The organism is Burkholderia sp. AU31624, from assembly GCF_020420065.1.
GTDB lineage: Bacteria > Pseudomonadota > Gammaproteobacteria > Burkholderiales > Burkholderiaceae > Burkholderia.
This window is the reverse complement of the sequence record NZ_JAIZRT010000010.1, coordinates 55,280-112,950: the sequence shown is the minus strand read 5'-3', so window position 1 is coordinate 112,950 and position 57,671 is coordinate 55,280. Positions and strand designations below refer to the sequence as shown.

Annotated in this window: 50 protein-coding genes (2 of these 50 running past the window's edge); 17 read left to right on the top strand and 33 right to left on the bottom strand. The window is 63.2% G+C overall.

Going from position 1 to position 57,671, the window contains the following annotated elements; translation table 11 throughout:
• Positions 1-1,148, top strand: the 3' portion of a protein-coding gene (locus LGM89_RS31030; RefSeq protein ID WP_226274977.1) for a putative Ig domain-containing protein. Its footprint begins 1,096 nt before the window's first position; only the last 1,148 of its 2,244 coding nucleotides appear in the window; its start codon lies off the left edge, out of view; the stop codon is at positions 1,146-1,148.
• 196 nt (positions 1,149-1,344) lie between these two features.
• Here the strand turns inward: LGM89_RS31030 and recN are convergent, their stop codons facing one another.
• Positions 1,345-2,994: a DNA repair protein RecN gene (recN, locus tag LGM89_RS31025; RefSeq protein ID WP_089494132.1), complete on the bottom strand. Its 1,650-nt coding sequence runs from the start codon at positions 2,992-2,994 to the stop codon at positions 1,345-1,347.
• 19 nt (positions 2,995-3,013) lie between these two features.
• Complete coding sequence (locus tag LGM89_RS31020; RefSeq protein WP_039361361.1) at positions 3,014-3,916, bottom strand: NAD kinase; 903 nt, start codon at positions 3,914-3,916, stop codon at positions 3,014-3,016.
• 131 nt (positions 3,917-4,047) lie between these two features.
• Here LGM89_RS31020 and hrcA point away from each other — a divergent pair, with 131 nt between their 5' ends.
• The 3 genes from hrcA (at position 4,048) to LGM89_RS31005 (ending at position 6,695) form a co-directional block, all read left to right on the top strand.
• The gene (gene hrcA / locus LGM89_RS31015; protein WP_226274976.1) at positions 4,048-5,070 is read left to right on the top strand and encodes a heat-inducible transcriptional repressor HrcA; all 1,023 of its coding nucleotides are present in this window, start codon (positions 4,048-4,050) and stop codon (positions 5,068-5,070) included.
• 147 nt (positions 5,071-5,217) lie between these two features.
• The gene (gene hemH, locus LGM89_RS31010) at positions 5,218-6,282 is read left to right on the top strand and encodes a ferrochelatase (RefSeq protein WP_226274974.1); all 1,065 of its coding nucleotides are present in this window, start codon (positions 5,218-5,220) and stop codon (positions 6,280-6,282) included.
• Positions 6,283-6,287: 5 nt separating this feature from the next.
• The gene (locus tag LGM89_RS31005; RefSeq protein ID WP_043189537.1) at positions 6,288-6,695 is read left to right on the top strand and encodes an RNA-binding S4 domain-containing protein; all 408 of its coding nucleotides are present in this window, start codon (positions 6,288-6,290) and stop codon (positions 6,693-6,695) included.
• Here LGM89_RS31005 and LGM89_RS31000 read toward each other — a convergent pair.
• A complete protein-coding gene (locus LGM89_RS31000) occupies positions 6,667-6,828 on the bottom strand; it encodes a hypothetical protein (RefSeq protein WP_006476841.1) in 162 nt (53 codons plus the stop codon). The two genes, LGM89_RS31005 and LGM89_RS31000, sit on opposite strands and share 29 nt — an antisense overlap.
• 355 nt (positions 6,829-7,183) lie before the next feature.
• Here LGM89_RS31000 and grpE point away from each other — a divergent pair, with 355 nt between their 5' ends.
• The 5 genes from grpE to LGM89_RS30975 all read left to right on the top strand — a co-directional run bounded on the left by grpE (position 7,184) and on the right by LGM89_RS30975 (position 13,622).
• Positions 7,184-7,729, top strand: a complete 546-nt coding sequence (gene grpE, locus LGM89_RS30995) for a nucleotide exchange factor GrpE (RefSeq protein WP_226204395.1) — start codon at positions 7,184-7,186, stop codon at positions 7,727-7,729.
• Positions 7,730-7,737: 8 nt separating this feature from the next.
• The gene (locus LGM89_RS30990; protein WP_089472186.1) at positions 7,738-8,148 is read left to right on the top strand and encodes a thioredoxin family protein; all 411 of its coding nucleotides are present in this window, start codon (positions 7,738-7,740) and stop codon (positions 8,146-8,148) included.
• 162 nt (positions 8,149-8,310) lie between these two features.
• The gene (gene dnaK, locus LGM89_RS30985) at positions 8,311-10,263 is read left to right on the top strand and encodes a molecular chaperone DnaK (RefSeq protein WP_089424556.1); all 1,953 of its coding nucleotides are present in this window, start codon (positions 8,311-8,313) and stop codon (positions 10,261-10,263) included.
• 265 nt (positions 10,264-10,528) lie between these two features.
• A complete protein-coding gene (gene dnaJ, locus LGM89_RS30980; RefSeq protein WP_089430628.1) occupies positions 10,529-11,665 on the top strand; it encodes a molecular chaperone DnaJ in 1,137 nt (378 codons plus the stop codon).
• 13 nt (positions 11,666-11,678) lie between these two features.
• Positions 11,679-13,622 carry a chorismate-binding protein gene (locus tag LGM89_RS30975; RefSeq protein ID WP_089494135.1) on the top strand — a complete coding sequence of 648 codons (1,944 nt, stop codon included), beginning with the start codon at positions 11,679-11,681 and terminating at the stop codon, positions 13,620-13,622.
• 120 nt (positions 13,623-13,742) lie between these two features.
• On the opposite strand, the gene panB is transcribed toward LGM89_RS30975, so the two are convergent.
• From panB to hda, 6 genes are read right to left on the bottom strand one after another with little or no spacing between them, the layout of a single operon-like run.
• A complete protein-coding gene (gene panB, locus LGM89_RS30970) occupies positions 13,743-14,558 on the bottom strand; it encodes a 3-methyl-2-oxobutanoate hydroxymethyltransferase (RefSeq protein ID WP_089424560.1) in 816 nt (271 codons plus the stop codon).
• Positions 14,559-14,603: 45 nt separating this feature from the next.
• On the bottom strand, positions 14,604-15,290 hold the full coding sequence (locus tag LGM89_RS30965; RefSeq protein WP_089424561.1) for a deoxynucleoside kinase: 687 nt from the start codon (positions 15,288-15,290) through the stop codon (positions 14,604-14,606).
• The gene (gene folK / locus LGM89_RS30960; protein ID WP_089424562.1) at positions 15,287-15,829 is read right to left on the bottom strand and encodes a 2-amino-4-hydroxy-6-hydroxymethyldihydropteridine diphosphokinase; all 543 of its coding nucleotides are present in this window, start codon (positions 15,827-15,829) and stop codon (positions 15,287-15,289) included. The genes LGM89_RS30965 and folK overlap by 4 nt, the downstream gene beginning before the upstream one ends.
• Before the next feature lie 35 nt (positions 15,830-15,864).
• On the bottom strand, positions 15,865-17,403 hold the full coding sequence (gene pcnB, locus LGM89_RS30955; RefSeq protein WP_089494136.1) for a polynucleotide adenylyltransferase PcnB: 1,539 nt from the start codon (positions 17,401-17,403) through the stop codon (positions 15,865-15,867).
• Positions 17,404-17,408: 5 nt separating this feature from the next.
• Entirely contained in the window at positions 17,409-18,086 is a 678-nt protein-coding gene (locus LGM89_RS30950) for an HAD family hydrolase (RefSeq protein WP_089424564.1), read from the bottom strand.
• 11 nt (positions 18,087-18,097) lie between these two features.
• Positions 18,098-18,832, bottom strand: a complete 735-nt coding sequence (gene hda, locus LGM89_RS30945; protein ID WP_006484992.1) for a DnaA regulatory inactivator Hda — start codon at positions 18,830-18,832, stop codon at positions 18,098-18,100.
• A gap of 250 nt (positions 18,833-19,082) precedes the next feature.
• Between hda and purM the strand changes: the two genes are divergently transcribed.
• On the top strand, positions 19,083-20,138 hold the full coding sequence (gene purM, locus LGM89_RS30940) for a phosphoribosylformylglycinamidine cyclo-ligase (RefSeq protein WP_226120891.1): 1,056 nt from the start codon (positions 19,083-19,085) through the stop codon (positions 20,136-20,138).
• 62 nt (positions 20,139-20,200) lie between these two features.
• On the opposite strand, the gene tet is transcribed toward purM, so the two are convergent.
• Positions 20,201-21,400, bottom strand: a complete 1,200-nt coding sequence (gene tet / locus LGM89_RS30935) for a Tet(A)/Tet(B)/Tet(C) family tetracycline efflux MFS transporter (protein ID WP_226204402.1) — start codon at positions 21,398-21,400, stop codon at positions 20,201-20,203.
• A gap of 62 nt (positions 21,401-21,462) precedes the next feature.
• Between tet and tetR the strand changes: the two genes are divergently transcribed.
• Positions 21,463-22,095, top strand: coding sequence for a tetracycline resistance transcriptional repressor TetR (tetR, locus tag LGM89_RS30930; RefSeq protein ID WP_226204404.1), 633 nt, complete (start codon positions 21,463-21,465; stop codon positions 22,093-22,095).
• A gap of 5 nt (positions 22,096-22,100) precedes the next feature.
• On the opposite strand, the gene miaA is transcribed toward tetR, so the two are convergent.
• Positions 22,101-23,081 (bottom strand): tRNA (adenosine(37)-N6)-dimethylallyltransferase MiaA, encoded by a 981-nt coding sequence (miaA, locus tag LGM89_RS30925; RefSeq protein WP_226274971.1) that lies wholly within the window; start codon positions 23,079-23,081, stop codon positions 22,101-22,103.
• Positions 23,078-25,069, bottom strand: a complete 1,992-nt coding sequence (mutL, locus tag LGM89_RS30920) for a DNA mismatch repair endonuclease MutL (protein ID WP_226274962.1) — start codon at positions 25,067-25,069, stop codon at positions 23,078-23,080. The genes miaA and mutL overlap by 4 nt, the downstream gene beginning before the upstream one ends.
• Before the next feature lie 173 nt (positions 25,070-25,242).
• On the opposite strand from mutL, the gene LGM89_RS30915 reads away from it, so the two are divergent.
• On the top strand, positions 25,243-25,926 hold the full coding sequence (locus LGM89_RS30915; RefSeq protein WP_175240430.1) for a DedA family protein: 684 nt from the start codon (positions 25,243-25,245) through the stop codon (positions 25,924-25,926).
• Positions 25,927-26,063: 137 nt separating this feature from the next.
• Here LGM89_RS30915 and LGM89_RS30910 read toward each other — a convergent pair whose 3' ends face one another.
• From LGM89_RS30910 to LGM89_RS30895, 4 genes are all read right to left on the bottom strand, one after another.
• On the bottom strand, positions 26,064-27,491 hold the full coding sequence (locus LGM89_RS30910) for a mannose-1-phosphate guanylyltransferase/mannose-6-phosphate isomerase (protein WP_226274960.1): 1,428 nt from the start codon (positions 27,489-27,491) through the stop codon (positions 26,064-26,066).
• A 122-nt stretch (positions 27,492-27,613) separates the two neighbouring features.
• Positions 27,614-28,426, bottom strand: a complete 813-nt coding sequence (locus tag LGM89_RS30905; protein ID WP_226274958.1) for a mechanosensitive ion channel family protein — start codon at positions 28,424-28,426, stop codon at positions 27,614-27,616.
• Between the two features lie 268 nt (positions 28,427-28,694).
• Positions 28,695-30,725 carry a capsular polysaccharide biosynthesis protein gene (locus LGM89_RS30900; protein ID WP_226274956.1) on the bottom strand — a complete coding sequence of 677 codons (2,031 nt, stop codon included), beginning with the start codon at positions 30,723-30,725 and terminating at the stop codon, positions 28,695-28,697.
• Between the two features lie 14 nt (positions 30,726-30,739).
• Positions 30,740-31,897, bottom strand: coding sequence for a glycosyltransferase family 4 protein (locus LGM89_RS30895; protein ID WP_226274940.1), 1,158 nt, complete (start codon positions 31,895-31,897; stop codon positions 30,740-30,742).
• Positions 31,898-32,272: 375 nt separating this feature from the next.
• Here LGM89_RS30895 and rfbC point away from each other — a divergent pair, with 375 nt between their 5' ends.
• Positions 32,273-32,815 carry a dTDP-4-dehydrorhamnose 3,5-epimerase gene (rfbC, locus tag LGM89_RS30890; protein WP_226274939.1) on the top strand — a complete coding sequence of 181 codons (543 nt, stop codon included), beginning with the start codon at positions 32,273-32,275 and terminating at the stop codon, positions 32,813-32,815.
• A gap of 81 nt (positions 32,816-32,896) precedes the next feature.
• Here the strand turns inward: rfbC and LGM89_RS30885 are convergent, their stop codons facing one another.
• From LGM89_RS30885 to LGM89_RS30805, 17 genes are all read right to left on the bottom strand, one after another.
• A complete protein-coding gene (locus LGM89_RS30885; RefSeq protein ID WP_226274938.1) occupies positions 32,897-34,075 on the bottom strand; it encodes an SGNH/GDSL hydrolase family protein in 1,179 nt (392 codons plus the stop codon).
• 137 nt (positions 34,076-34,212) lie between these two features.
• Positions 34,213-35,094 carry a glucose-1-phosphate thymidylyltransferase RfbA gene (gene rfbA, locus LGM89_RS30880; RefSeq protein WP_089430641.1) on the bottom strand — a complete coding sequence of 294 codons (882 nt, stop codon included), beginning with the start codon at positions 35,092-35,094 and terminating at the stop codon, positions 34,213-34,215.
• 21 nt (positions 35,095-35,115) lie between these two features.
• Positions 35,116-36,003, bottom strand: a complete 888-nt coding sequence (rfbD, locus tag LGM89_RS30875) for a dTDP-4-dehydrorhamnose reductase (protein WP_226274937.1) — start codon at positions 36,001-36,003, stop codon at positions 35,116-35,118.
• Complete coding sequence (gene rfbB, locus LGM89_RS30870) at positions 35,988-37,064, bottom strand: dTDP-glucose 4,6-dehydratase (protein ID WP_226274936.1); 1,077 nt, start codon at positions 37,062-37,064, stop codon at positions 35,988-35,990. The genes rfbD and rfbB overlap by 16 nt, the downstream gene beginning before the upstream one ends.
• A 192-nt stretch (positions 37,065-37,256) precedes the next feature.
• Entirely contained in the window at positions 37,257-38,423 is a 1,167-nt protein-coding gene (locus LGM89_RS30865; RefSeq protein ID WP_089430644.1) for a polysaccharide biosynthesis/export family protein, read from the bottom strand.
• A gap of 371 nt (positions 38,424-38,794) precedes the next feature.
• Entirely contained in the window at positions 38,795-40,348 is a 1,554-nt protein-coding gene (locus tag LGM89_RS30860) for a glycosyltransferase family 4 protein (RefSeq protein WP_226274935.1), read from the bottom strand.
• Between the two features lie 7 nt (positions 40,349-40,355).
• On the bottom strand, positions 40,356-42,674 hold the full coding sequence (locus tag LGM89_RS30855; protein ID WP_226274934.1) for a glycosyltransferase family 2 protein: 2,319 nt from the start codon (positions 42,672-42,674) through the stop codon (positions 40,356-40,358).
• Positions 42,675-42,871: 197 nt separating this feature from the next.
• Complete coding sequence (locus LGM89_RS30850) at positions 42,872-43,978, bottom strand: DegT/DnrJ/EryC1/StrS family aminotransferase (RefSeq protein ID WP_179255250.1); 1,107 nt, start codon at positions 43,976-43,978, stop codon at positions 42,872-42,874.
• Complete coding sequence (locus tag LGM89_RS30845) at positions 43,975-44,415, bottom strand: sugar 3,4-ketoisomerase (protein ID WP_059590831.1); 441 nt, start codon at positions 44,413-44,415, stop codon at positions 43,975-43,977. The genes LGM89_RS30850 and LGM89_RS30845 overlap by 4 nt, the downstream gene beginning before the upstream one ends.
• Positions 44,399-45,067, bottom strand: coding sequence for an HAD family hydrolase (locus LGM89_RS30840; RefSeq protein WP_226274933.1), 669 nt, complete (start codon positions 45,065-45,067; stop codon positions 44,399-44,401). The genes LGM89_RS30845 and LGM89_RS30840 overlap by 17 nt, the downstream gene beginning before the upstream one ends.
• The gene (locus LGM89_RS30835; RefSeq protein WP_226274932.1) at positions 45,064-46,083 is read right to left on the bottom strand and encodes an ATP-grasp domain-containing protein; all 1,020 of its coding nucleotides are present in this window, start codon (positions 46,081-46,083) and stop codon (positions 45,064-45,066) included. The genes LGM89_RS30840 and LGM89_RS30835 overlap by 4 nt, the downstream gene beginning before the upstream one ends.
• A gap of 6 nt (positions 46,084-46,089) precedes the next feature.
• Complete coding sequence (locus LGM89_RS30830; RefSeq protein WP_089430650.1) at positions 46,090-47,457, bottom strand: glycosyltransferase family 2 protein; 1,368 nt, start codon at positions 47,455-47,457, stop codon at positions 46,090-46,092.
• A gap of 16 nt (positions 47,458-47,473) precedes the next feature.
• Positions 47,474-49,126 (bottom strand): glycosyltransferase, encoded by a 1,653-nt coding sequence (locus LGM89_RS30825; protein ID WP_226274931.1) that lies wholly within the window; start codon positions 49,124-49,126, stop codon positions 47,474-47,476.
• A 108-nt stretch (positions 49,127-49,234) separates the two neighbouring features.
• Positions 49,235-50,953, bottom strand: a complete 1,719-nt coding sequence (locus LGM89_RS30820) for a hypothetical protein (protein WP_226274930.1) — start codon at positions 50,951-50,953, stop codon at positions 49,235-49,237.
• Positions 50,954-51,101: 148 nt separating this feature from the next.
• Positions 51,102-51,755, bottom strand: a complete 654-nt coding sequence (locus LGM89_RS30815) for an ABC transporter ATP-binding protein (RefSeq protein WP_059590821.1) — start codon at positions 51,753-51,755, stop codon at positions 51,102-51,104.
• Positions 51,752-52,561, bottom strand: coding sequence for an ABC transporter permease (locus tag LGM89_RS30810; protein WP_089430653.1), 810 nt, complete (start codon positions 52,559-52,561; stop codon positions 51,752-51,754). Before LGM89_RS30810 ends, LGM89_RS30815 begins: the two co-directional genes overlap by 4 nt.
• Positions 52,554-53,648 carry a hypothetical protein gene (locus LGM89_RS30805; protein WP_226274929.1) on the bottom strand — a complete coding sequence of 365 codons (1,095 nt, stop codon included), beginning with the start codon at positions 53,646-53,648 and terminating at the stop codon, positions 52,554-52,556. The genes LGM89_RS30810 and LGM89_RS30805 overlap by 8 nt, the downstream gene beginning before the upstream one ends.
• Before the next feature lie 487 nt (positions 53,649-54,135).
• Between LGM89_RS30805 and LGM89_RS30800 the strand changes: the two genes are divergently transcribed.
• The 4 genes in view from LGM89_RS30800 to LGM89_RS30785 are tightly spaced (at most 17 nt apart) and all read left to right on the top strand, a layout consistent with a single transcriptional unit that may run on beyond the window.
• Positions 54,136-55,341, top strand: coding sequence for a capsule biosynthesis protein (locus LGM89_RS30800; RefSeq protein ID WP_226274928.1), 1,206 nt, complete (start codon positions 54,136-54,138; stop codon positions 55,339-55,341).
• Positions 55,334-56,125 (top strand): SDR family NAD(P)-dependent oxidoreductase, encoded by a 792-nt coding sequence (locus LGM89_RS30795; protein WP_226274927.1) that lies wholly within the window; start codon positions 55,334-55,336, stop codon positions 56,123-56,125. Before LGM89_RS30800 ends, LGM89_RS30795 begins: the two co-directional genes overlap by 8 nt.
• A gap of 17 nt (positions 56,126-56,142) precedes the next feature.
• Positions 56,143-57,654, top strand: a complete 1,512-nt coding sequence (locus LGM89_RS30790; protein WP_226274926.1) for an LTA synthase family protein — start codon at positions 56,143-56,145, stop codon at positions 57,652-57,654.
• Positions 57,655-57,657: 3 nt separating this feature from the next.
• Positions 57,658-57,671, top strand: partial view of a type I polyketide synthase gene (locus tag LGM89_RS30785; protein ID WP_226274925.1) — the start only. The gene runs 7,618 nt beyond the window's last position; only the first 14 of its 7,632 coding nucleotides appear in the window; its start codon is at positions 57,658-57,660; its stop codon lies beyond the right edge, outside the window.

The window sequence follows — 57,671 nt, the reverse complement described above, 5'->3', positions numbered from 1 at the left end:
CGGCGAGCTACCAGTTGTTCAGAGGCTGGCTGACCGAAGCCGACGTGCCCGAGATCAAGGGCGAGGGCACATACCAACTCGCGCCGCTGTGGGGCAAAGCGTCGGGTGCGAAGGCGTACCGTCTGGCGCGCGCCGACGGCTCGACGCTGTGGCTCGAGTTTCGCCAGCCGCAGCCCGGCTTCGACAACTGGAAGTCCGACGACCCGTTCGTCAATGGCGTGATCGTGCGAACCGTCGCACACGCCGGCAATGTGCTGACCAATACGCTGGTCGATGCGACGCCGGGCAGTGCGCAGGGCATGAAGGACGCGCCGCTGATGCCGGGTCATGCGTTGCACGACACGCTGTCGGGCAAGATCGTCACCGTCAAGTCGGTCGGGCCGAACGGCGCGGTGGTCGAGGTGAAGAACGACGGGGTGCTGCTGCCGCAGGCGGCCGTCATCGGCCCGCAACAGGCGAACGCGGGCGCGACGGTCGTGTTGTCGGGCGCGTCGTCGGTCGGCGAGCAGTTGCGCCATGCGTGGACGGCCCCGGCCGGCATCGATGCGAAACCGAGCGGCGCGGAACTGAAGTTCGTTGCCCCCGCGCTTGGACAGGACCGCGATTACGCCTTCGATCTGACCGTGACCAACGACAAGGGCTACACGGCGCAGGCGTCGCATGTCGTCAAGGTGAAGGCGCAGGAAATCGTCCCGCCACCGCGGGCCGCGATCAGCGGGCCGGCGACGGTCGACGGTGGCGCGACCGTTGCGTTGTCCGGCGCGGCGTCGACCGGCAAGGGGCTGAAGTATGCGTGGACCGCGCCGGCAGGACTCGCGATCGACCAGCAGGGTGCGAATGCATCGTTCGTTGCGCCGAAGGCGACGCAGGCGCAGCGCTACGACGTGAAGCTGACCGTGACGGATGCGCAGAACCGCAGTGCGGTGGCGACGCATGGGGTGACGGTGCGTGCCGACGTGGCCACGGGCGCGCCGGCCTGGGACCGGAAGAAGACCTACGCGACGCCTTGCCACGAGGTCAGCCACGCCGGCAAGACCTGGCTCAACGGCTGGTGGGTGCTCGGCGATGTGCCGGGGACGGGCGGCGAGTGGGCCGCATGGCGCGAGAAGGGCGTCGCGAACATGCATGCGACGTGCAAGGGCAAGTAGGCACGGCGAGGTGCCGGCGCGGGCGACCGCGCTGGCGCGTGCCGCGCGCCGTTCGATCTGGTGCCACCCGGTAAGTTCGTCGTGCCGCGAAGCGTCGGATACGTCGGAACCCATCAAAAGGCCGCTCCGGTATTACCCGGAACGGCCTTTTTACGTTTTCACGTTGGCTGAGCGTGCATTCCCGCGTATCCGTGCCTTATGCGGCGAGCATTTCCTTCGCGTGCTTGCGCGTGGTCGCCGTGATCTCGAGGCCGCCGAGCATCCGCGCGACTTCCTCGATCCGGTTGGCGCGGTCGAGCGCGACGACGGTCGACACCGTGCCGCCACGGTCGTCGGCGCCTTTTGCGACCTGGTAGTGATGATCACCGCGCGCGGCGACCTGCGGCAGGTGCGTCACGCACAGCACCTGGCGATCGCGTCCGAGCTGGTGCAGCAGGCGGCCGACCACTTCGGCGACGCCGCCGCCGATCCCCGTATCGACCTCGTCGAAGATCAGCGTCGGCGTCGGGCTTGCCGCGCTGGCGATCACCGCGAGCGCGAGGCTGATCCGCGCGAGCTCGCCGCCCGACGCCACCTTCGCGAGCGGCCGCAGCGGCACGCCGGGGTGCCCGGCGACCCGGAATTCGACCTGCTCGAGCCCGTGCGGGCCGCCGTCGGCGAGCGGCACGAGCGCGACTTCGAAGCTCCCGCCCGCCATCGACAGTTCCTGCATGCCGGCCGTGACGGCCGTGCCGAGCGCCTTGGCGGCCTGTGCGCGTGCCTTGGACAGGTGTTTGGCGTCGGCGAGATAGGCTTCCCGCGCCTTGGCCTGCGCCGCCACGAGCGCGCCGAGATCGGCCGCCGCATCGAGTGCGGCGAGCTGCGCGCGGCGTGCGGCGTGTTCTTCGTGCAGCGTGTCGGGCGGCAAGCGGAACTTGCGGGCGGTCGAGTGCAGCGCATCGAGACGCGTTTCGACCTGCGCGAGCCGTTCGGGATCGAGATCGACGCGCTGCGCATAGTGCGACAGCGAATAGACGGCTTCCTGCAACTGGATCTCGGCCGGTTCGAGCGACGCGAGCGCGTCGCCGAGCGAGGTGTCGTAGTCGGCGAGGCTGCGCAGCTTCGACACGATCGCGCCGAGCTGCGCGAGCATCGCGTCGTCGGACTCGGACAGCGCGTTGAGCGCACCGCGCACGCCTTCGATCAGGTTCGCCGAATGCGACAGGCGCTTGTGCTCGTTGCTGACTTCGTCCCATTCGCCGGGCTGCGGCGCGAGCTTGTCGAGTTCGGCGAGCTGCCAGGCGAGCTTTTCGCGTTCGAGCTGCAGCTCGCGCTCGTGCGCTTTTGCAGCGTCGATCGCCTGCGTCGCGTCGCGCCAGACGCGCCATGCGCGCGCGACGTTCGCGGCATCGGCGACGAGCCCCGCGTGCGTATCGAACAGCTCGCGCTGCGCGTCCGGCCGCATCAGCAGCTGGTGCGCATGCTGGCCGTGGATGTCGACGAGCATCTCGCCGAGCTCGCGCAGCTGCGCGAGCGTCGCGCTGGTGCCGTTGATGAACGCGCGCGACCGGCCGTTCGCATCGATCACGCGGCGCAGCATCACGGTGTCCTCGGTGTCGAACGCGTGTTCGTCGAGCCAGCGCGCGACGCGGTCGTGCGGCGTGAATTCGGCGGTGATGTCGGCGCGGCTGCAGCCGGTGCGCACGACGCTCGCGTCGGCACGTTCGCCGAGCGCGAGGGCGAGGGCGTCGATCAGGATCGATTTCCCGGCGCCGGTTTCACCGGAAAAGACGGAAAAGCCGCTGTCGAATTCGAGATCGAGCGCGGCGACGATGACGAAGTCGCGGATCGAGAGGTGGCGGAGCATGGTGTCGGGCAGAGCGGCGTCAGGACGCCTTGTCGTCTTCGTTCGAGGCGTGTTCGTTCCAGTGCAGCTTCTTGCGCAGCGTCGCGTAGTAGCTGTAGCCGATCGGGTGCAGGAACGGCACCGTGTGCTTCGAGCGGCGCACCTCGATCGTGTCGTTCAGTTCGAGCGCGGTGAACGACTGCATGTCGAAGTTCACGTTGACGTCGCGCCCGCCGACGATCTGGATCGCGATTTTCGAATCGTCGGGCAGCACGATCGGCCGGTTCGACAGCGCGTGCGGCGCGATCGGCACGAGCACGATGCCCGCCAGCTGCGGATGGAGGATCGGGCCGGCCGACGACAGCGCGTAAGCGGTCGAGCCGGTCGGCGTGGCGACGATCAGGCCGTCCGAACGCTGGTTGTACATGTACCGGCCGTCGACCGATGCGCGCAGCTCGACCATCCCGGAGAAGCCGCTGCGGTTCACGACGACGTCGTTGAAGGCGAGCGCGTGGTAGATCGGTTCGCCGTCGCGCATGATCCGGGCCTCGAGCAGCGCGCGCTCCTCGCGTTCGAACTTGCCCGACAGGATCACCGGGACGAGCGCCTGCATGTCGGCCGCCGCGATATCGGTGATGAAGCCGAGCCGGCCGTGGTTGATCCCGATCAGCGGTGTCCTGTACGGCGCGAGCTGACGGCCGATGCCGAGCATCGTCCCGTCGCCGCCCAGCACGACCGCCACATCGGCACGCGCGCCGATTTCGGCCGGGGTCAGCGCCGGGTAGCCGGTGATGCCGATCTCGCGCGCGGTCTCGGCTTCGAAGACGACCTCGAAGCCCCGCTTGGCGACGCAGGCGGCCAGCGTGGCGAGCGGCTCGGCGATGTTCGGCGTGTTGCTCCGGCCGACGAGCGCGACAGTGTTGAACTGATTACCGGTTTTCATGCCGGCATTACACCATAGCTCGTTGACGAAAAGAACCGGCTGTGCGCGGGCGGGGCCGGATCGGGCCGGCCCGCGCAACGGCAGCCGACGCCACTCGCCGCGGTCGCGCGGTTGCGCTAAAATTTTCCACCATGCTAGATCCTCGCGCACGAGCCCTCCTGAAAACCCTGATCGAACGGTATATCGCCGACGGTCAGCCAGTCGGATCGCGCACGTTGTCCCGTTACTCCGGGCTCGAGCTGAGCCCGGCGACGATCCGCAACGTGATGTCCGACCTGGAGGAGCTCGGCCTCGTGTCGAGCCCGCACACGTCGGCCGGCCGCGTGCCGACGCCGCGCGGCTACCGGCTGTTCGTCGACACCATGCTGACGGTCGAGGCGCCGATCGACGCCGAAGCCGTTGCGCGGCAGGTGCAGAACACGCTGCAGGCCGGCGAGCCGCAGCAGCGGGTCGTGGCGGCCGCCGCGAGCGTGCTGTCGAACCTGTCGCAGTTCGCGGGCGTGGTGCTGACGCCGCGCCGCAGCCACGTCTTCAAGCAGATCGAGTTCATGCGCCTGTCGGACAAGCGCATCCTGCTGATCATCGTCACGCCCGAGGGCGACGTGCAGAACCGGATGCTCGCGACGCCGCGCGATTACTCGCCGTCGCAACTGACCGAGGCGTCCAACTACATCAACGCGCATTTCGCCGGCCTGTCGTTCGACGAGGTGCGCCGCCGCCTGCGCGACGAGATCGACCAGTTGCGCGGCGACATGACCGCGCTGATGCACGCCGCCGTGACGGCCAGCACCGAGGTGCCGGACACCGAGGACACCGTGCTGATTTCCGGCGAGCGCAACCTGCTCGAAGTGGCGGATCTCTCGTCCGACATGGCGCGGCTGCGCAAGCTGTTCGACGTATTCGACCAAAAGACGGGCCTCCTGCAACTGCTCGACGTGTCGAGCCACGCCCAGGGCGTGCAGATCTTCATTGGCGGCGAATCGACGCTCGTGCCGATCGAGGAAATGAGCGTCGTCACCGCGCCTTACGAGGTGAACGGGCAGATCGTCGGCACGCTCGGCGTGATCGGCCCGACCCGCATGGCGTACAACCGCGTGATACCGATCGTCGACATCACCGCGCGCCTGCTGTCGCTCACGCTGAGCCAGCAGTAGCCTGCGGTCGCCAGCCCGATCCCGCCCCGTCATCGTGCCGCGGCGCCGCGCGTGCCGGCAGTCGGCCGAACGGCCAGCCGACCGGCGCGGAGCGGCCCGCTATAATTGAGAGCCGTCCGGTCCCGTGCCCCGAGCACGTAATTGCCCATGCGTTTCGATTTAGAGCCGCCTTCGAGCACCGCGGCTGCCCATCGCATCGGTGTGCTGCTGATCAATCTCGGCACGCCCGACGCCCCGACACCGCGCGCGGTGCGGCGCTACCTGGCCGAATTCCTGTCGGATCCGCGGGTCGTCGAGATTCCGCAGGCCGTCTGGCAGGTGCTGCTGCGCGCGGTGATCCTGCCGCTGCGCGGCCGTGCGTCCGCGAAGAAGTACGCGGCGGTCTGGATGCCCGAGGGCTCGCCGCTGCGCGTGTACACCGAGCGCCAGACCGACAGCGTGCGGCACCTGCTCGTGTCGAACGGCTATCACGTGCAGGTCGACTACGCGATGCGCTACGGCAGCCCGAACATTTCGCACGCGCTCGCGCAGTTCAAGCGGGCGGGCGTCGAGCGCGTGCTGCTGATGCCGATGTATCCGCAATACTCGGCGTCGACCACGGCCACGGCGGTCGATGCCGCCTTCGACGCGCTCGCGCGCATGCGCAACCAGCCCGAGGTGCGCACGGTGCGGCACTACGCCGACCATCCGGCCTATATCCATGCGCTGGCCGAGCAGGTGCGCCAGTATTGGGCGCAGCACGGTCGGCCCGATTTCGCGGCCGGCGACAAGCTCGTGCTGAGCTTTCACGGCGTGCCGAAGCGCACGCTCGACCTCGGCGACCCCTATCACGACCAGTGCCAGCAGACAGGCGCGCTGCTGATGGCCGCGCTCGGGCTGTCGACGACCGAATGCCGCGTCACGTTCCAGTCGCGTTTCGGCAAGGCCGAATGGCTGCAGCCTTACACCGCGCCGACGCTGCGCGAGTTCGGCGAGGCCGGCGTGCGGCGGGCCGACGTGTTCTGTCCCGGTTTCACGGCCGACTGCCTGGAGACGATCGAGGAGATCGGCATGGAAGTGCGCGACGAGTTCCTCGCCGGCGGCGGCAAGGCGTTCCACCGGATTCCGTGCCTGAATGGCGCGTCCGCGTGGATCGGCGCGCTCGGCGAGATCGTCGCCGAGAATCTGCAGGGCTGGCCGGTCAAGGCCGCGCAGCCCGAAACGGTGAGTTGAACGCGATGAATTACAAGATTTCGACCGAACCGGGCGCGAAGCTGCGCATCGACAAATGGCTGTGGGCGGCCCGGTTCTTCAAGACGCGCTCGCTCGCGACCGATGCGGTCGACAAGGGGCACGTGAAGATTGGCGGTGCGGCGGTCAAGCCGGCGAAGGACGTGCGGGTGGGCGACGAGGTCGAGATTGCGATCGACGGCATCGTCTGGCACATTGCCGTGCTCGGCGTATGCGACGTGCGCGGGCCGGCGAGCGTCGCGCAGACGCTTTACGCGGAGACGGAAGCGGGGCGGGCCGCGCGGCTCGCCGAACTGGAGCGGCGCCGCACGTATCGTGAGCCGGCAGCCGAATTGCACGGCCGGCCGACGAAGCGCGACCGGCGCATCATCGACAGATTTTCTGGTGGGAGCTGAACATCTGGTCGAATGTCGCCCGCGCGCTTCCGTATTCGGTCGTGCGGTCGGTGACGGCTCCCGACAGGCAGATGGTGGTGGTGCCGGCAATGAGTACCAGCGCGACCACCGAGATCGCAAACGTCAGTTTCATGGTACTCCCCTCGCGTTGAAGGGTGAAAACGGCGCCAGGTGGATGTCAGGCGTCAGTCAGCTAGGGGTAAACACGCTTTTCCGACGCTTGAGTGGAGTGTAGTGCAGCGGGCCTGTGCCAAGCTAGTACTTGCCAGGTAAGCGTTGTTACCGGCCGTTTCGCCCGGTCTGGCGGACTATGCGGCCGATGCCCCGGCGTGACGCGCGGTTGTTTCGCGGTATTGGAGAATGCCGGCGAATAACCCTCTTGAAATCGTCGTTTTCACCCTTATTTGCACCAGCAATGTGCGGTGCCACCGGATATACGGTCCGGCGGTTGCCGATTTGGCTTCAACCTCTAATCGACTTTCAGCGACATGGAAAACACGCAAGAGAACCCGGCATCCCAATCGGCCGAAGAGATCGGCAGCGAGAAGCAGGCGGCGCAAGGCGCTGCTCCCGCCGCCGAAGCAGCCGACGCGGCGCTCGCGGAGGCTCAAGCCAAGGTCGCCGAGCTGCAGGAGAGCTTCCTGCGGGCGAAGGCCGAAACCGAGAACGTCCGCCGCCGCGCGCAGGACGACGTCTCGAAGGCGCACAAGTTCGCGATCGAGAGTTTTGCGGAGCACCTGCTGCCCGTGCTGGACAGCCTGGAAGCGGCCGTCAACGATACGTCCGGCGACATCGCGAAGGTGCGCGAAGGCGTCGAACTGACGCTGCGCCAGCTGACGAGCGCGCTCGAGAAGGGCCGCGTCGTCGCGCTGAACCCGGTCGGCGAGAAGTTCGATCCCCACCAGCACCAGGCCATTTCGATGGTGCCGGCCGACCAGGAGCCGAATACCGTCGTCGCCGTGCTGCAAAAGGGCTACATGATCGCCGACCGCGTGCTGCGTCCGGCGCTCGTCACCGTCGCGCAGCCGAAGTAAGGCCCGCGATGCTGCCTGCCGGCGTCGATCCGGCCGCGTTCGACGCGTTCGACATGCAGGCGCTGGACGCCGGCACGTTCGACGCGGCGATCGACGGCGCGGGCGATGCGCTCGCGGTGGTGTTCTTCTGGGGCGTCGACTGCTTCAACTGCGAGATCGCGAAGAAGGCGATGCTCGCCCAGCCCGACGCGATCCGCGCGCTGGACCTGAAGTGGTTCCATTGCAACGTGTACGAACACCACCAGCTGGGGCGCCGCTTCGGGCTGCACGGCGTGCCGACGTGGTTCTTCTTCCACCGCGGCAAGCGGCTCGGCCGCGCGACGGGCTGGCATGGCCTCGCGCAGTTCCAGGCAGCGGTGTCGGCGGCACGCGCGAAAATCGCCGCGGCGGGCGGCAATCCGCCGGGGGCGATCCGCTAGCCGGCGGCGATTGAAAAAATTTAATACCCGCATCGCACGTCGGGTCTTGAAAACGAACCGGACGGACGCATTTCGGGAACAGAGTTGAATTCTGGCGCGCGAAACTGCCCCAAAACGCGGGGTTTTGCGCAGCAAACAAGCATTTCTGGAGATTAGGAAAAAATGGGAAAGATCATCGGTATTGACCTCGGCACCACGAACTCGTGCGTCGCCATCATGGAAGGCAACCAGGTCAAGGTCATCGAGAACTCGGAAGGCACGCGCACCACGCCGTCGATCATCGCCTACATGGACGACAACGAAGTGCTGGTCGGCGCGCCGGCCAAGCGCCAGTCGGTGACCAACCCGAAGAACACGCTGTTCGCCGTGAAGCGCCTGATCGGCCGCCGCTTCGAAGAGAAGGAAGTCCAGAAGGACATCGGCCTGATGCCGTACGCCATCATCAAGGCCGACAACGGCGATGCATGGGTTGAAGCGCACGGCGAGAAGCTCGCGCCGCCGCAAGTGTCGGCGGAAGTGCTGCGCAAGATGAAGAAGACGGCCGAAGACTACCTCGGCGAGCCGGTCACGGAAGCCGTGATCACGGTGCCGGCGTACTTCAACGACAGCCAGCGCCAGGCAACCAAGGACGCCGGCCGCATCGCGGGCCTCGAAGTCAAGCGGATCATCAACGAGCCGACGGCGGCTGCGCTCGCGTTCGGCCTCGACAAGGCCGAGAAGGGCGACCGCAAGATCGCCGTGTATGACCTCGGCGGCGGTACGTTCGACGTGTCGATCATCGAAATCGCGGACGTCGACGGCGAAATGCAGTTCGAAGTGCTGTCGACCAACGGCGACACGTTCCTCGGCGGCGAAGACTTCGACCAGCGCATCATCGATTACATCATCGGCGAGTTCAAGAAGGAGCAGGGCGTCGACCTGTCGAAGGACGTGCTCGCGCTGCAGCGCCTGAAGGAAGCCGCTGAAAAGGCGAAGATCGAGCTGTCGTCGAGCCAGCAGACCGAAATCAACCTGCCGTACATCACGGCTGACGCGTCGGGCCCGAAGCACTTGAACCTGAAGATCACCCGCGCGAAGCTGGAAGCGCTGGTGGAAGACCTCGTCGAGCGCACGATCGAACCGTGCCGCATCGCGATCAAGGACGCAGGCGTCAAGGTGTCGGACATCGACGACGTGATCCTGGTCGGCGGCCAGACGCGCATGCCGAAGGTGCTGGAGAAGGTGAAGGAATTCTTCGGCAAGGATCCGCGCCGTGACGTGAACCCGGACGAAGCCGTCGCAGTCGGCGCGGCGATCCAGGGCCAGGTCCTGTCGGGCGACCGCAAGGACGTGCTGCTGCTCGACGTGACCCCGCTGTCGCTCGGCATCGAGACGCTCGGCGGCGTGATGACGAAGATGATCAGCAAGAACACGACGATCCCGACGAAGCACGCCCAGGTGTACTCGACGGCGGACGACAACCAGGGCGCCGTGACGATCAAGGTGTTCCAGGGTGAACGCGAAATGGCAGCCGGCAACAAGCTGCTCGGCGAGTTCAACCTCGAAGGCATCCCGCCGGCACCGCGCGGCGTGCCGCAGATCGAAGTGACCTTCGACATCGACGCGAACGGCATCCTGCACGTCGGCGCGAAGGACAAGGCGACCGGCAAGGAAAACAAGATCACGATCAAGGCGAACTCGGGTCTGTCCGAGGCTGAAATCGACCAGATGATCAAGGACGCGGAAGCGAACGCAGCGGAAGATCACAAGCTGCGCGAGCTGGCTGATTCGCGCAACCAGGGCGACGCGCTGGTCCACAGCACGAAGAAGGCGCTGACCGAGTACGGCGACAAGCTGGACGCGGGCGAGAAGGAAGCCATCGAAGCGTCGCTGAAGTCGCTCGAGGAAGTGCTGAAGGACTCGTCGGCCGACAAGGCTGCGATCGACGCGAAGGTCGAGGAACTCGGCAAGGTGTCGCAGAAGCTCGGCGAAAAGATGTACGCCGACATGCAGGCACAGCAAGCAGGTGCGGCCGGCGCAGCGGGCGCAGCGGAAGGCGCGGCCCACGCGGGCGGTGCGCAACAGGCTGCCGACGATGTCGTCGACGCCGAGTTCAAGGAAGTGAAGAAGGACTAAGCCGGGTTGCCCCGGTGCCGCACGCCGCGCGCCACCCGCGCGCGGCGCGGCTGACGGGTTGGCTGACAAGCGGTCTGTCTTTCCTTCCGGATGGCCGGATCGACTCCACGCCTGGCGGGCTTCGCGGCCCTCCGGGCACATTTGTTTTTTGGCGGGTGCTGCACGCGCCGTCCGCGGCGGGCGCAGCGCCAGACGAGTCGAGAGACTTTACTGCAGGCGAAAGGAGCCGCCGCGTGCGCGATGCGTGGCGGCACAGTGAATCGATATGGCGAAACGGGATTACTACGAGGTTCTGGGCGTCGCGAAGAATGCGAGCGACGACGAAATCAAGAAGGCGTATCGCAAGCTTGCGATGAAGTATCACCCTGACCGCAATCCGGACAGCAAGGATGCGGAAGAGCATTTCAAGGAGGTGAAGGAAGCCTATGAAATGCTGTCGGACGGCCAGAAGCGGGCAGCGTACGACCAGTACGGCCACGCGGGCGTCGATCCGAACATGGGCGGTGCGGGCGCACAGGGCTTCGGCGGCTTCGCGGACGCGTTCGGCGACATCTTCGGCGACATCTTCGGCCAGGCGGCGGGCGGCGCCGCGCGCGGCGGCCGTGGCGGCCCGCAGGTGTATCGCGGCGCCGACCTGCGCTACAGCATGGAAATCACGCTCGAGCAGGCCGCACACGGCTACGACACGCAGATCCGCGTGCCGAGCTGGGTGTCGTGCGAGGTCTGCCACGGGTCGGGTGCGAAGCCCGGCACGAAGCCGGAAACCTGCCCGACCTGTCACGGCCAGGGCACGGTGCGCATGTCGCAGGGCTTCTTCAGCATCCAGCAGACCTGCCCGAAGTGCCACGGCACGGGCACCTACATTCCCGAGCCGTGCGTGCATTGCCACGGGTCGGGCAAGGTGAAGGAAACCAAGACGCTCGAAGTGAAGATCCCGGCCGGGATCGACGACGGGATGCGGATCCGCTCGGCCGGCAACGGCGAGCCGGGCATCAACGGCGGGCCGCCGGGCGACCTGTACGTCGAGATCCACATCAAGCCGCATTCGGTGTTCGAGCGCGACGGCGACGATCTCCACTGCCAGATGCCGATCCCGTTCACGACCGCCGCGCTCGGCGGCGAGATCGAGGTGCCGACGCTGGCCGGCCGTGCGTCGTTCCCGGTGCCGGAAGGCACGCAGTCGGGCAAGACGTTCCGCCTGCGCGGCAAGGGCATCAAGGGGCTGCGTTCGAGCATCGCGGGCGATCTGTACGTCCACGTGCAGGTCGAGACGCCGGTGAAGCTGACCGACAACCAGCGCGACCTGCTCAAGCAGTTCGAGAAATCGCTGGCCGAGGGCGGCGCGCGTCACAGCCCGCAGAGCAAGAGCTGGTTCGACCGTGTGAAGAGCTTCTTCGAGTAACTCGAGTAACAGCATGACTGAAGGCAACGAGAGCGCGTCGTTCGCGCTCTTGGACGATTGCGACTCGACCGCGCTCGCGCGGTCGAGTCGTTTGTATTCGGGGTTCGTGCGCGAACGCGTGTGCACGGATCCGGCTCGGCTCGACGAGGTCGACGCGGCGGTGGCGCAGGATCTGCGCGACGGGCTGCATGCGGTCGTCGTCGGCGATTACGAATTCGGACGCAACCTGCAACGAGCGCAGCCGGGCCATGCCCCGCTGCGCTTTTTGCTGTTTGCGCGCTGCGAGCGCCTGTCGCGCGACGAAGTCGACGCGTGGCTCGCTCAGCAGGATGGCGGCGGCGCGCCGTCGATCGCGGGCGTCGCGCATGTCGAAAAGAGCGTATCGCGCGATGCGTTCGATGCGGCGATCGCCGCGGTGCACGACGCGCTGCGCGCGGGCGATTCGTATCAGGTCAACTACACGTACCGGCTGAACTTCGACGTGTTCGGCACGCCGCTCGCGCTGTACCGGCGGCTGCGTGCGCGCCAGCCCGTGCGCTACGGCGCGCTGATCGCGTTGCCCGACGGGACGTGGGTCGTGTCGTGCTCGCCCGAGCTGTTCGTCGAGAAGCACGGAGACGTGCTGCGCGCGCGGCCGATGAAGGGCACGGCACCGCGTTCGGCCGACCCTCGCGACGATGCGGCGGCGGCCACGTTCCTCGCGAACGACCCGAAGAACCGCGCGGAAAACGTGATGATCGTCGACCTGCTGCGCAACGACGTGTCGCGGATCGCGCGCACCGGCACGGTTCGCGTGCCGGCGCTGTTCTCCGTCGAGCCGTATGCGTCGGTGTGGCAGATGACGTCGACGGTCGAGGCAGGCTGGCGCGCCGGGACGACGTTCGCGCAGACGCTGCGTGCGCTGTTTCCGTGCGGATCGATCACGGGCGCGCCGAAGCACAAGACGATGGAACTGATCGACGCGATCGAATCGACGCCACGCGGGCTCTATACGGGCGCGATCGGCTGGCTTGACGCTGCGAAGCAACGCGCCGATTCCGACGCGCCGGGCGATCGCCTGGCCGGTTGCGGTGATTTCTGCCTGTCGGTCGCGATCCGTACGCTGACGCTCGATGCTGCCAGTGATGGTGACGACAGCGAAGGTGATGGCAGCGCCGGTGTGGCCGACGCCGAAGCACGCCATCCGACAACGGTGATCGCCGCCCGGCGCCGCGGCACGATGGGCGTCGGCGCGGGCATCGTGCTCGACAGCGTTGCAGCCGACGAATATGCGGAGTGCGAATTGAAAGCGCGATTCCTGACGGACGCCGATCCCGGCTTCCAGCTGTTCGAAACGACGGCCGCCACGCGTGCGGACGGCATCCGGCATCTCGATCGTCATCTCGCGCGGCTGCAGCGTAGCGCGGATGCGTTCGGCTTCCGCTTCGACGCCGATGCGTTACGTCGCGAGATCGACGCGCGCTGCGCGGCGCTCGACGGCGACGGCGCGTACCGGATGAAGCTCGCACTCGCGAAGGACGGCACGATCGAGATCATCGCGGCACCGCTCAAGCCGCTGCCGGCGGGGCCGGTCGGCGTGCTGCTGGCGTCCGCGCACGGCTTCGAGCCGACCCGTGCGGGCGATGCGCTGCTGCTGCACAAGACCACGCGCCGCGCCGAATACGATCGCGCGTGGCAGGCGGCGGAGGCGCTCGGCGGCTTCGACATGCTGTTCGTCAACGAGCGCGGCGAGGTGACGGAAGGCGGGCGCTCGAACCTGTTCGTGAAGCTCGATGGCCAGTGGGTGACGCCGCCGCTCGAGTCCGGCGTGCTGCCGGGCGTGATGCGTGGCGTGCTGCTCGACGATCGTGCGTTCGGCGCGACGGAGCGGGTCGTGACCCGCGACGATCTCGCGCGTGCGGAGGCGCTGCTGCTGACCAATGCGCTGCGCGGCGCGCTCGACGCGGTACTGAAGTAACCGGCGGATAATCGACCGCTGCCGGCAGCGTGAGAAAGAAAAAACGCGGCGCCCCGCAAAGGGCGCCGCGTTTTTTTCATCGAGGCGCCGGCGAACGCATCGCCGGCACCGCGCCGGACGTCAGAACGAATGCTCGGGGCCGGGGAACGAACCGTCCTTCACCGCGCGCACATACGCTTCGACGGCCGCCTGGATGTTCGGCTCGCCCTGCATGAAATCCTTCACGAAGCGCGGCCGCTTGCCGGGGAACACGCCGAGCATGTCGTGCAGCACGAGCACCTGGCCCGAGCAGTCGGCGCCGGCGCCGATGCCGATCGTCGGCACGCGCAGCATCTGCGTGACTTCGGAACCGATCAGTGTCGGCACGGCTTCGAGCAGGACGACCTGCGCCCCGGCCGCTTCGACCGCACGCGCGTCGCGCAGCAGTTGCGCGGCGCCGGCTTCGGTCTTGCCCTGCACCTTGAAGCCGCCGAACGCATGCACCGACTGCGGCGTGAGGCCCACGTGCGCACACACGGGCACCGCGCGCTCGACGAGGAAGCGGACCGTCTCGGCGAGCCATTCGCCGCCTTCGAGCTTGACCATCTGCGCCCCGGCGCGCATCAGCTTGACGCTGCTTGCGAATGCCTCCGCCGGCGTGCCGTACGTGCCGAACGGCAGGTCGGCCATGATCAGTGCGCGCGGCTGCGCGCGGGCGACGCAGGCGGTGTGATACGCGATGTCGTCGAGCGACACGGGCAGCGTGGTCGTGTGGCCCTGCAGCACGTTGCCGAGCGAATCGCCGATCAGCAGCACGTCGACGCCCGAGCGGTCGAGCAGTGCGGCAAAGCTCGCGTCGTAGCAGGTGAGCATCGCGATCTTCTCGCCGGCGTCGCGCATTGCCTGCAGCTTGGGCACCGTGACGGCAGGCCGGCTCGATTCCTGGAGATAGGTCATGGGAAATCCGGTTCGAATGGGTGAGGAACGACAGGCGAGGACGCGTCAGCGCGTCGTCTCGCCCTTGACGAAGAATTCCTTGCGGCCGCGCATCGTCTCGATGCGCTCGACCAGCAGGGCGAGATCTTCGGGGGAATCCAGCGGATTCAGGTGTTCCGCGGCGACCGTCAGCACCGGCGTGCGGTCGTAGTGGTAGAAAAATTCGTTGTACGCGTCGACGAGCGAGCGCAGGTACGCATCGCTGATCTGCAGCTCCATCGGCAGCCCGCGCTTCTGGATGCGCGAGAACAGCACTTCGGGGCTCGCCTGCAGGTAGACGACGAGGTCGGGCGACGGCGCCTGCGGCACGTCCACGTGCGTCGCGACCGAGCGGTAGAGCTGCCACTCGTCTTCCGGCAGGTTCAGCCGCGCGAAGATGTCGTTCTTCTGCGGCATGAAATCGGCGATGACCGGGCGGCCCGTGTCGAGCGCACCGATCAGCTCGCGGGCCTGCTGCGCGCGCTGCAGCGCGAACGACAGCTGCACGGGCAGCGCGTAGCGCGCGGTGTCGCGATAGAAGCGTTCGAGGAACGGGTTGTCCTGCGGGCGCTCGAGCAGCGTCTGCATCGACCAGCGTTCGCCGAGCAGGCGCGCGAGCGTCGTCTTGCCGACGCCGATCGGGCCTTCGATCACGAGATAGCGGTGCGGGGCGCGCAGGTCGGGCGCGGTGACGGTAAGGGGAGTCGGGGTCATCGGCAGCGGTTCTTGTCGGCGTCTTCGCTGGCAGCGAGCGCCTTCTGCATCAGGCACTGGCAGGTCTGCACCTTCTCGACGCGCTGGTCCGCGACGGCGGCGAGGAAGGTGTCGGCTCGGCCGCGCGCGGGGATGTCGAGTGCCGGCTCGATCTCGACGAGCGGCACGAGCGCGAACGCACGGTCGGTGAGGCGCGGATGCGGGACGATCAGGTCGGGCTCGTCGATCGAATCGTCGCCGAACAGCAGGATGTCGAGATCGAGCGTGCGCGGCGCATTGCGATACGGGCGCTCGCGGCCGAAGTGATGTTCGATCTTCTGGCACAGCGCGAGCAGCTCGCGGGCCGACAGCGTCGTGTCGAGCTTGACGACGCAGTTGTAGTAGTCGTCGCCGCCCGCTTCGAAGGGCGCCGTGCGATACAGGCTCGATTTGCCGAGGATCGAGATGGTGCGCTGCTGCGCAAGGCACACCACCGCGTCCTTCAGGGTCTGGCGCGCATCGCCGAGATTCGCCCCCAGTCCGATATATGCAACCGTCATGGCATCACTTCCTACGTCGTTCGCCGGCGAGCGCGTCAGTCGTCGGAACCGCCCGAGGCGTCCGGTGCCGGCTCGGCGGCACCTTCACCCGGCTTGCGGTTTCGCACGCCGCCGCGGCGGCGCCGCTTGCGGGGCGATTTTTCCTTCGTGCCGCCCTGCGTCAGCAATGCCTCGCGAGCGGCCGCGTCGCCTTCGATGAAATCCGTCCACCACTGTCCGACTTCCGCATCGAGCTCGCCGGATTCGCAGCGTAACAGGAGGAAATCATACCCCGCTCTAAACCTTTGGTGTTCCAGCAGCCGCATCGCGCTGCGGCCCGAGCGTTTCTCGAGGCGCAACTGCAGGCCCCAGATCTCGCGCATGTCGGCCGAGTAACGCTTGTGGATCGCGAGTTTCTCGGTCTGCATGTCGAGCACGTCGTCCATCGCGCGATGGAGTGCCGGCACCGGAATTTCACCTTCGGCCGTGTATTGCTCGAAGCGCTGGCGCATGTCGTGCCACAGCAGCGTCGCGAACAGGAAGCCCGGCGAGACCGGCTTGCCGGCGCGCACGCGTGCATCGGTGTTGTTCAGCGCGAGCGTGATGAACTTCTCGCCCTGCGGCTGTTCGAGCACCACGTCGAGCAGCGGCAGCAGCCCGTGGTGCAGGCCCTCCTTGCGCAGCCGCGTCAGGCACGCGAGTGCGTGGCCCGACAGCAGCAGCTTCAGCATTTCGTCGAACAGGCGCGCGGCCGGCACGTTGTTGATCAGGTCGGCGAGCGCGTTGATCGGTTCGCGCGTATGCGGCTCGATCTCGAAACCGAGCTTGGCCGCGAAGCGCACGACGCGCAGCATCCGCACCGGATCCTCGCGGAAGCGCGTGGCCGGATCGCCGATCATCCGCAACAGGCGGGCGCGCACGTCGGCCATCCCGTCGTGGTAGTCGAGCACCGTCTGCGTCGACGGGTCGTAGTACATCGCGTTGATCGTGAAGTCGCGGCGCGCGGCGTCTTCGTGCTGCTCGCCCCACACGTTGTCGCGCAGCACGCGGCCGCTCGCGTCCACCGCGTGCGTGCGGCGATCGAGTTCGTCGCGCTTCAGGCGCTTCGGCGGCTCGGCAGCGGCCGCCTCGGGCGGCGCATCGACCAGCGCGCGGAACGTCGAGACTTCGATCAGCTCCTGGCCGAACTGCACGTGCACGATCTGGAAGCGGCGGCCGATCAGGCGTGCGCGGCGGAACAGGCGCTGCACCTCGGTCGGCGTTGCGTCGGTCGCGACGTCGAAGTCCTTCGGCGCGATGCCGAGCAGCAGGTCGCGTACCGCTCCGCCGACGATGAAGGCACGGAAGCCCGCCTGCTGCAGCGTGTCGGTCACGCGCACGGCGTTCTTCGAGATCAGCGCCGGATTGATGCCGTGCACGCTGGCCGGCACGACGGTCGGTTCATGGTTGCTGCGCGGTTTTTTCGCGCCGCCGCCGCGGGCGCCCTTCGGGGCGCGCGGGGTAGCAGGGGCCGCTTCGTCGGCCGGGGCCGTTGCGGGAGAGGTTTGCTCGGTTTCGTCCTGGCCGAGCAGCTTGCGGATGAATTTTTTGATCACGACGTTCAGAAGAGATCGAGGATGCGCCAGCCGCGGTTGCTTGCATGCGCACGCAGCGTGTCGTCAGGGTTGGTCGCGATCGGGTCGGTGACTTTCTCGAGCAACGGGATGTCGTTGTGCGAGTCGCTGTAGAAATAGGTGTGCGGGAAGTCGCTCCATTGCTTGCCGAGCGACGCGAGCCACGCTTCGGTCCGCACGATCTTGCCTTCGCGATAGCTCGGCGTGCCGGTCGGCCGGCCCGTGTACGGCGAATCGGGATGCCCGTCGGTCGTTTCGACCTCGCAGGCGATCAGCGTGTCGACACCGAACGCGGACGCGATCGGGCGCGTGATGAATTCGTTGGTCGCCGTCACCACGCAGCACAGGTCGCCCGCATCGAGGTGCTTGCGCACGAGCTCGAGCGCGGCGGGTGTCATGGCGGGCCGGATCACCTCGTGCATGTACTGATCGTGCCATTCGGCCAGCTGCGCGCGCGAATACTTCGCGAGCGGCGTGATCATCGCCGTGAGGTACGCGTGGATGTCGAGCTTGCCGGCCTTGTAGTCGGCGAAGAACTGATCGTTCTGACGCGAGAAGCTTTCCGCGTCGACGATGCCGAGCTTCACCATGAAGCGGCCCCATTCGTGGTCGCTATCGGTCGGGATCAACGTGTGATCGAGGTCAAAGAGTGCCAGATTAGTCATGGAAGCGCATTTTACTCGAAGCGGTTCGGGCCCGTGCCCGGTGGTGTGATGTCGTCGCCGGGACGCGCCAGCATGCGGCGCAGCAACGGCAGCGTGACGGCGCGTTTCTGCTCGAGCGAAAAGCGATCGAGCGCGTCGAGCAGCGCCATCAGGCTCGGCATGTCGCGGCGGAAATGGGTCAGCAGGTAGGCGGCGATGTCGTCGGTGAGCGCGATCCCGCGCTCCTTCGCCGCGAGCTTGAGCACGGCGATCTTGCCGGCGTCGGACGGCGGCGACAGGTGGAACACGAGCCCCCAGCCGAGGCGCGTGCGGAGATCCTCGCGCACGTCGAGCGCGAGCGGCGCCGCGGGGCCCGCCGCGACGAACGCGCTCGACGGGTGCGCGCGCACTTCGTTGAACAGGTTGAACAGCGCGACCTGCTGCGTGTCGCTCATCCGGTCGCAGTCGTCGATCGCGTAGATGCCGATGCGCGGGTCGAACGTGAACGCGCCGAGCGGGCTCTGCGGCGTCAGGTAGCGCGCATAGCCGTACGACGCGTCGCTCACGAGCGCCTGCAGCAGATGGGTGCGGCCGCAGCCGGGCTCGCCCCAGATGTAGAACGACCGGTCCGGCACGGGGCCCGCCGCGAGCGCGAGGTCGAGCTTCTGCAGGCGCGAGATGAGCTCGTCGTTCTCCTCGTTCATGATGAAGTTGTCGAACGTGGCGGGCGGCGGCGTGCCGAGATCGAGCGTCAGTTGACGGGACACAACAGTCACAATGCGGGTCGGTTGAAAATACGCGCGCCGTACGCCGGGCACGCGCCGGGGCTTGCGTCTTCACGGGCTTCACGCGCGGCCGCACGCACGGCGCCACGCCGATTTCGGCGCGGTTCGCTCGGCGATGAAAACGGGGACGTGTTGACCAAGATGCAATCCCTGACGATTCGGTGCTGGGAATTCCGGCCAACGGGCCGGCTTCGGGTAAAATCGCATTTTACCGACCTTCTCGCATTCCCCCATGAATCCTCCGAAATCCGCTCCCGACGCTCAGGGTCTGTCCTATCGCGACGCAGGTGTCGACATCGACGCAGGCGACGCACTCATCGACAAGATCAAGCCTTTTGCGAAGAAAACCCTGCGCGACGGCGTGCTCGGCGGCATCGGCGGGTTCGGCGCGCTGTTCGAAGTGCCGAAGAAGTACAAGGAGCCCGTGCTCGTATCGGGCACCGACGGCGTGGGCACCAAGCTCAAGCTGGCGTTTCATCTGAACAAACACGACACCGTCGGCCAGGATCTCGTCGCGATGAGCGTGAACGACATCCTCGTGCAGGGCGCCGAGCCGCTGTTCTTCCTCGACTACTTCGCGTGCGGCAAGCTCGACGTCGACACCGCGGCAACGGTCGTCAAGGGCATCGCGCAGGGTTGCGAACTGTCGGGCTGCGCGCTGATCGGCGGTGAAACGGCCGAAATGCCGGGCATGTACCCGGACGGCGAATACGACCTGGCCGGCTTCGCGGTCGGCGCGGTCGAGAAGAGCAAGATCATCGACGGCAGCACGATCGCCGAGGGCGACGTGGTGCTGGGCCTCGCATCGAGCGGCATCCACTCGAACGGCTTCTCGCTCGTGCGCAAGATCATCGAGCGCGCGAACCCCGACCTGTCGGCCGATTTCCACGGCCGCTCGCTGGCCGACGCGCTGATGGCGCCCACGCGCATCTACGTGAAGCCGCTGCTCGCGCTGATGCAGAAGCTGCCGGTGAAGGGCATGGCGCACATCACGGGCGGCGGTCTCGTCGAGAACATCCCGCGCGTGCTGCGCGAAGGCCTCACCGCCGAGCTCGACCAGAACGCCTGGCCGCTGCCGCCGCTGTTCAAGTGGCTGCAGGAACACGGCGGTGTCGCCGATGCGGAAATGCACCGCGTGTTCAACTGCGGCATCGGCATGGCCGTGATCGTGTCGGCGGCCGATGCCGACGCAGCGATCGCCGACCTGACCGCCGCCGGCGAACAGGTGTGGAAGATCGGCACCGTGCGTGCGACCCGCGAAGGCGAGGCGCAGACGGTCGTGGTCTGACGCACTGCCTGCAGCAGATGCAGCAAGGAAAGCCGCCCGGAGTCGATCCGGGCGGCTTTTTTTCATGCCGACGGGCGCGGTGCGCCTGAGTTCGCGGCGCGTGCGCCGGCCAGCAACGGCGGGACGAGCAGATAAAGCAGTGCGGCCGCGGCCCAGACGAGCCCCGGCCACGTCGCGCGTGTCGCCGCGTAGGTCGCGGTGACGACCAGCGGCCCCGCGACGCCGATCAGGCTCGCCACGCTCGCGAGCGCGCCTTGCAGTTCACCCTGGCGCGCATCGTCGACCTGCCGCGCGAGCATCGCCTGCAGGGCCGGCAGCGTCATGCCGCCCGCCGCGAACAGCGGCAGTAGCGCGAACGGCACCCACGCGGCGGTCGCGAACGCGATCGCCGCGAGCCCGAGCGCGTCACCCGCGAGGCCCAGAGCCAGCGCGCGGCGCTCGCCGAGCCGCGCGATCAGCGGCCCGATCGCGAATGCCTGCGCGAGTGCGTGACACGCGCCGTAGCCCGCCAGCGACAGCCCCGCGATCGGCGTCGACCAGCCGAAATGCTCCTGGCCATACAGGATCCACAGTGTCGCCGGCGCCTGCGACACCAGCGCCACGATCACGTAAATGCCGATCAGCGGTGCGAGCGCGGGTGCGCCGGTCAGCCGGCGCAGGCTCGCGAACGGATTGAGTGCGCCAACCGCATGGCTTTCGCGGGCCGAACGCGGCCGTGATTCCGGCAGCGCGCGCCAGACGAGCACGAGATTGAGCGCATTGAGCACGGCGGCCGCGACGAACGGTGCACGCAGGTGCAGCACACCGAGCAGGCCGCCGATCAGCGGGCCCGCGATGAAGCCGATGCCCATCATCGCGCCGAGCTGGCCGAAGCGTCGTGCTCGATCGGGTTCGGCGGTGACGTCGGTGACATAGGCAGTCGCGACCGCGACGTTCGCGCCGGTGATGCCCGCGATCAGCCGCCCCACGTAAAGCCACGCGAGGGTCGGCGCGAGCGCCATCAGCAGGTAGTCGAGCGCGGCGCCCGCGAGCGACGCGAGCAGGACGGGCCGGCGGCCGAAGCGGTCGCTCAGCGCGCCGAGCAGCGGGGCGCACAGGAACTGCGCGAACGCGTACAGCGCGAGCAGGATCCCGTAATGGGTGTCGGTGCTGCCTGCGTCGGCGAGCGAGCGCAGCAGCCCGGGCAGGATCGGCATCACGATCCCGACGCCAATCGCGTCGAGCAGGACCGTGGCCAGGATGGCAATCAGGGACGGATTCAAGAGCGTGACTCTATCGGTGATAGAGTGGCAATTATTCCACAACTTCCCTATCGGTGATAGAGATGAAGGACACAGGCGCGCGGCTGACGCGCGACACGGTATTGCGCGCGGCGCTCGAGCTGCTCGACGAAGTCGGCATCGACGGGCTGTCGACGCGGAAGCTCGCCGAGCGGCTCGGCGTGCAGTCGCCGACGCTTTACTGGCATTTCAGGAACAAGGGCGAACTGCTCGATGCGATGGCCGAGGCGATCATGCTCGAGCGTCACGATGCGTCGTTGCCGCGGCCGGGCGAAGCGTGGGATGCGTGGCTTTTGGACAACGCGCGCAGTTTCCGTCGCGCGCTGCTGGCCTATCGCGATGGCGCGCGCCTGCATGCCGGTACGCGGCCGCGCGCGCTGCATTTCGGCTCGATCGAACGCAAGGTCGCGCTGCTCGGCGATGCGGGTTTCGCGCCGGACGAGGCGGTCGACGTGATGTATGCGCTGGGCCGCTTCGTGGTCGGATGGGTGCTGGAAGAGCAGGCGGAAGCGGACGGCGACGCCGATGCGCCGCTGCCGGACGCGGCCGAGTATCCGCTGCTCGCGAAGGGTTGGGCCGCGCTGCGCGCACGTGGCGGCGATGAAGCGTTCGAGCGCGGCGTCGCCTTGATCGTCGACGGCGCCCGCGCGCATCTGGCAGCGCGCGGGCGCGGCTGACGCGGTCAGCCCGGCGTGCGGCCGTCGAGCACGCGTTCGAGCGCGTCGAGTGCGCGGGCCGTCGAGTCCGGCGCGATGCAGTCGACGACGATCCGCTCCGGCATCGCGCGCAGCCAGGTGATCTGGCGCTTGCAGAGCTGGCGCGTCGCGAAGATGCCCTTGTCGCGCATCGTCCGGTAGTCGGTATCGCGGTCGAGGAATTCCCACGCCTGCCGGTAGCCGACGCAGCGCATCGACGGCAGGTCGGGATGGAGATCCTCGCGACGGCGCAGCCGCTCGACTTCGTCGATGAAGCCCGCGTCCAGCATTGCGTCGAAGCGCTGCGCGATCCGTTTGTGCAGAACCGCGCGATCCGATGGTTCGAGCGCGACCGGCACGAAGCGGTAAGCGGCGGCCGCATCGTCGGTGCGGCGCGGCGCGGCAAGCAGCGCCGACATCGGCTGCCCGCTCAGCATGAACACTTCGAGCGCCCGCTGGATCCGCTGCGAATCGTTCGGCGCGAGCCGCGCGGCCGTGTCGGGATCGACCTGCGCGAGCCGCGCGTGCAGCGCGGGCCAGCCATCGCGCTCGGCTTCGGCATCGAGCGTCGCGCGCACGTCCGGATCGGCGCCCGGCAGGTCGTTGAGTCCCTGCGTCAGCGCCTTGTAGTACAGCATCGTGCCGCCCGCGAGCAGCGGCGTGCGGCCGCGCGCGGCGATCTCGCCGATCAGGCGCAGCGTGTCCGCGCGGAAGCTCGCGGCCGAATACGCGTCGGCCGGATCGATGATGTCGATCAGGTGATGCGGCACGCTCGCGCGCTCGTCGAGCGAAGGCTTCGCGGTACCGATATCCATGTCGCGGTAGACGAGCGCCGAATCGACGCTGACGATCTCGATCGGGCGGCGCGCGGCGAGCGCCAGCGCCGCGGCTGTCTTGCCCGATGCGGTGGGGCCGAGCAGGCAGGCGATCGTCGTCGGGCTGGGGTTGGCGTGCTGTGCTGCGCTCATTGTCCGCGCATGAAGAGGCGGTCGAGGTCGTTCAGCGTGAGCTGATACCACGTCGGCCGGCCGTGATTGCACTGGTCCGCGCGTTCGGTCGCTTCCATCTGCCGCAGCAGCGCGTTCATCTCGTCGAGCGTCAGGCGCCGGTTCGCGCGCACCGCGTGGTGGCACGCGAGCGTGCCGAGCAGTTCGTGCTGACGCTCGGTGAGCACGCGCGAGCCGCCGAACGCGTGCAGATCGGCGAGCACCGCGCGCGCGAGCGACTGCAGGTCGGCATCCTTCAGTAGCGCCGGGACCGCGCGGATCGCGAGCGTCGTCGGCGACAGCACCGCCAGGTCGAAGCCGAGCGATTCGAGCGTGTCGCGCTCTTCCTCGACCGTCCCGATCTCGACCGGCGTGGCCGTCATCGAGATCGGCAGCAGCAGCGCCTGCACGGCGACCGAGCGGTCGGCGAGCGCGTTCTTGAACTGTTCGTACAGGATCCGCTCGTGCGCCGCGTGCATGTCGACGATCACGAGGCCGTGCGCATTCTGCGCGAGCACGTAAATGCCGTGGATCTGGCCCAGCGCGAAGCCAAGCGGCTGCTCGTCGTGCGTGGTCGCGGCGATCGGCGATGCGGTGAAGCCCGACAGCGGTGCGATCGGCGCGTCGGCCGAATCGCGTGCGAGGGTCGTCGTGCCGTCCGGCGTGCCGGCGCCCGTATCCTTGCGGCCGAACAGCGCGTCATAGAGCGCGAGCGGCTGCGCAACGGGCAGCGTGCCCTGGGTCATCCGCGCCTGACGCATCCACGTGTTGCCCGACGACGAGGACGACGACGGCGACGAGAAGCCGCTACCGCCGCTGCCGGTTGCGTGGCCCTGGCTCTGCCCGAGCGGTGTGTCCAGGAACGAAGAAGGCCCGCGTGGCGTCGGTTCGATATGTGCGGCATGGCCGCCCGCCGTGGTTTCCGGCGACGCGCCCGCGTGGCGCGCCAACGCGCGCTGGACCGCATGGAACACGTACTGGTGGATCGAGCGCGAATCACGGAAGCGCACCTCGATCTTCGACGGGTGCACGTTCACGTCGACGGCTTCGGGAGGAAGGTCAAGAAACAGCACATACGACGGGTAGCGGTCGCCGTGCAGCACGTCCTCGTAGGCCGCGCGCACCGCGTGCGTCAGCAGTTTGTCGCGCACGAAGCGGCCGTTGACGAAGAAGTATTGCTGGTCGGCGCGACCGCGGCTTGCGGTCGGCAGGCCGGCGCAGCCGTAGACCGCGAGCGGGCCGGCCTGCTCGTCGAGCGGCAGGTGCGCGGTCGCGAAGCTGTCGCCGAGGATCTTCGCGACGCGCTGCGCCGGCTCGGTCGCATTCCAGTGCTCGACCGCCTTGCCGTTGTGCAGCACCGAGATCGCGACGTCCGGCCGCGCGAGCGCCGCGCGGCGGATCATTTCCAGACAGTGGCCGAATTCGGTCTGCTCGCTCTTCAGGAACTTGCGCCGCGCGGGCGTGTTGAAGTACAGCTCGCGCACCTCGATCGTCGTGCCGGTCGCGCCGGCGGCCGGCGACAGCACGCCCGTCTGCGCGTCGATCTTCATCGCATGCGCGGCATCGGCCGTCCGGCTCGTGATCGACATCTCGGCGACCGACGCGATCGACGCGAGCGCTTCGCCGCGAAACCCGAGCGTCGCGACCGCCTCGAGCTCCTCGAGCGAGCGGATCTTGCTGGTCGCATGGCGCATCAGTGCGAGCGCCAGCTCGTCCGGCGGAATCCCGCAACCGTCGTCGGTGATCGAGATGCGCTTGACGCCGCCTTCTTCCAGCACGATGCGCAGCGTGCTGGCGCCGGCGTCCATCGCGTTTTCGAGCAGTTCCTTGACGACCGACGCCGGGCGCTCGACGACCTCGCCGGCGGCGATCTGGCTGATCAGCTGGTCGGGCAGGGGCTGGATCGCGCGCAGCGGGCGCGGAGCAGGGGCGGGCGCGGCGCCCGCGGCCGTTTCGGTGATATCGGACATGGCCGAATTATAGCGAGGCGGCGAATGCGTGCCGGGGCGACCGGCGGTTACGTTTTTTCACGGAGCCTTAAGGTAGTTTCGGTATCATGGGTCCGTAACACGCCCGGCCTTGACCGGTGGGCGCTTCAGCCTTTTTCGGCCGTTCCGGCCCTATCGCCTTCGAGGAATCGCATTTGGATACGCTGCTTCATTTCGTCAACCTTGTCCTGCATATCGACGCCTTCCTCGGCGATTTCATCCGGCAGTACGGCGCGTGGGTCTATCTCGTGCTGTTCCTGATCGTGTTCTGCGAGACGGGGCTCGTCGTGTTCCCGTTCCTGCCCGGCGATTCGCTGCTGTTCATCGGCGGCGCGTTCGCGGCGACGGGCGAGATGAATGTCGGCCTGCTGATCGTGCTGCTGCTCGTCGCGGCGATTTCCGGCAACACGGTGAACTACATGATCGGCCGCTGGATCGGCCCGAAGGTGTTCAATACGCATATCCCGGTGCTCGAGCGCTTCCTCGATCGCGCCGCGCTGCAGAAGACCCACTCGTTCTACGACAAGCACGGCGGCAAGACGATCGTGCTCGCGCGCTTCATTCCGGTCGTGCGGACGTTCGCGCCGTTCGTCGCGGGCGCGTCGTCGATGAGCGCCGCGCGCTTCCAGCTCTTCAACGTGATCGGTGCGCTGGTGTGGGTGCTGCTGCTCGTGCTGCTCGGCTATTTCTTCGGCAACATCCCGTTCATCCGCCAGTACCTGAACGTGATCGTGCTGGTCGGGATCGGCGCGGCGGTCGTGCCGGTCGCGCTTGGCGCGGTGTGGAAGCTGGTGCGCGGGAAGCAGTCGGATAATGCGCCGAAGGCGGGCGGGCGCTGAGCGGGAGCGTTTCGTTCTCGTCTCGGTGCAGTAAAAAAAGCGTGGCGGGTGCCACGCTTTTTTTTCGTCCGGCGACGCCGTTACGCGTTGCGATGCGAGATCGGGCCGGCTGTGCTTTGAGCCGGAAAATGTCCTAGTTACGACGCTGCGCGGCCGTAGGAGTCTTCGAAGCGGACGATATCGTCCTCGCCGAGATATGAGCCCGATTGGACTTCGATTAGTTCGAGCGGAATCTTGCCCGGGTTTCTGAGCCGATGTGGGGTGCCGAGGGGGATGTACGTTGACTGGTTCTCGGTAAGGATGATTTCTGCATTGCCATTCGTCACAAGCGCCGTGCCTTTCACGACAATCCAATGTTCGGCGCGGTGATGATGCATCTGCAGGCTCAGTTGTGCTCCAGGAGCGACGATGATCCGCTTGACCTGGAAGCGATCGCCGGCATCAATGCTTTCATAGGAGCCCCACGGCCGTGGGACACGACGATGCGTGACTGATTCGAGCCGTCCCGAACGATTCAGTTGTTCGACAACCTTCTTGACGTCCTGGACGTGGTCGCGATGCGCGACCAGGACGGCATCTGCAGTTTCGACCACAACGACATCCCGGACGCCGATCGCCGCGACCATCCGGTGTTCCGCACGGATGTAGGAGTTTTCGACAGTGTCCGTATAGATGTCGCCGGAAACAGTATTGTTTTGGTCGTCGCGCGCGGCAATATCGGCGAGCGCGCTCCACGAACCGACATCGCTCCAGCCGAGTTCAGGAGCCGCGACTACGGCCGCGCGTTTCGTCTTTTCCATGACGGCGTAGTCAATGGAGATGTCCGGGCAAGCGCCGAATGCTTCGATATCGAGACGCAGAAAATCATAGTCCTGCCGCGCGTGATCGAGTGCCTGTGCTGCATATCGGGCGATGTCGGGTGCATGTTGCGCGATCTCGTCGAGATAGACCGATGCATTCAGCAGGAACATGCCGCTGTTCCAATAGTAGCGGCCGTCGTTGACGAATTCCGCAGCACGTTCACGGTCGGGCTTTTCGATGAATGCGTCGACGGCGTGAGCGCCGTTGCCGGTTTCAAGCGCTTCGCCGCGGCGGATATAACCGTATCCGGTATGCGGCTCGTTGGGGGGAATCCCGAATGTGACGAGATGTCCGCGCTTTGCGACCGTGGCCGCGGTGTCGACGGCCGTGATAAATGCCGGCAGATTCTGGACGATGTGGTCCGACGGCAACACCAGAAGCAACGCGTCCGGATCGTCGCGCAACGCGATGCGTGCCGCGACGGCGATCGCTGGTGCAGTGTTGCGGCCGAGCGGCTCCAGCACGATCGCCCGTGGCTTGATACCGGTGTGCTGAAGTTGCTCCGCAATCATGAAACGATGCGCGTGGTTCGCGACAATGACTGGAGGCGCGACCCCCGGCACTTCGCTCGCGCGAAGGACGGTCTGCTGAACAAGGGTTTGTTCTCCCGCCAGCTTCAGATATTGCTTCGGGTAGTTGCTGCGGGACATCGGCCACAGCCGGCTGCCGTTGCCGCCGCATAGGAGGATCGGATGGAGACTCATGCGGGGATGCCCAGGGTAGGGCGAATGGGTGACGGCTCGGTTGCCGGGGGAATTATTCTAACAAAGCGGGGTAACGAAAAAGCGTGGCGGGTGCCACGCTTATTTTTCGTCCGGTGCCGCCGTTACGCGTTGCGATGCGAGATCGGGGTTTCGGGCGTCGGGTATTGCGCGTCGCGGAACGTCTCGATGATTACGCGGTTGGTGTCGCAATACACTTGCCAATAGTGCTCGGGTGCCGTGGACGGGCGCACGAACAGCAGCGGGCCTTCCGGCGTGAACTGCAGCACGCCGACGTCCGGCGCCGGGGTGGTCAGCACGTTCGGGATCTGCTGGATCGACGTCTTCAGGCGGTTGATCGCGTCGACCGCGTCGACGCCGTTCGCGATCTTTGCGGTCAGATCGACGCGGCGGTGCGGCGTGGCACTGTAGTTCGCGATGTTGTCCGAGAAGATCTTGTTGTTGCCGACGATCGTCACGATGTTGTCGGGCGTGATGATCGTCGTGCCGAACAGGCCAAGCTCCTTTACCGTGCCCGTGACGCCGCCTGCGCTGATCACGTCGCCGATCTTGAACGGGCGCAGCACCTGCATGAACACGCCTGCGGCGAAGTGCGCGAGCAGGCCGCCCCAGGCGGTACCGATCGCAAGGCCGAGGCCGGCGAGCAGGGCGGCGAACGAGGTCGTCTGCACGCCGAAGATCTGCAGGATCGCGAGGATCAGCAGGATCGTCAGCAGCACGCCGACGACGGAGGTCAGGTAGTCGGTCAGTGTCGGGTCGACCTTGCCGCTGCGGCGCACGACCTTGCCGAGCAGGCGCGTGCCGATACGGATTGCCCAGCGGCCGACGAACCACAATACGATCGCGGCGAGGAGGTTGAGGCCGAAGTCGAGACCGCGGGTCATCAGGAATTGCTGGGCTGTGGCGAGATCGATCATGCGTTCTCCGGGGGAGGGGAAAGGGGGGGGCGGCTGGCGAGCCGCGGTTGGTTCGTTTTTTATATCTGACTGGAGCGGAAGGAGCAACTGTCCGGCAGACAGGTGTTCGCAACGCGGCATTCCCGAGATCGTACATTGCCAGGCCGGGCGCGCGACGCTACCGTGCGATGCTCGTTCGTCGACGTGTCCTGCCTATCGCGATCGCCTCCTCTTGCGAAAATGATTCCATGCATGGCGATTGCCGAGCGAAGGCCGGACGGTCGTCGCCCTACATGCGCTGGAAATGCTGTCGACAGCGCCAGTGGAAATGAATCAGTGCATTGCGGGTCCAGCGAATCGCCTTCAGTAACGGGCGTACGCGGTTGCCTCGAACCTGTTCCAGCGGGCGGCCCGCGGCTTTGGCGATCTGTCTGCAAATGGCTTCCGGAGTCGTGAAGCGTCGCAGATGCCAATCCCAATACAGCGGATAGCGCAACAGCGCGCCGGCGGTCAGCATGTCGAGAGACAAGGTGCGCTCGCGCCACGGCAGCGGCGCGAGTGCGTCATGCGTGAGCCCCCAGCCGGCGTAGAACGGCAGACCGTAAGTAAATACCGCCTTGCCGCGCAAGAGTGCTTCGAAGCCGGACAGGGACGACAACGTATGGACTTCGTCGGCGTGTTCGATCAGCGAAATCAGATCGGCATCGGCGTCGACGATGTCGGCGAATCGTGCCGCGTCGATGAGGCCGTTACGATTGCCTGACAGGACATCGGGGTGCGGCTTGTATACGACGAACGCATCGGGCCGAAGCCGCCGAACTTCCTGCAGCAGCATCTCGACCGTGTTGATCGCCCGGGTACCGAGGCGGATGGATGCGTCGTCAGCCACTTGACCCGGCACGAGGACGACTCGCTTGCCGCCCGGAGCCTGCCATGCCGGTGCGCGCCGGCCAAGGTTGTACTTCGTGAGGCCGAGTTCCGCAATGAGGGTGCGCAACGCGGTTGCGCGCGCGAGTTCGGCTGCGTCAAACGTCGTGTCGTTCAGTATGGCCGTCAGATCGTTTGGACGACTTGCATCGAAATACAGGCCTTGATGATCGATGACCTGACTGCACGGCGCCATCATGTCGGACCCGAGACCGATCGAATGGAGAAAGCCGTCCTCGATCCTGACGACTTGAACACCGGACGGAACCTGTGTTGCGTCGCGCCCTCCCCATACGACGGCCTGTTCGTCCGGTCGCAGTTGCCGGGGGAGATCGGTCCAGCGCAACGAGCCGCCACCTGCTGTCAGATAGGGGGTGGCGAATGGCCGTTTCCACCATTGGAAACGCAGGGCAGCAACGCATTTGAGCCGCGAAAAGCGCGAGGCCACAGATCGTTGCAGCTCAACGCTTTCCAGTACGGACGCCAGTGTCCCAGGCTGGTGCGTTGCGGGATCCAGATACCGGACGTGGCGAAGGAACGCTACGTCAAAAAATGCAGGGAGTGACGGGCGAGCCGTTCGTTCCGGAAATTCGAGCGCGTCGTGCGTGAGGCCCCATCCTGCGTAGTACGGCTTGCCGAACACATGCGTAGGGACATCGGCCAATAGTCCGCCGACACCTTCCGACGCACCAACGACGTACAGATGATCGGCTGCACTGAGCACTTCTCTGAGTGAATATGGTTCGTGAAGCCGGCGAATGTCGCTGGGTAGCGCCGTATCGGACGACAGCCAGGCACCGCTCCCGGGGTCGCTGGAGCGTGCGAGCCAGAACTCGGCGTCGGGATGGGCCGACCGTGCATTTTGTAGCATGGCGCGAAATGCGCGACGTCGAGCACGTTCGGGTGAACCGGGATTGGTTGCGGAATGCGATCGTTCGTCGACGAGGACGATACGTGAACGAGGCGAGCGAGATTCGAAGATCCGTTGCGGGACCGTCAATCGGTTCGCCGGGTGCAATGCATCGGTTTCGAGTACCCGTTGCATCAGCGACAGGATGTCGGGCGTCTGGCAACCGGATTGCGCGGTCAACAGCATGTTGTTCATGCTGTCGGTCAGCGAGCGCATTGCATCGTGCGTGGTGAGCGGCACGGCAAACCACGAGAGGGGTGGAATGCCCCAGTCTCGACAGGATGCAACCGGGCCCGGCCATGCGGCCAGGGTTTTCGGGGAGGATGTGCGAGCCAGTCGCTGCACCAGCGTCCCGGCCATCCTGCGGTCGACCCAATGATAGGGCGATTTGCCGAGCAACCAGCTCAGCGTGCGTCGCCCTGGAGTGATTTCGTGCAGCTTCAACGACCAAGTGTGCCCGAATTCTCGAGGTGAATCGCTCATGGTGGCGCGGACATTCAATCCAGTTCTTCCAGGAAGCGGTCGACCCGGGCGAAATGCTCGGTCCACGTGGGCGGGCCAAACTGCGCGATTCGAACCAGCTGGCTGTCACGTTCGGGGCTCGGTGCCTGCGAATAGGCGCGGATCCGGGCCATCCAGCCTGGGCCATCGAGCGGGTCCAGGTAGTCGGGAACGTCACCCGCCACCTCCCGGAATACGCCCAGGTCGCTGGCGATGACGGGGACCTGCATCGTCAGTGCTTCGACGAGCGGCATACCGTAGCCCTCCACGAACGAAGGAAACAGAAGGGCGCGCGCGTGTTGCAGCCACACCTGCAGATCGCGATCGGAGCAGTTGGACTGTTCCACCACGGCGCCCTTCAGGCTCTCGCACCGCTCGAGCATGTCGATGACGTTCTCGCATTCCCAGCCGCGCCGACCGATGACGACGAGCTTCGGCGCATTGCCGCCTGATTCCTCCACTATTCGACGCCACACATGCAACATGAACCAATGGTTCTTGCGCGGTTCTATGGTGCCAAGCATGACGAAATAAGGCGTATCGAGCGGGGCGCGAGAGTCCGTCGCCGGTCGATCGATTCCGGGCGCTAGCCGGGCGACGACGCTGCGTGGCAGTGTCATCTTGGCACGATGCGCCTCGTCGGTGAGGGAATCCAGCGTGAAGCTTGAATTGGCTATGACACCTGCCGCATGTTCGAGAACGGTATGAATGCGTCGTCGATGCGTTTCACGAACACCTTCGCGACAATATTCGGCATGAGTCAGCGGAATCAGGTCATGCACCATGAAGACGGTGCGGACGCCCAGTTTGCGCATTGCCCGCGGGTATCGCGCGAACTCCATTCCTGAGTGACTGGTGTGCAACAGGACGCCGCCCGGAACCGACGTTTTTTTCCATGCAGCCAGGAGCGCCTTGGCACCGAGCATCCGCATCGCGGCGACTCTACTGAAATCCTGCTCCAGCAACGTCCGGAACACGAGGGCGGAATCCCTTTCCGACAACACGGCGTGAAAACCCTGTTCGCTCAGCACGGCACGAGCTCGTGGCGCGTAGTGGCGAATGTATTCGATGCCGACGCGGTCCACTCCGGTTGGGAGCATGCGTTTGCAAAGGCGGGTCTGCAAACGCGTCACGTCTAATAAAATTCTTTGCACAGGTCAGCCGGATGATGGGGAATATTCGCTGGAAGCCCGTGGCGGGGCAGCTTCATATTCTAACCGTTACATGTGATAATCGACGCCGCGAATTCGCGGGCGCGGCGGAGTGTCGAATGTGCGGGTGTCATTGAACGGTATGGACGCACGTTGGTTGTAGTCTTCGGGCGACGCGCAGGGGGCTCCACGACCGTCTTCAGATGGGCGCAACGATTCCCGCCACGGCTTCGTTGCTGCACTACGCGACGAGGCAAGTGCCCACTGGGCGACGTCGATGCACGGTCGACCATACTGCGGCGCCGCGCCCGGGCGGAGGAATATACATCCGGTGATGGGCCGCGATGGTGATCTTTGAATTTGAGTTGGGGAGAACGAGTGAATATCGTTGACACGAATATTCCGGACTTGAAGATTATCGAACCGAAAGTTTTCGGTGATGAGCGCGGTTTTTTCTTTGAGAGTTTCAATCAGAAAAAATTTGTCGAGGCAATTGGTCGCGACGTGGCATTCGTGCAAGACAACCATTCCAAATCGGCGAAGAATGTGTTGCGCGGCCTTCACTACCAGATACAACATACTCAGGCCAAACTCGTTCGCGTGGTTTCCGGTGAGGTATACGACGTCGCAGTCGATTTGCGGCGCTCATCACCTACGTTCGGTCAATGGGTGGGGGTGACGCTCTCTGCCGAAAATAATCGGCAGTTCTGGATTCCGGAGGGGTTTGCCCACGGATTCGTGGTGACCTCCGGTTCGGCGGAATTCCTGTACAAGACGACGGACTACTGGTATCCCGAGTACGAAAAAACGATCCTCTGGAATGATCCGCAATTGAATATCGACTGGCCGCTGGGCGACGCGCCCATCGTTTCCGCCAAGGATCAGCAAGGCGTTCCGTTCGCAACGGCCGATCTGTTCTGAAGACCGATCATGCCCCGGTCTTCCGCGGCAACGGAGCAGCGACAACGATCGTGTGCCGCTCCGTTTTTGTGCCGCGCGCGGTTATCGAATAGTTTCCAGAACCAGAATACCGGCAAGATCGAGCTGGTTTTCACGGCGTGATTCGCGCGACGCATCATGGAATCCGTCGAACGTGAACATCTGCCCCGACGGCGGCGCCAGCCGGGTGTGTAGCGCAATGGTTCCCGTTTCGGGTATTGCAGCCAGCCGGCTGGGATTGTTCTCCATGAGAAGCGGAATGCTCGAGTAGATGAATTTTCCTTCCGGAATGTCTTGATATCGGGTCGAGAGTGCGAGGAGTCTCGCATCGTGCTCCAGTTCGGCGTACCAATGAGCATTGGTCGATGCGAGTGCCACGGCGATCGGAATGCCGGAAACAGGGATGGCAAGCCGTTCACCGGTCATCAGCGTCAGGCAATCCGCTTTTACATGCCGATTTTCGATTCGGCCGAGCTTGCTTTCCGTACCGGTTTTCGCCGCGATTTCTTTCGCGGAAACAAAGCGGGGCTTCAGGCGTGCCTGCGTGCCGGGGACGGAAATGGGGCGAGCCAGTTCGCCGAGCTTCGGGCCCCGTTGCCATAGCGCGTTGACGCGTTCTGCCAGCAACGTGCCGATCATCGCGACCGTGCAGCCGCGGTGGTAGTGTGCTTCATCCGAGTAGACGAAAGACGGAATCGGCCAGCCGAACGTATCGAAGAACCACGAGCGCGTGTCGACGAACGAAATCCCGCGATCCCGATACCATGCAATTTCGGCATCGTAGATCTGGTTATGAATGTCGGTCCTGTAGAACGGCTGGGCGGACAGGATGAGCGGTACGATGGTCGCGCCCGGGAAGCGCTCCGCAGCGGCGTTGAAGAGAATCTCCAGGAACAGGCGTTTCAGCTCCGCTCCGTCGGGGCGATGATTGAGGTGCCCCGTATCGTTCAGCGAATATTCGAGGACGACGACATCAGGTACCTCGGTAATTTCCTGAAGGCGGCCGATGGAGGTGAGCGAGGTGGTGCCACCTACAGAAATGTTGTCTAGCGTTACCTCGTGGCCCGAAATGGCAGCAAGGTGGCTGGCGAACCTGCCGATGTATCCGTTGGCTATGACTGAGTTGGATCCGCCAATGATGGCTACGCGCATATTGCCTCGAAGAGTGAGCCGGTCGTTATCAGCGATCGAGGCCTCTGCAGCACGATCGCCATTGTGTGCAATCTGCCGGATTCCACGCATGCTGCAACGATCGGCACCCGGCGACAATGTTGGTATCTTAGCTGGATCGGCTGCCGCGCAATCGAAAGAGAAACGCGATGTATACCCCGGCTGGCACAAATGTGGTGCATGGCCACCGGGGTTGCGGGGGATCCTGGTTAGCGGATTTGCTCTTTCAGGATGTTTTTCAGGTACTGGCCGTAGCCGTTCTTGCTGAGCGGTGCGGCAAGGCGGAGCAACTGCTCGGAATCGATGTAGCCGAGGCGATAGGCGATTTCTTCAATGCACGCCACTTTCAGTCCCTGCCGGTGTTCCATCGTGGCGATAAAGTGGCTGGCCTCGAGCATCGAGTCGTGCGTACCTGTGTCGAGCCACGCATAGCCGCGCCCCATCGTCTTGACGTCGAGCAGGCCTTCGCGCAGGTAGGTCGCATTGACATCGGTAATCTCGAGTTCGCCACGAGCCGACGGTTTGATCGATTTGGCGATGTCGACGACCTTGCTGTCGTAGAAATACAGACCGGTAACGGCGTAGTGCGATTTCGGTTGAGCCGGCTTTTCCTCGATGCTGATTGCGCGACCGTCCTGGTCGAATTCGACCACCCCATATCGCTCAGGATCGTTGACGCGATAGGCAAACACGCTGGCGCCGGTTTCCTTGCGCGCGGCCTCGTGCAGGAGCGGCACAAATTCGTGGCCGTGGAAAATGTTGTCGCCGAGCACGAGTGCGGAGCGATCTCCCGCGAGGAACGATTCGGCAAGGATGAACGCTTGCGCCAGTCCGTCGGGGCTCTGTTGAACCGTGTATTGAAGATTGAGCCCCCACTGATGACCGTCACCGAGCAGTTGCTCGAAGCGCGGCGTATCCTGAGGCGTCGAGATGATCAGAATGTCGCGGATGCCTGCCAACATCAATGTGCTGAGCGGGTAGTAGATCATCGGCTTGTCGTAGATCGGCAGCAATTGCTTGCTCACCGCCTGCGTTGCAGGATACAGACGGGTTCCCGAACCACCCGCGAGGATAATGCCCTTTCGTTTCATGATGTTGGTCTGCTCTCGGTTTCAATGTTGTAGTTGGGCGAATACATGATCGATGCCGTATTGCCAGGGTTGCATGTGCAAGTCGAATGTATTGGCGAGCTTGCTGCAATTCAGCCGTGAATTCGCGGGGCGTGTCGCGGCTGTCGGATAGGCACTGGTGGGGACGGCCTGAATCGCGTCCTGCTTCAGTTTCAATGCGATGCCGGATTCTTCGGCAAGCTGAACGATACGGCGCGCGTAGTCATGCCACGTCGTTTCGCCGGCGGCGGCCAGGTGGTACGTTCCCCAATCGCTGAACGACGGGGACAGCGCGCGGGCGAGCATGTGGGCGGTCACGTCGGCGATGAAGGAAGCCGTGGTCGGCGCACCGACTTGATCGGCGACGACGTTGAGTTGCTCGCGCTCTTGTGCCAGCCTGAGAATCGTCTTGAGAAAATTCTTCCCGTGTGCGCCGACAACCCAGCTCGTACGCAAGATCAGATGACGGCTGCAGGCTGCGCGAACTGCCGTTTCACCTGCCAGCTTGCTCTGCCCGTAGACCGACAAAGGATGCGTGATGTCGTCTTCGAGATACGGTTCGGCCTTCGTGCCGTCGAATACGTAATCCGTCGAATAGTGAATGAACGGAACCTTCCTGCTTGCCGCCCATGACGCCATAACGCCGGGCGCATCGGCGTTGATCGCATGCGCCAGTGCGGACTGGCTTTCCGCAAGGTCCACTGCCGTATAGGCGGCCGGATTGACGATGACGTCCGGTTGCAATGCGGTGAGCCGCTCGGCGAGCGTGCCGACGTCGGAAAGATCTAGGTCTTTTCGTTTCGGCACCAGCAGATCGCCGAGCGGCGCCAATGCACGCGCGAGTTCGAAACCGACCTGACCGCTGGAGCCCGTGATCAGGATGCGCGGCATGCATCCGCTCCATATTGCAGGTCGATCCAGTCGCGATAGCTGCCGGACGTGACGTTCTGCACCCACGCCTGGTTGTCGAGGTACCAGCGCACCGTTTTCCGGATGCCGCCTTCGAACGTCTCCTTGGGTTTCCAGTTCAGCTCCTGCTCCAGCTTGCGGGCATCGATTGCGTATCGGCGATCATGCCCGGGGCGATCCTGAACGAAACTGATCTGGCTTGCGTACGACTGCTTGTCGCTGCGAGGCTGAAGCTCGTCAAGAATCGAGCAGATCGTTCGGACAACGTCGAGATTCGTGCATTCGTTCCAGCCGCCCACGTTATAGGTTTCGCCGACGCTCCCTTGTTGCAGGACACGCCGGATGGCCGAGCAGTGATCCTTCACGTAGAGCCAGTCGCGGATCTGCTGGCCGTCGCCGTAGATCGGCAGTGGCTTGCCGGCAAGCGCGTTCAGAATGACGAGCGGAATGAGCTTTTCCGGGAAATGGTAGGGACCGTAGTTGTTGGAGCAGTTGGTGGTCAGTACCGGCATGCCGTAGGTGTGGTGCCATGCGCGGACGAGATGATCCGACGCGGCCTTGCTTGCGGAATAGGGGCTGTTGGGCTCGTAGCGGTTCGTTTCCGCGAAGGCCGGATCGTTGGGGCCGAGCGTGCCGTAGACTTCGTCGGTCGACACGTGAAGAAAGCGGAACGCCTCACGCTCTGCGTCCGGAAGCTCGCTCCAGTAGCCTCGCACCGATTCGAGCAGGTTGAAGGTGCCGACCACGTTGGTTTGAATGAAATCGCCCGGGCCGGAAATGGACCGGTCAACATGGGATTCAGCCGCGAAGTTGATGACCGCACGTGGGCGATGCTGTTTCAGAAGGTCGGCGACCAGTTCTCGGTCACCGATGTCGCCGCGGACGAACGTGTGTCGAGGGTTGTCGGCAAGCGATGCAAGCGTGTCGAGATTGCCTGCATAGGTCAGTTTGTCCAGATTGATGACGGACTCTTCGGAGCCGGCAATCCAGTCCAGAACGAAGTTGGCGCCAATGAAACCTGCACCGCCGGTGATTAGCAACATAATGGTCTCGACAATAAATATGAATAAATTGGGCTGCGTGCTTCGATGAGATCGGGTATTCGAAATCCATATGCGCTTTCGTAAATCGGAAAAGCATCGGCGCGCATACTCGTCTTCCGCTTTGCCGCGGCGGAGCACATCGAAGGATTTGCCGCACGAATCGAATCGTGCGGCGGGAATTTTACGTATGGATTACCGGAAAGTCGTAACCGTCGTCATGACGGGGTAAGCCACGGAGAAGATCACATTGAGGAATTTCTGCAGTTCCGCAATTGGTGCATTGGATACGTAGACAACATCCTTGTTGTCCATCATGAAGCTTTGCGCCACGAAGAAACTGTTGGGATCCTTCAAGTTGACTCGATAAACGACCGGAACCAGGCCGTTGGGTGCCGTCTTGACCGGCTGGAGCGGCCATTGGAGCGCATTCGCCTTCTCGAACCGGAAGATGAAGACGCCCTGGGCGTCGGAGCGCGAGTCGTTCAGACCGCCCATGCGGCCGAGCGCCTGGGCCAGCGTAATGCCCTGCGCTTCGAAGTTGATTTCCTCGTTCTTGCCGGTCGCGCCGAGCGCCGTGAAGCTGTTCGGCTGATACAGCGCCGTCACGACGTCGCCGGGCTGAAGCGGAACGTTCTGGCGCGGATCCCGGATGATCGTTTCCAGCGGCAGCGATTGCACGGTTTTGCCGCGCGTAACCTGCAGCGTCATTTTTTCGATCGGCTGCCGCACGCCGCCCGCGCTGGCGAGCGCGTCGAGGATGCGCTCGCCGCTAGGCGTCAGCGGCATGCGTTTGCTGGAATTGACGTCGCCGACGATCGTGACGTAGGAGGTCGTGTTTTGTACCAACCTGACCAGCGTCTGGGGCTGATTGGCCTTGCCCTTCAGTCGCTCGGTGATCGCCATCCCGAGTTCCTCGGGCGTGCGTCCGGCGGCCCTGATCGGCCCGACGAATGGGATACGCACATTGCCGTTGCTGTCGATCGTCTGATCCGGCAGCGCCGTTACGCGCGCATTGGAGGTGGTGTTGGGGCGCCCGTCCGTCGACGACGTGCCGAACAGCAAAGCAGGCGGAGCCTCCCAGATCGACACCTCGATGACGTCGCCGGCGCCCAACTGCTGTGACGTCGTCGCGTGTTCGCCGAGCGTTTTCGAAAAATCGCCGGCCAGTTGCAGGGAGAGCAGGCGCCGGGCCACGTCGTCGTTGACGTCGACCACCTGAATGCCGATCGAGCTCGGATTGGCCGGTGCTTGCGTGACGGCCGACGTGCTCGGTCCGGACGTAGGGATGGACGAGCAGGCCGTGAGGGCCATTCCGCACAGGAGCGGCAACGTATAGGTCAGAGAGTGTATGCGACGCATGTTACGGGTATCTAAAATTTTAGGCTGAGCGTTTGAGATCGCTGCTTCTGAATAAACCTGCAGCGGTCCCGGAAAAGGGGGCGATGTGTTTCGGTCAAGCGGCTCGTATCCAATCGATCGTCGTCGGATGAGGAGCGGGGGCCGGGTACATGCCGCATGGCCTCCGCCGGCCGCAAAACATCCGCGCTCGGCGGGAGGGCGGCCGGTTTTGCGTTGCTCGTGAATTGCGACATGTATCAGGTTGAGCCATTCAAATATGCCCGGTTTGGTTCGAAAAACACCAGTGCTTGCCGGAAATTCAACAGGCACCATTTTAAACAATACCGTACTCGGAAATGCGTATTGATCCGGTGCGGTCGGAGCGACTGGATCTATCTCCCGATTCCTGCCTTCCCGGCTGATATCGCACCGAGAAAACGTTCCCATTGCGGCAGGATATGCTTTGGCCGATACCGGGGTGCCATTTTGCGTCCCAGTGCCTTCAATTCGGAACGTCGCAATTCAGCGCCGTCGTCATAGGCGACGCGACCAATCGCATCCGCCAGGCTCCGCGTGCAGTGCGGATCAAAGTATTCGGTTGCGTCACCGTAGACCTCGCGGTGGACCGCGATGTCGGATGACACCACGACCCCGCCGCTGGCCATGGATTCCAGGCCGGAATAGTCGAAACCCTCCGCGAGGCTCGGGCAGACTGTCGCTACGGCGTGCCGATACAACGTACACAGATCTTCGGCGGGGACCCCGGACAAGACGAACAGGGCGCCTGTATCGATCCACGCGCGCATTTCCTGGGTCAGCACTTCGCTCCCCCAGCCAGCGTTTCCGACAAAAACGAGCTTGATCGATGGATCGCGATCGGCCACAAGCGTCGACCACGCTGCCAAGAGCCGAGCGTGATTCTTGCGCGGTTCGATCGTCGAAACCATCAGTAGATACTTGAACGGTTGCCGATCCAGTGCGTCGGCGTAAAAGCGCTCTCTCGATTCGGTCGTGGAAAAGGTCGGATTCAGCGGGCCGACCGGGGTAATGCGAAGCCTTACGATCTGCTTGACCCGTCCGGCCGGTGCGTTGGTTTCGCGGAAATCGGCCGAGATCATGTTGTGAATCGTGACCGACCGATCGCGAACCTCGGGAAGCAACGCGATCAGGCCCTGTCGGGTCGTTTCGGACACGCAGGCGAAATACGCGCCGGATTTTGCATTGCTGACCAACGCATGCATGTGCGTGGCTTGATGGCGAACCTTGTTGGCGATCGTGTCGGGCATCATGATCGGGAAGGCGTCGTGATAACGCACGACGAACGCCACATCGTCGGGAATTCTGCCGGGATACGGCGTCTGTGCAATGAAGACGCCGGCCCGATCAAGCGCGAGGCGCGGATAGATTGCCTCACGCCGGAACTTCAAGGTTAGAAGTCCTGCACTCTGTAACACGTTCCAGGGTACCGTGCAGACACGTAGATCGCGTGCGGTGACGATCTTGAAATCGTCTGCCGGCAGGGTCTTCTCGAACAGGCGGCGCCAGACGAATTCCTCGAAGCCGCGGGGCGCGAAGCGAGTGAGTCGCACGTGAGCACGCGCGGGACGCAACAGCGCGGACAGGGCCAGCGCGTACGCGGTTCGGCGGGAGCGGACATAGGTACGAACCGTCGCCCAAATGCCTTTGGGTCGCGGTTTGTCCATCGATACGACAACCCGCGTGCGTTCACGCACCGCGGCGAGCGTCATGTCCGGTTCACGAGCCGGCTCGTCTGCGGCGCCCGGCGCAAGAAACGCGAGCGAGGTCTGGAGCAGCCCTTCGACCTCGATCGACGGGCACTCGCACAAGCCTCGAAACAGTAATCTCGTTTCCTGCGGAATGCCGGCGTGGCCGTCGAGGGCGGGTCGCATTTCCAGAAGAACGCTGAAAGTTCGGTTGTTTGTCATAACGGGATCAGGTTTCTTCCCTGTTCGAGTAGCCAACCGGATCGGCAGACGGTCGATCTTCGAATGTCGCGCGCGGATGTGCCAGCGCGGAGCCGGCCTTCCTGATAACACCCAGACCCGCTCTCGGCGGCCACGCGATCTGGCACTGGGCCCGATCCAGCGTTAGATTCCGGCTATAGGCCGGATCGTCCGCCATGAAGTCGGCCCAATGTTGCCGCATGTACGCAACCTCGCCATCCGAGCGCCGCTTTTTTTCCGGCGTATTGTCTTCACCTCGGGTTGCCGATTCGTGATGATAGAGTTCGGCAAACGGCGTCCAGATGATTCGATATCCTGCGCTCCTGATGCGCAAGCAAAAATCGATGTCGTTGAAAGCGACGGGCAGAGACGCTTCGTTGAGGCCGCCGATTTCGATATAGAGCGATTTTCTGACGACGAGGCAGGCAGCCGTGACGGCAGAAAGGGATTGGACGACTGCTGCTCGAGCCTGATAGCCCGGATCGTGCCTTTGCAGCCCGCGGTGGATATGATCCGCGGCGCCGCTGAGGCCGAGGATGACACCGGCGTGCTGAACGGTGTCGTCCGAATACAGAAGTTTTGCACCGACTGCACCGACTTCGGGGCGCGTTGCCTGTCCCAGCATTTCTTCCAGCCAGTCCGGGCTGATGACCTCGATGTCGTTGTTGACGAGGGCAATATAGTCTCCGCGCGCGCGCGCGCAAGCGCGGTTGTTGAGCGCGGAATAGTTGAACGGCCGGTCGTCGCGAACGATCTCGATGCGTTCATGCGTCGACAGCGCGGCGAGGTAATCCAGCGTTTCGCGCTCGTCGGAGCCGTTGTCGACGACGATGATCTCGTAGTTCGAGTAGGTCGTCCGCCGCAGAATGGACTCGATGCATTGGCGCAGCAGCGACAGCCCATTTCTGGTGGGAATGATGATGCTGACCATCGGGCACGGCTCGGGCAGCCGATAACGAACCCTGTAGCCGTGAGCCGTAATGCGCGCATCCGCTGCGATTCCGCTGCGCTGCAGATAGTTCGCGAGTGCCAGGTATCCGGCTTGCTTGTCAGCATCGGTGGCTGTGTCGAACTGATCCTGGGTACTGTCGCGAGCGTGGTAGAGGATGCTCGGAATATGTACGATGCCATCCGGTCGGGCTGTTTCGATGCACCGCAGCGCGAGATCGTAGCCGGACGCGAAGCCCGGGCGCGGATCCCAGCCGCCCACGGCCTCGAACAGGCGAGCATGGCAGGCGCTCAAATGCGAGATCGTGCCGCGAGAAAGGCACAGATCTTCGTTCCAGTCGCATTTGAAGTGCGGATCCTTGCGTGATCCGTCTTCGTCAATCCGATCCTCGTCGGAATAGATCAACTCCGCATGCGGCGCTGCATCGACGGTTTCGCAAATGGCAAACAGCGCGTGCTGGGGCAGCAGATCGTGCTGGCCGAGCATGGCGATCCACGATCCGGATCGAAGCAACGCGCGGGTCAGTTCGCCCTGGAGAGTCGCGTGATTCCCTGGCTGCAGGATTTTCACGCGGCTGTCGCTCAGTGCGTGATGTTCGAGCAAGTGCAGAATCTCTGGATCCACCGTGGCGGGAGCGACGATATGAAGCGCCCAGTACGGGTAGATCTGCGCCTTCACGTGCTGAATGGTTGTGTTCAGCCAGGCAGCATTCGGCCCGGATAACGCCATCGCCAGCGCAACGGTGGGGCGATCACGGAATGAATCGATGCGACGGCTCATCCGGGCAAGTGCGTCGCCGCTCGGCGTGTCGAAGCACTCGACCCAGTCCAAATATTCGATGAGCGCATCTGGGTTTTCGAAGAGCTGGCAGTAGTCGTGCCATATGTCTCGCTCAGGACCGGCGTTCGCCTGCCGGGTCGAAGACGAGCCGAACGCGTCGAGTTTGTACATCGGGTGCAGCGCGCTCAGCTTTCGATGCATGCGCGAGCGTGCGAACCGGCCCGTTACGCGAGCCAACTTGAATTGCGTGACTTCGTCGTCCGGGTGCGCGGATTCCATGTGCAAACTGACGCTCCCGCGCGACGACAGGCGAATGAGCCGTTTGCTGACGTGTCTCGTGCTTGTCGTTACCGAGAACGATTCGGTTTCGCCGCCTTCCGGGACGGTGATGACACGCACCTTGACGCTGGGGGCGGCGGCATGAGCCCGGAGCTCCAGCATGTACCACCCGGCCTTCACGCGAGCGCATACTGCATAGGACTTGCATGGCCGCGAGTTCATCGGCTGATCGGTGTCGTCCGGAAGAGGTCGCAGATGCGACATGTTCCAGCTCAAGCGAAAGAACTCCAGATCGATCATAGATGACACGGTAATGCGCTACGTCATGACGGGAGGCAGATTGCCGAACCGACGACAGACTCGTATTTCGGGACCTGCATTCACATGACGGGAACGATACGTCCCCGTCATGGCGCGGCAGGCGCGGGTCGATCTCGCGAGGAGAGCGGAAGATCGAATCGCGTCCTGTAATGCCGGTAGCGTCGATGAAACTTCGGTTACGCCAGTTTCCGCAGCGCGCCGCAGACGTGATCGACTTCGGCGTCGCTCAGGTATTCACCCATCGGCAAGCTCAGAACGGATTGACTGAGGCGGTGCGCGACCGGCGTTGCCTGGCTGTAGTGCTGCATGTCGGCGTAGCAGGTTTGCTCGGTAGGAATCGTAGGGTAGTGGATGCCGACGCCGACCCCAGCCTCCGTCAGCTGTCGCTGAACGGTATCGCGATCCCGGCAGACGATGACGTAGTTGTGCCAGACCGATTGCAGACCGAAGTCGAGCAATCGGAAGACCGGAGCGGACTCGTCGGCGTTGCCGATGGCCTGATCGTAGCGTGCGGCAATAGCCCGTCGCTTCTCGATGATGCGATCGAGGTCCTTGATCTTCAGGGACAGGAAACCGGCCTGGATCGGATCGAGGCGGCTGTTGAAACCGATGGAATCGTGACGATACTTGACCGAGCTGCCGTAGTTGCCAAGCTCACGCACGCGCTGTGCGAGGGCGCTCGAGTTGGTGACCACGCATCCGGCATCACCGACCGCACCGAGGTTCTTAGACGGGTAGAAGCTGAACGTCGCGATATCACCGAACGTGCCGACCTTGCGGTCGAAGCGGATATCGCCGTGAGCCTGGGCGGCATCTTCGATGACGTATAGGCCGTGACGTTTGGCGATCTCGTTGATGCGCGCCATGTCCGCGGTCGCGCCATACAGATGGACGACGATGATCGCCTTGGTACGCGGCGTAATCGCGGCTTCGATCAGGTCCGGATCGAGGTTGGCTGTTCGCGGCTCGACGTCGACCGGGACATTGACCGCGCCGACGTGCGTCACGGCAAGCCAGGTCGCAACGAACGTCTGCGCCGGAACGATGACTTCGTCACCCGGGGCGATGCCGAGCGCCTTCAGGGCGAGAGTGATGGCGTCGAGCCCGTTGCCGACACCGACGCAATGCTCGGTGCCGCAATATTCAGCGAATTCGCGTTCGAATTGGCTAACGAGTCCACCGCCGATGAACGTGCCGTCGTCGAAAAGCTTCGACGCGACGCCGAGAAATTCCGCCTTGTAAGGCGCATTCAGGCGACCAAGGTCCAAAAAAGGTACATTCACAGCACGTTCTCCCGCGGCGATTTTACTGTTTTGAGATATTGATGAAAGTCGTCATAGTTCCTCAGATAGTCCGACTCGCTATATTGCTCACTTGCGAGCACGGCACATACGGCGCCGGACGTGAAACTGTCGACGACGCGCCAGATGTGAGGGCAGACGTAGAATGGCTTGTTCGGTTGATTGATCAACACCGTCCGCTTGTTCGTGCCGTCGTCGAGGTGCAGCTCATAACAGCCGGCGAACGCGAAAAATACTTGATGCAGATTCTTGTGTGCGTGCCCCGCGCGTTCGACGCCGAACGGCACGTCGTACAGAAAGTAGAATCGCTTGACGTCGAATGGCAGCGCGCCTCCATTTTCAATGAACGACAGGTTCCCGCGGCGATCCGAGAACTGCGGAAGGTCGATGAATCGACACATGTCAACTGAGTATGTCATGTTTGATGGCGTCGGCGACGTGTTGAAAATTGCCGTAGATGACCGGCGGTGCATTCTCAAGATCTAGAAAATGCGTCTCAAAAAAAGAATTGCTGCGCTGCCCGGTAGAAAGCAGGTAAAACGGAAGTGCCGCTGCTACGGATGCCGACCAGTCACTCTCGGTGTCGCCGACGTAGCAGCAAGCGCCGTGATGTACGAGGCGCTGTGCTTTTGAATTGCTGACCCCGCCCAGCGGCGAGACCGTTTCCCAGATCGGAAAGAACTTCAATAGATCCAGCGACACGAGTTGCCGTTCGAGCAGCGCGGCATTGCGGCGCGCGGACAGCAGCATCAGGTCGGCCGATGCGGCCAAACCGCGAAGCGCGTCGGCAACGTCCGGCAGCAGTCTGTCGTGCTCGCTGGCCTGTTCGCTCTCGACGATGTCGATCCAAGCCGCCGCGACCTTGCTCGCCTGCACCGCATCCATACCCGTCGCCGTCAGCGCCTTGAGCGTGGAAGATCCATTGCGTTTCAGGTCCCAGAACGTGTCGTGGGCATCGTAGGCGACGTGATGCAGCTTTGACGCTTCATCGAGCGCATACAGTTGCTTCTCTTTGCACGAAACGAGCGTGCCGTCGAAATCGAGGGCGACTAGCGGGCGATGTGGCGTCATGATGAGAAGGTCACAATTTCTTCGTAATGGCGGCAGACGATCGCTTCACCCCCCTGGGCCAGCCGGAGCTCGCATGCGCTTTTGAATTCCGATGTTTCTTGGAGATCCAGAAGCGCGGCGAAATGCCATTGAAGCAGCGGAAATCCTGCTGCGACGGAAAGTGCCGTACCGCCGCCGCAACGGGGATTGATGTCGATGATCTTCAGGTCGCCGCTTTCGATGTCGCCGATGACCTGGAAACAGAACAGGCCCTGGAGTTCGAACACGTCCGCAATGCGGCGAGCGAGCGCGTCGGTGTTCGGGTGTACGGAGACGCGCGCCTTCGTGCATACCCCGGCCTTGGTTTCGAGACGCTCGCGTGTGACGGAAATCAGATCGGAGCCGACACGAAGGACATCGATCGTATATTCGTCGCCGGCGCAGGGCTGTTGATACACGATGGAATCGGTCAAGTCCGCCTGGCAGTCCAGCTCGTCGAAGTTTGTCACCAGGCGAACGCCGACGCTTCCTACGCCGGATCGCGGCTTGCGAATCAATGCCTTATAGCGTTCGATATCGCTCGACTGTAGCTTCGATCCCGGAATCGTATCGGGAACGGGGAGGCCTGCCTCGCGGCAGATATCGAAATTCAGCAGCTTGTCGTTCGAATTTCGCACGCTGTCGGGCGACAGGGCCGGCAGCCGCACGTGCGCAGGAAATCGGGTTCGATGGGCGGTGACCGCAAGAATTTCAGCATCGTGGATCGGATAGATCGCATCGACGCCTTCCTTTTCGCAGATTGCCGTCAATGCCGAGACGAAGGCATCGGTATTGTTCGCGAGCGGTACCTGATAGTGCGTGGTGTCCCAGCGAGCGGGAGCCGCAATCATGTGGCGCTCGTTGCTGTCCGTCGTCACGATCCTGACGCCGGGAATCTGCGACAGGCTCTTGATGACATTGACGGCCGTGGCAGTACCGGCGGCAGTGACAAGGACGCACTTCTGAATATTGGTTGGCATATCGACTTTTGCGCTCACAACGCTTCACCCAATCATCGGACGTGCTTGATAGAACGACCGATGTCTTTCTTCCATGAACTTGAACAATTTGTCCATCAGGCCATGATCCAGCTGCTGATCGGCTGCAATTCCGAATCCGCATGGATGGTCGCCGGTCTTTTCCGTGTCGAATACCACGACGCGATGTTCGTGAGTCGCAGACAGGAATGAATCATAGGACTTCAATTGTTCAACTTGAGTTTCCGAGCATGCATACAGGTAGGGCAAATCGACGGACGAGAAGTCGATATGCGCACCGTCCTGGAAGCAGCCTTCTTCGATTAGCGCCGTGACGAGGGGCGACAGTGCGTCATGAGCCGGAACGAGATACGGCACGCCGCTGTTGTCTCGCAGCAGATGGGCCGAACTGACCTTTCTCAACGCAAGTGCCTTGCGCAGCAGGCCGAGCGCCCGTACGCTCCTGATCCGCATGGCGTTGACTTCCTGCAAACGTTCCGTCTCCCACATGCTGATGCGTTCGAGGACTGCAGCGTGCAGCATGGCGATGCCGGAGCAGTAATCGGTGACCATCGTCAGGCTGCGGTCGAGCGCGCGAACGAACTCGATTCGCCGGTCCGAATCGTTGTTCAGGCCTGCATAGAAATGCTCGAATCGGCTGCTCATCAGTACCCGCATCAGCGTCATGAGCAACTCGTACTCGCTCTGCAGCCGCATTTGCGAGCCAGAGCTCAGATTGTTGTTGTGCAACCGGTACGAGCATGTGATCTGCTTGGTGAACACGAAACGGCCGTGCAGCAGCAAATTGAGCCACAGCTCGTAATCCTGCAGACGCTCGTTCGACGCGCCCCAGTACGAGATGTCGAAGAACTCGCGGCGGAACATGGACGCGGGTGCGCAGAGGAAATTTCCTGCCGTCAGTTTGGCGAGCAGCGTCTCATGACCATCTTCGTCGATGCGGCCGTGATTGAACACGGTAGCGACCATCGGCTTGCTTTGCGCATCGATATAGGTGACGCCGGCGAATGCCGCGCTCGCGTCCGGATTGTTGTCCAGCGCGGCGCAGAGCGCCGACAGGTGATCGGGCGCCCATACGTCGTCCTGGCCGATCTGCGCGATATAGCGTCCACGTGCGAGCCGCGATGCGTCAACGAGTGCCGCGCATACGCCCAAATTGACCGGCTTGCGCAATCGCCGGACGGAGAGGGCGTGACCGCTCATCCACGACGTCAATAGATCCCAACTGCCATCGGTCGACCCGTCGTCGACGACGATCAGTTCGAAATCGGTCAGGTTCTGCGAAGCAATGGACTCCAGCATTTCCTGCAGGTAGGCCTGTCCGTTGTAGACCGGCAAGAGGATGCTGACTGTCGGATTGGAACTGTTCTTGTTCATTTGTAGCGTGCTTCCATCAAACGACTAGCAGATGTGATGCCGTGCGGCTCTTGTCCATTTTCGGTGCTCGCTTGGAGCTCAGGATGCCGATGTTCTGCGCCGTCAGCTTGGCGAAATCGGCAGGACTGAGTCTGTCGTCGATCGTTTCCAGCACCGGAACGTTGTTCAGGTGACGCGAGACGCTGTCGTGGATCCGGCTGTCCCGCGGAAGCTTTTGTCGCGGCACGATGAGGCATTTTCCGGTGATGAAGTTGTCGAGGTAAGCCAGCGGGACGTTGGACAGCGCGACGAGTAGCGGATGGTCTCCCCGGCCCATCTGATGTTCCGAAATGGCGGTCATGCGGTGCGTATAGACGTCGAAGCGCGAGCAAATCAGCTTTGCCAGCTGCTTCCGGTCCTGCGCCGACGCAGTAGGATATCGATATCGAACGAGATAGCGTGCTTCTTCGTCGAGCTCGATGTTCGCCAACGGATCCAGATCGCGGTAGAGGGCCTTGGCGATCTCGATCCGTTCACCGTCGGCAAGTGGCTTCTGGCCTAGGCTCTTGGCCGTACTGTCGTCATGAACCCGCCAGCCGTAGCTGGGGTAGGGCATGTATTTGCTGGAAATCGGTTGTGAGCCGAAGTGCCGGATATAGCCGAGGGCCAGCCAGATGTCGAAGCAGCTGCGATACTTTTTGACGGCATCGGGTTCCTTGTCGATCAGTTCCTTGCAAATCGACGTGCGGAACAGCGTGATGTGATGCATGTAGAAGTAATGCATCGAACTCAGCGGATCGAATGTCGGCTTGGAAAAGTGGACATTCACCCCCTGCCCGAATCGCACTTCGTCGGTATAGATGAGGTCGTGACGCTCCCCGACCTCGTTCAAGTACGCGACGATCGGCGCGAGATCCACCTCGTCGTCATGGTCGAGAATGGCGACGTACGGCGTGGTGGCGGCGTTGATGCCGCTGGTGTAGGAGGTAAAGATTCCCTGGTTGACGTCGTGCCTGACGTACCTGACGTTCGGGAAGCACGATTGCATTCTGTCGATGAACGACTCGACATGCGGTACGCCTGGGGAGTCGTTGACGACGACCCATTCGATCGAGTCACGCACGGCCCAGAGTGACGTCGCCAACCGTTCCAGGTAATAGAGCGACGTCTTGTAGAGCGGCGTGATCACGGAAATGAGCGGGGCATCCGCCCTTGCCGGCCCACGCATGACGGGGTGGTGATGGTCGCCGAGGGCATGAGGCAGCCTGGTCAGCGACGCGTGTAGGCTCGAGACTTGCTCGTTGGTCGCCGTCGCGACGCGCGCAAGTGCATGCAGCGAATTCTCCAGATCAATCAGTTTCCGGTCCCGATCCTTGCGATGTCTCGTCCAAGGTGCCGTGAAGCTGAAAATTTGCTTGAGCTTGGTCGCACGAATGGCGCGGTCCAGTCCGCTCATGTCGATCGAGCGTGCGCGGGCTTCCTTCGAATTCCTCAGCTGACCGAGAATATGAAGCTTTCCGATCCCGTTGCGGATACGGCGCAAATAGTATGCATGACCCTCCTGATCGGCTTCCCTGCCCAATACCGTCCGATATGCAGCAAGCACGAATGCTTCGTCATCCAGGCCGAGCAACTCGTCCAATGTAGCAGGAGGAGCCGTGTGCGAATAAGGGGGTGAACTGACAGTCATTGGTAAACCTACCTCAATTTTTCTTGCGATGTATTTTGCTTCGGTGGTGTGGCAGGGAATCTTGGCGCTCTCCCGCCGCCTGCCATTCAGTCAATTCATCCTGCCTCGCTATCTGGCAGGGATAATCCAGCGTCCTATTCGTCGTAAGGGCGAAGTGAATTTCCACGAGGCGCTTGCCTTGATCCGCTCCAGTTCGTCGCGGGTTGCCCGCAGGTCCTGTTCGAGCATGTGGATCCGCGCGTCGGTTGCACTGCACTGCGCCTGGTATTCCGTCGCTTCCGCCTGATGCTGCCGATCGCGAGCCTGCAGTTCGCGTCGCGCCTCTTCGACATCCGCTTGAAGCGCTTTCACTTCATCGTGAAACTGCGCTTCGCGCGCGATGCGCTTGTCGTCGGCGCCGCGCAGTGCTGTTTGCGATTCGTGCAGCTGGCCAGTGAGCGTCTGGGTTTTCAGCAGGGCCGCGGCCAGGGCGGCTTCCGATTTTTCTTGGAGAAAGGTCAATTGCAGGCGATGCCCGTCGCGTTGTTCGTCAAGCGCTTGTTGCCACTGAAGTTCTCGACGCGCGTCAGCTTCGACGGAGATGCGTTTCTCGGCGACCAGGCTACTGAGATTTTGCTGGGCGGTTTCGACCGCAGCGATCAATGATTCCCGCTCACGGGAAGATTCTATCTCGAGTGCGCGGATCCGCTGATTGTGAGTGGTTTCTCGAACCAGTGCTTCCTGGTTCCAGGTCAATTCGCTTGCGGCATGCTCCGCAGTGACGCGGCTCACGGCAGCTTCGCTCAATTGGAGCGCCTGCGACAATGCGTCGATTCGAAGCGTTGCATTATGCGCGTCCGCCCTTGACTGTCGTTCGAGCTCCGTAATTTTGTCTTCGAGCAAGCGGCACAGATCCCTTTGTCGAGCGAACTCTCCGCCATTCTGCATCGCAGTCTGGTAATAGAGGTCGACCTGAGCCGATAGCGCGTCAATCAACCGAAGGGTGGGCTGCATGCCCGTGAGAGCGTGGCTCCAGGCGATGCATCGCTGCCGCAATTCGGGATCGTCCAGATCGTGTTCCTGGAGAGCGCATGCCCTGAGTGCCATGTAAGCATCCCGAACCATGGTCGGACACATGGGTTCGAGATCGAAGTCTGCGTTCGAGAAAACCGTGTGCCGCAGCGAATGGTCCAGAAACTCGGTTTCGTATGCTGCCAGACGTTGCGGGTCGATCGTCAGGCCGAAACGCATTGCGCACAAATCGATATAGGGCTGAGGCGCTTCAAGAAAGGCGTCGTAATCCACAATGCATCTGGATGCGCCGTTGGTCTGAATGAGCCCCGGCAGGACGTGCTGAAGCCACAGAAGGTAACTTTTTCCTGGAATGAAGCCGTTGCGTTCCTTGAGTGAACGAGCGACGCTCACCGGATTGCGCAAGGTGATCAGATAGTGCGTCTCGACCTGGCAATGCGCGAAAACTTGTTGCCAGAAGGGGAGCAATTTGGATACCCGCGGATCCTTGAATCCGAATACATCCGTATCGCGGATTTTCTTTTGCAGCAGATCGACTGCTTGTCCGAAAAAGCCCTTGCGGCGCAACGTGTCAAAATCGGTTTCTTCGAGCGACGTCAGATGATGCCAGTCGTTTTCCACGGCATCGAGCATAGCGATGTTGAGCGCATTGAGGTCGCTATCTTCGAAGAACCCTTTTGCGTTGTTTCCTTCAATGCCAGGAAGTAATGCGTCACCAAGCTGCACGCCCAGTACGGGGAGCATATTGGTGATTGCACTCGAGCCGCTGCGATGCATCGCAAGAACGACGATCAGTTTCTGACGGTAAGTTGCCACTCAAATACCCTTGCGCTCGCGCGCGTCGCCCTATTCGATATCTGTTGATAATCGACCAGTAGAATTGAACGGTCGATTGAATTCCGGCCTGATTTTCCGGAATGCCTTTACATCAGACTAATTGCCCGCATCGTACGGCGATGCGGGCTCAAGCGGTGCTGGCCTGATAAAAATCGTACGCCTGGCCGACGTCCGCGAAATTGTGAAGCTTTCCCTGCACCAGTACGGCTGCGCGGTCACAGTGCTGTCGAACATAGGCGACATCGTGGCTGACGATAATGAGTGCTCGATCCCGTCGCTTTTCGAACAGCTCGTGATGGCATTTCGCGTGAAAGCGACTGTCGCCAACCGCGATAATCTCGTCGATCAGGAAGCAATCAAATTCGATCGCCATCGAAATTGCGAATGCCAAGCGCGCCCGCATGCCGGAAGAATACGTCTTCACCGGTTCTCGAAGGTAGCTGCCCAGCTCCGAAAACTCTTGCACGAACGGCTCTGCGCGCTTCGCATCCGCACCGTACACCCGGCATACGAAACGCAGGTTATCCATTCCGGTCAGGCTGCCCTGGAAGGCGCCGCCGAAGGCGAGTGGCCAAGAGACGCTCATGTCGCGCGTAATACGCCCGGCCGTCGGAGGTTCTGCGCCGCTGATCATCCGGATCAACGTCGACTTCCCGGCACCGTTGCGTCCGAGAATGCCGACACGTTCGCCTTTGTTTACGGTCAGCGAAATGTCATCGAGTACCGTACGTCGGCCGGTCCGGGTGTGATAAGCCTTGCTCAGGCCTTTGAGTGCAATCATTCCGGCTCCACGTGCTTGCTGGCTTCGCGGACGAGGCACAGACCGATGAGTAGAAGAACCAGGTCGAAGGTCACCATATAACCGATGTCGTAATGTGCCTTGACGAGAGGGCCGAAATAACCAGACCGGATCATTTCTACCCCATGCACCATTGGCAGAAGCAAAACGAATTTCTGCGCATACTGAGGCATCCAGTCCACCATGAATACAGCGCCCGACAACGGAAACAACAGGTAGGCGATCGTGTGCCAGACCCGCTCGACGGTTTCGCTGCGCTCGCTCAGTGCGCCAAGCGTGAACCCGAGGCCGCAAGCGAGCGTCGCAATATGAATCCATCCGCCGAGGATCAGGGCGATGTTGTGCGGCGGCGCCATCATGCCGATCCCGATGAAGAGCACGCTCAGTACGAAAAACGACATCGTCGCGCCGGATATCTCGAGCACCAGGCGGGCCATCAGTAGATCGATCACCCTGACGTTGCGATGGTAGAGCAGGCTCTGATTCGGCTGGATCGCGAGCGAGCAGCGGCCTGCGCAATTGCGCCATAGCAGCACCGTCGAATATCCGGTGACGGCAAATGCCGTGATCGGCAACGTCGAACCGTGAGTCGCCTTGGTGACGGTCCACAGGGCCGTGACGCCGAGCGTAAACATCATCGGTTCGCACATGATCCACAGGAAGCCCACGTTGTGGCGACCATAGCGCGTGATGATTTCACGCATCAGCAGCGCGCCGACGACGCGGAACTGGATGTGCAACGAGCGAAAGAAGGGCGTGTCGTGATGCACGGCGTGCCGATTAGTCATAGTGCTCTCGGACGCCGGCCAGCAACAGGCTCAAGATGCCCCAGACGATCATGCTCAACGCGAAAGTCTCGAAGATCGACTTCAGGCGTCGCGGCTCGATTGCGATGTCCGGGGTGTTGGGCTCGACAAGCCGCTCGAGATAGAGCTGCTTGCGCTGCAATTCGGCACGCGCGTTTTCCATGCCCGTCATCGCGGAAGCCAACTGCTTGTCCGCAAACTGCGACTCCAGTTGCAGGCGTGCGTATTGTGCGGCCTTGTCCGACAGGGAGCCGGTTCGGCCGGCGACACCGCTGGTGGCTGCCTCGATTTGACGCTGAAGCGTCGAAATGTTCGTTTTCAGCGTCGCGACCTGCGGGTTTGCCGGCGCGGTGGACTGCAGCTGGATTAGTTGGCTCTGTGCCGTCAGCAACTGCGATTGCAGGCTGCTGACTTGCTGCAGTTCCAGCGCGGATTGTTTGTCGGGATCGAAAACCGTGTGCGTATTCCGGTATGAGGCCAGCGCTGCGGCTGCATCTTTGGCCTTTGCGGTTGCCTGGTCAACCTGCTTCTGCGCGAATCGCACGGTATCGTTCGCGGCACGATCATTCATGCGATTGACGAGGCCTTCGCTCAACTCCAGCAGTGATTCGTTGATCTTTTCAGCATCCTGCGCGGTATAGGCGCGGATCTGAAGGGTCGTAATGGCGGAGGCGGAGTCGAAGTCAACCGAGACGACGTGCTTGCGATAGTATTTCAGCAAGGCTTCAAAGCTGTTGTCGAACGACTTCGAGAACCGGCTGACGAAGTCGCCGTGGTCGCCGTATGCGTTGGCAATATAGTCCGCCTTGTTCAGCTCACGTAGCGCATCGCGGGACTGGATATAGTCGACCACCGCGTAGGTGTCGTCCTGCGCGCGCGAGAAGCCGGAGCCTTGCAGCAATGCGCCCACGAAGCTTGTTTGCATTTGCCGCTGTGGGCTGCGTACAACGAAGCGCGATTCCGAGACGTAGACATCGGATGCGATGAGGCCGAAGTAGGCGACCGCGATCGCGGTCGGGACGATGACGGTGCATGCGAAGAGGCGGTTGATTCCCTTGATGCGCTCCATCAGGGGCTTCTTGCCGTTGTTGGGCGGTACAGTCGCTTCGTTGCTAGATGTGGTTTCCAACGCAATTCCCAGACTAAATATTTTTCCCATCCCGTAGCAACGGGCTTGCGAATTCCGACGAGCGGGGGCAGGGAAGCGCAACGACCGGTGCGGCGGTGCATCCCATTTCGGCTGACAAACGTCGGAGGCGTTGCCTGCCGCATCTGGCATGCGCCGCCCATGCCAGCTTTCGCGTGAGCGAGGCGGCGAACGCAGTAGGTTTTTAAAACGAGCCGCCGATTATAGCTACGTGGAGTGACTAGCGCTATCGCTCGCTGTGACCGCGTGCATGTTGCGAAATCGCTGATGTTTATATTTTCACAAAGGTACTGTATTCTCTGCCGGTTCTGGAGCACCGGTTTGCTTATTAAAACTACTGCTTAAAACTGCTGCTGGCCTGGCCGTGGGGGGGTCCTTCGGCGGGATCGTGCGGCCTTGATGCTTTCACATGCAACGCTCCTTTCTTGTCCTGCAGGGTACGGCTTCCCCTTTTTTTGGCAGGCTGGCTGCCGCGCTACGCGAGCGCGGACACTGGGTTCGTAGGGTCAATTTTTGTGGTGGGGATCTGATTTATTCGGGTTCGAAGGGAAGCTGGAACTACTCAGACCCGGTCGAGCATTTGCTGGAGTGGTACGGCGACATTGTAAGGTCGGGTAATTTTACTGATGTCGTCATGTTCGGCGATTGTAGGGAAATTCATCGCCCCATTCATCCAATCGCTGAGGCGAGCGGCCTCCGGGTCCATGTGTTCGAGGAGGGATACGTCCGCCCTCATTGGCTGACGCTCGAGTGCGGTGGCGTGAATGGCCGGTCGTCGTTGCCGAAGGATCCGGCCGTTTACTACGCGGCGCGTGGCTCGACGCCCCCGGCCGGGGTCGGCCGCCCAACGGGGTACAACCTGTACGAGCGCGCGTTTCACGACATCCGCTACCGTGCGGCCAATGCATTCCTCAGCGCACGGTTCCCTCACTATCGGAGTCACCGGCCGAAGAATGGCCTGTTTGAGTACGCGGGACTGGCGTCGCGGGCGCTACTGCAGCGGCTTCACCAAGGCGAGGCCGAGCGTGTGACCGCCGAGCTTCTTGCGAAAGGCCGGGAGTTTTATCTTTTCCCGCTGCAATTGAATTCGGACGCGCAAATTATTGTCCATTCACCATTTGATGGGGTCCGAGACGCGATCGACCGTGTAATGCAATCGTTTGCGGCATACTCTGAACCGGATTCATTGCTGGTAATTAAGAATCATCCTCTTGATACGGGGTTGATCGAATATAGGCGGTATACCGAAAGGCTGGCTCATGAGTTGCGCGTGGCCGACCGGGTTCGCTTTATCGATGCCGGGCATTTGCCGACGCTTCTCGATCATGCGAAGGGCGTGGTCGTGGTGAACAGCACGGTGGGCTTGTCGGCGCTGCATCATCGGCGGCCGCTGATCACGCTGGGCGACGCCATCTACTCAATTCCCGGGTTGACCTGGCAGGGAACGCTGGATGAATTCTGGGGGCAAGGGAGCGAGCCGGACATGGATCTTTATCAAGCCTTCCTAGACTACATCATGCATTACACGCAGATCAACGGCGATTTCTACACGCGTACCGGCATCGAGATGGCGGTAAAGGGATCGGTCGACCGCCTGGATCGCGCGCATGCGTAGTCAAGGGCCGGCCCACGTCGTCGTTACCGGAGCCAGCGCCGGCCTCGGTCAAGCCATTGCATTTGCCTACGCACGACCCGGGGCCGTGCTGGGTCTGATCGGTCGCGATCGCGAGCGGATCAATGCGACCGCTGCGGTATGCCGCGCGAGCGGGGCCACGGTGGAAACAGGTGTCATCGATGTGCGTGAGGCGCAGGCCGTGGCTGCATGGCTCGACGATTTCGACACTCGGCATCCGATCGACCTGTTGATCGCGAATGCGGGTGTAGCAAGCACGATCGCATCGGCTTCGGATTGGGAGGGGTTGGAGCGCACCGCGCACGTTATCGATACCAACCTTTACGGCATGCTTAACACGGTCCTGCCCGTCGTCGAACGGATGGGCTCGCGCGGGCGTGGCCGCGTTGCAATGGTCAGCTCGCTCGCCGCGCTGCGCGGCATGGCGATCTCGCCTGCCTATTGCGCGAGCAAATCTGCGATCAAGGCTTATGGAGACTCGGTGCGGCCGCTGCTGGCCCGCCGCGGGGTGGGGGTCACAGTGATCCTTCCCGGGTTCGTGGAGACGGCGATGAGCGACGTGTTCCCCGGCGACAAGCCATTTCTGTGGAGTGCCGAGCGTGCTGCGGCCTACATTCGCCGCCGGCTCGATGCGGGGCGCAGCGAGATCGCGTTCCCGGGCTTGCTCGCGCTGGGCATGCGCCTGTTGTCGGTTTTGCCCGCTGGGCTGGCCGATGCGATTCTCGGCCGCTTGTCGTATCTGCCGTCGAAGGGCCGGGTCAATTGAGCGGGGGCCATACGTGGGTGCTTACGGCCACCGTTGCGTTGTCGTTCGCGTTCGATGCGGTCGCCGTTCCGCGCGCGCCGTGGCGGCGACCGTTGCTGTCGTCAGCACTTCACATTCTTTCTGTACTCTTTTTATTTGACCTGCTGGTTGCCGTCACGTTGCGGCCGCTTTTTTCGGCCTGCGCGACGCTCGCGCTCGTTGGTCTTGTCGCTGCAGTCAGCAATGCCAAGTACGAGTCGTTGCGCGAGCCGTTCGTATTTACCGATCTCAGTCTCTTCAGCCAGTTGTTTTCGCATCCCCGTCTCTACCTGCCATTCCTGAGCGTGGGCAAAGTCGCCGCGATTGGGACAGGCATCGTACTGGTGATCGCGGGCTTCGTCGTCGAGCGGCCCGTATCTTCAGGTTCACCCGCAACGACCTGGCTTGCGGTGGTATTGCCGTTCGCGCTTGCCGTATCCGTCGCCGCTCGCCTGCCGCTCACACTTGATCCGAACGTCGACCAGCGGCGTCACGGTTTCTTTGCCGTGTTTGTCGCCTATCTGTTCAATGGCCTGCGTCCCGCGACATTCCGGAAGTTCCGTGAAGTGATGGCGGCCGGACCATTCGCCATTGGTGAGCCGCGACGGCACCCCGATGTGATCGTGATCCAGAGTGAATCGTTCTTCGACGTGCGCCGGCTCGGCGACACGATTGAGCCCGGGCTTTTCAGGTGCTTCGACGACGCGCGCCGCGAGGCCGTCTGGCGCGGCGAGATGACCGTTCCTGCCTGGGGCGCGAACACCATGCGTACGGAGTTTGCTGTGCTGACCGGCACGGAATCCTTTGCGCTTGGCTATGCACGCTTTTATCCGTACGCCTTTGTCAGGCATCGAATCGCGTCACTCGCGTCATGGCTGGGACGTGGCGGTTACGAGACAGCTGCAATACACCCCTATTACGCGGATTTCTTCGGGCGAGACCGGGTATTTCCGCTGCTCGGCTTTGCCCGTTTCCTCGATATCGATCATTTTGCGTCCGCTTCGCGTGCCGGTCCGTACGTGGCTGATGCAGCCGTTGCCGACGCAATCGTTTCGACGCTGGAGGCGGCGGACCGTGATCGCCCACAGTTCATCTTCGCCATGACAATGGAGAACCACGGCCCATTGCATCTCGAGCAGGTTTTGCCTGGCGAATCGTCTTCAAGGCATACTCTCGGCGAAGACGCATCCTGGCGCGACCTGACTGCATACCTTCGCCATATTGAAAACGCCGACGCAATGATCGGCCGCTTGCTCGATCATTTGCGCGCCAGCGATCGTGAAACAGTCGTTTGTTTTTACGGCGACCACGTTCCCGCGATACCTCACGTATTCGAAAAGCTGGGTGTTTCTCCACAAACCAGCGACTACTTCATTTGGCGAAATTACGGCACAGATGCTCCCGAATGCCGGAATTTGGCAGCCGAAGAGCTTGGGGCGGCGCTGCTGCATGTGGTACAAGATGACGGAAATCGCACGGAAGAGCCGTGCGCATCCGAGAAAGCGACATAAAAGATGAACAGCAAGAT

What these genes read in the sequence shown, in the direction of transcription:
- recN (WP_089494132.1), bottom strand. Translation starts at nt 2,994, where the DNA reads ATGCTCCGCCACCTCTCGATCCGCGACTTCGTCATCGTCGCCGCGCTC.
- LGM89_RS31020 (WP_039361361.1), bottom strand. Translation starts at nt 3,916, where the DNA reads ATGAAAACCGGTAATCAGTTCAACACTGTCGCGCTCGTCGGCCGGAGC.
- hrcA (WP_226274976.1), top strand. Translation starts at nt 4,048, where the DNA reads ATGCTAGATCCTCGCGCACGAGCCCTCCTGAAAACCCTGATCGAACGG.
- hemH (WP_226274974.1), top strand. Translation starts at nt 5,218, where the DNA reads ATGCGTTTCGATTTAGAGCCGCCTTCGAGCACCGCGGCTGCCCATCGC.
- LGM89_RS31005 (WP_043189537.1), top strand. Translation starts at nt 6,288, where the DNA reads ATGAATTACAAGATTTCGACCGAACCGGGCGCGAAGCTGCGCATCGAC.
- LGM89_RS31000 (WP_006476841.1), bottom strand. Translation starts at nt 6,828, where the DNA reads ATGAAACTGACGTTTGCGATCTCGGTGGTCGCGCTGGTACTCATTGCC.
- grpE (WP_226204395.1), top strand. Translation starts at nt 7,184, where the DNA reads ATGGAAAACACGCAAGAGAACCCGGCATCCCAATCGGCCGAAGAGATC.
- LGM89_RS30990 (WP_089472186.1), top strand. Translation starts at nt 7,738, where the DNA reads ATGCTGCCTGCCGGCGTCGATCCGGCCGCGTTCGACGCGTTCGACATG.
- dnaK (WP_089424556.1), top strand. Translation starts at nt 8,311, where the DNA reads ATGGGAAAGATCATCGGTATTGACCTCGGCACCACGAACTCGTGCGTC.
- dnaJ (WP_089430628.1), top strand. Translation starts at nt 10,529, where the DNA reads ATGGCGAAACGGGATTACTACGAGGTTCTGGGCGTCGCGAAGAATGCG.
- LGM89_RS30975 (WP_089494135.1), top strand. Translation starts at nt 11,679, where the DNA reads ATGACTGAAGGCAACGAGAGCGCGTCGTTCGCGCTCTTGGACGATTGC.
- panB (WP_089424560.1), bottom strand. Translation starts at nt 14,558, where the DNA reads ATGACCTATCTCCAGGAATCGAGCCGGCCTGCCGTCACGGTGCCCAAG.
- LGM89_RS30965 (WP_089424561.1), bottom strand. Translation starts at nt 15,290, where the DNA reads ATGACCCCGACTCCCCTTACCGTCACCGCGCCCGACCTGCGCGCCCCG.
- folK (WP_089424562.1), bottom strand. Translation starts at nt 15,829, where the DNA reads ATGACGGTTGCATATATCGGACTGGGGGCGAATCTCGGCGATGCGCGC.
- LGM89_RS30950 (WP_089424564.1), bottom strand. Translation starts at nt 18,086, where the DNA reads ATGACTAATCTGGCACTCTTTGACCTCGATCACACGTTGATCCCGACC.
- purM (WP_226120891.1), top strand. Translation starts at nt 19,083, where the DNA reads ATGAATCCTCCGAAATCCGCTCCCGACGCTCAGGGTCTGTCCTATCGC.
- tetR (WP_226204404.1), top strand. Translation starts at nt 21,463, where the DNA reads ATGAAGGACACAGGCGCGCGGCTGACGCGCGACACGGTATTGCGCGCG.
- miaA (WP_226274971.1), bottom strand. Translation starts at nt 23,081, where the DNA reads ATGAGCGCAGCACAGCACGCCAACCCCAGCCCGACGACGATCGCCTGC.
- mutL (WP_226274962.1), bottom strand. Translation starts at nt 25,069, where the DNA reads ATGTCCGATATCACCGAAACGGCCGCGGGCGCCGCGCCCGCCCCTGCT.
- LGM89_RS30910 (WP_226274960.1), bottom strand. Translation starts at nt 27,491, where the DNA reads ATGAGTCTCCATCCGATCCTCCTATGCGGCGGCAACGGCAGCCGGCTG.
- LGM89_RS30905 (WP_226274958.1), bottom strand. Translation starts at nt 28,426, where the DNA reads ATGATCGATCTCGCCACAGCCCAGCAATTCCTGATGACCCGCGGTCTC.
- LGM89_RS30900 (WP_226274956.1), bottom strand. Translation starts at nt 30,725, where the DNA reads ATGAGCGATTCACCTCGAGAATTCGGGCACACTTGGTCGTTGAAGCTG.
- LGM89_RS30885 (WP_226274938.1), bottom strand. Translation starts at nt 34,075, where the DNA reads ATGCGTGGAATCCGGCAGATTGCACACAATGGCGATCGTGCTGCAGAG.
- rfbA (WP_089430641.1), bottom strand. Translation starts at nt 35,094, where the DNA reads ATGAAACGAAAGGGCATTATCCTCGCGGGTGGTTCGGGAACCCGTCTG.
- rfbD (WP_226274937.1), bottom strand. Translation starts at nt 36,003, where the DNA reads ATGCCGCGCATCCTGATCACGGGCTCCAGCGGTCAGGTCGGTTTCGAA.
- rfbB (WP_226274936.1), bottom strand. Translation starts at nt 37,064, where the DNA reads ATGTTGCTAATCACCGGCGGTGCAGGTTTCATTGGCGCCAACTTCGTT.
- LGM89_RS30865 (WP_089430644.1), bottom strand. Translation starts at nt 38,423, where the DNA reads ATGCGTCGCATACACTCTCTGACCTATACGTTGCCGCTCCTGTGCGGA.
- LGM89_RS30860 (WP_226274935.1), bottom strand. Translation starts at nt 40,348, where the DNA reads ATGACAAACAACCGAACTTTCAGCGTTCTTCTGGAAATGCGACCCGCC.
- LGM89_RS30855 (WP_226274934.1), bottom strand. Translation starts at nt 42,674, where the DNA reads ATGATCGATCTGGAGTTCTTTCGCTTGAGCTGGAACATGTCGCATCTG.
- LGM89_RS30845 (WP_059590831.1), bottom strand. Translation starts at nt 44,415, where the DNA reads ATGACATACTCAGTTGACATGTGTCGATTCATCGACCTTCCGCAGTTC.
- LGM89_RS30840 (WP_226274933.1), bottom strand. Translation starts at nt 45,067, where the DNA reads ATGACGCCACATCGCCCGCTAGTCGCCCTCGATTTCGACGGCACGCTC.
- LGM89_RS30830 (WP_089430650.1), bottom strand. Translation starts at nt 47,457, where the DNA reads ATGAACAAGAACAGTTCCAATCCGACAGTCAGCATCCTCTTGCCGGTC.
- LGM89_RS30825 (WP_226274931.1), bottom strand. Translation starts at nt 49,126, where the DNA reads ATGACTGTCAGTTCACCCCCTTATTCGCACACGGCTCCTCCTGCTACA.
- LGM89_RS30815 (WP_059590821.1), bottom strand. Translation starts at nt 51,755, where the DNA reads ATGATTGCACTCAAAGGCCTGAGCAAGGCTTATCACACCCGGACCGGC.
- LGM89_RS30810 (WP_089430653.1), bottom strand. Translation starts at nt 52,561, where the DNA reads ATGACTAATCGGCACGCCGTGCATCACGACACGCCCTTCTTTCGCTCG.
- LGM89_RS30805 (WP_226274929.1), bottom strand. Translation starts at nt 53,648, where the DNA reads ATGGAGCGCATCAAGGGAATCAACCGCCTCTTCGCATGCACCGTCATC.
- LGM89_RS30800 (WP_226274928.1), top strand. Translation starts at nt 54,136, where the DNA reads ATGCAACGCTCCTTTCTTGTCCTGCAGGGTACGGCTTCCCCTTTTTTT.
- LGM89_RS30795 (WP_226274927.1), top strand. Translation starts at nt 55,334, where the DNA reads ATGCGTAGTCAAGGGCCGGCCCACGTCGTCGTTACCGGAGCCAGCGCC.